Origin of the sequence: Shewanella aestuarii (assembly GCF_011765625.1) — a bacterium.
GTDB classification, from domain to species: Bacteria; Pseudomonadota; Gammaproteobacteria; order Enterobacterales; family Shewanellaceae; genus Shewanella; species Shewanella aestuarii_A.
On the sequence record NZ_CP050315.1, the window covers coordinates 1 to 57,671 of the forward strand.

A 57,671-nucleotide genomic window follows, 5' to 3' on the forward strand; every position below is an offset into this window, starting at 1 on the left:
ATGAACAAACTAATCTGCAGCATATTGTTAATTGTTGGTGTTTTTGCCACTTGTTCAGCACAAGCGGCTGACGCGGCCACCACAGGCTCTGAGGTTGCAGACAATCCAGCCGCAAAAATGGCAGCATCAGAACCTGTCATGAGCGTCGTACCTGCCGACGAAGTAGGGATGATCCCAACAGGTTTCTTTGCAGGACCAGGAGAGGGAGATTTAGCGCTGGAAATGTACCGACAGTTACTCGGAGATACCGCACTTGTCGCAACAAAGTATTTTGAAAATGACCAATCTGGTAGGGCTGGAAATGGCAATATTACGCTGATCACATACATGCTATCACTGATGGCCGTGATGGGAATGATTGTTGGCGTCATACTGACAGCGTATTGGATGTTCGTTGGACTCATTAAAACAAATGTCGAAGGCGATTTTATGGGGAAAAAGTGGGACAGCTATATGGTTCCACTTCGTTCAGCTTTCTCTATTGTAGGAATGCAGCCATTTCCGGGCTTCGGAGGTTTATCGTTCATTCAAGTGTCAGTGCTAGGCATCGCCTTACTTGGCGTAGGAATGGGCGGGGCGGTATTAAAGTTTGGGTCACAAAAAATTGTCAGCGCACCGATGACTGACAGTATTAAGCCTGATTACATGTTGTTCTTTACCAATCTACTGGATTCAAAGATATGTAATGCCACATTTATACATAACAAAATCTATGGGCCAGAGTATGCGCAAATAAAATCTTCGACCAACACGTACACCATAACGAGCGAAAACCTCAAAAACCCTACCCAATACACAACACAAGTGCAAAAGTTTTCCGTTGGTGAAGATGGTGTTTGTGGCACCCTAGAACTTGAGCTATCAAATAGTGATGCAGTCAATAGTGCCAATCCAATCAAAAACCTGAAGACTAAGATGATCCACCGCATGAATAGCCTGCTCGGAGCAGAGATTTTGAATGCGTGGGCGTCGTTTGATGCAATTATTGGTACAGATGGAAATGCAAATTGGCTTTTCGACTATGATGCGGCGTTAGACATGCCTGAAGCGGTAAGAGCAGAGAAGCAGAGATTACTTGAGTCAGCTTATGCCCAGTTTGTAAGCCGAATAAATTCGGTAATAGACAAAGGGTTGGAATTAGAAGCGACGAATAATGAAACGACTGCAAAATTCATCGAAATGATTGGGGAGTTAGGATTTGCCTACACGGGCGCTCTACATTACCCGCTCATTATGAGAGCAAGTGCAGTAGAAAGCGCTGTTTACGGCGCACTGCCAGCAATCAGTATTGATGGACCAAAAAACAGTTGGTTTTGGGATGATGATGAGGATGCTTTCAAAGAATTTAAAAAATACAGCGATTCAGTAAAAGCGATAACAAAAGATTGGATTAAAGACCGTTCAACCTATGACCATTTTAGTGCCATGGAAATCATGGCTCAAGTGCAGATAGGTGATGATCCAAGCCAAGCTATTTCGGTTATTGGTAATGGCACAGTAAGTTTTCTGTCCAACATGTTTAGAGAAATCGAAGGCCAACCAGATCCCGTTCTCGAAATGGCTGCGATGGGCAGGACGATAGAGACAGCCGCAGGGGTTATTATGCTTGTGACTGTGGGCGTAAGCTCGGTTGGTGAAGCTGTCGCACCAATCCCCGGTGCATCGGTATTAGCGGGTATAACAAGACCGGTAGCAGGATTATTTACAACGGGCATGTATATGTTGCTCGGATTAGCTTTTTTCTATGCAGAACTCGTTCCTGCCATCCCTTATGTAATGTGGCAGATTGCTATCATGGGCTATTTTATGTATGCGCTTGCCACATTTTATGCCGCGCCAATGGGATTTGCGATGATGAATCACCCAGATGGCGATGATGCATTTGGGCGAGCAGGTAAAGGTTTCGAAATTTTAATAAATTTGGCAATAAGACCAGCTTTGATGGTGATGGGGTTTTTCACAGGGCAAGCGTTGTTAAAAGTGATTGCATGGTTTATCAACCTGACATTCTTTCCAACATTTGAGGCGATTAGTTCCAACGCCATGATGGGATTTGTCACAGGCATAGGCAAGCTAGCAATTTATGGTTTATTAATGCTGGTTGCATTCTACAAATCAAACTCAATGACTTGGGAGTTGCCAAGTATGATTGCTTCGATGATGGGATTAAATCAAACGCACCGCGATATGGGTGAGGATGAGGCGCAACAAAAGACCCTAGTAATGGCGGGTATGTTATCAAGCAATATTACGCAATTAACCGCATCAACAGGAAAAGGAAGTGGTGATAAGCCAACTGCGAAAGCAGAAGCGAAGGGTGATGGCGAGGGAAGTGGCAAAGATTAAGTAAAAAAAAAGCACTGTGCTAAAACAGTGCTTATCTTGAATTTGCAATTGGGTACTACAAAACAACTAGGTTCACTCCGAGCTCAGCACAAGTTTCTTTGAGTTGAGAAATTTGGCAGCTACAATCTGATTTAATCAAACTTGTGTCGATTTCAACAGTATCGTGTCCAGCACAAACAGACTCAGAAATAATTCCAAAAAATTCAAGAAAAATTAACATGTCGCGGTTTTGATCTTCCATACCAGTTCCTCCATGTAACGACATAATATCCGTGTGGTTTTTGAATTGATTTTTCACACACCACAATAAAAGCACCAATCAACCTGTCTAGCAACCAAATTGTAAAAAAAATGTACAATTTTAATTGTCGTTTAAGTGGTTGTATTTTAAAGGTAAGTTGGTAAATAAAAATATTTATGGTGATTTCTAATAAAAATAATTCGTCAAAAAATAAAGCATATGGCAAAAAAATGTCACTAATGACATAAAAACCGAAATGCGAATCATACCTACTTAGAGGGATGCAGGAGAAAGGAATGCAAATCCCAATTCTTTTAAATTTGATAATATCGAAACGGACTGATATACTTAAAACGTGCATGATAAGTTCATTTTGGGGAGACAGTGATGTCAAAATTACAATTTTTTGAAAAAGCGGTTAACAAGGCCATCACCAGCAAAAGCAGTAATGAGCGCCTAACTATTCCACTGCAAGTCGAGAGTTACAATATCGATCCTCACAACTTAGGTAACTCATCAGTCATGGGGCATCATTATTTCACGCAAGAGAAAATGGAATTCAGAATTAATAAATCCTCAAATCCAAACCAGCCGACCATAGCTGGTTTTAAAGCTTTAGAGGAAGGCGCAGATCCAAAGTTTGAGTACAGCGTTCCGAAGAACGGCGTCATTATGTTTATGGATTGCAAGAAACAAGAAGATGGCACGTATACAGCAGAGTGGGCAAAAAGCGCGATACGAAAAAATCACCAATCTATAGTCAATAGCTTCTCAACCGTTAAGGCCGTTAAACAATACGGTGACAAACCACCCTATATTTTATTTGACTCATACATTCCAAAATTATCTACCAGTATGAATTTCTCAAGCGTTAAGAGTGCCGACCAAATTAAAGCGCTCATTGTTCAAGCGCTAGAGCCAAAATTTGGCGTGGAAGGCAATCGCTCAATCGCACTCTTGCGCATTATGTCGAGTGATAAAGATGAAAATGTCATGACATTCGAAATCACAGGGATGAAAAAGTCTGGTGGCAGCGGGAAGCAAATAAATTGCACCGGCGAAGAATCGTTTAATCATTTTATCAAAGATGGCATGGGTAAAGTTATCTTTAAAGATGGTGCGATTGAAAATTTGTTGGGCAGTGATTTAACTGTAGAAGTTGTGCCTGGTGTCAGTTATTTCGCTGGGAAATCTGCATCGGAACAATATTTCTATACACCAGAAGAAATACAAGCTGAAAACAAGAGTGCCGATTTGGTGGGTACGCTCAAACCAAAAACAATTATGTCAGTGTGGTCTAACATGCTGAATAAAGTGGAATTAGTCAAAGATGACGCGGGTAATGAGAGTAAGGTACGCAAGGCTAAAGTGATGGATATGTACTTAACGACCGCACAGTTGGAAGATAAGACTAAATTAGTCACGGCGTTCAATACCGAAACAACCAGCCAGAAAATATATGATTTAAGCGAGTTACCTACCGAAACGTTAGCGAGAGTGCGTGGTAATACAGTAACAGCTGAAGACAAACAAACCAAAGAAGCACAGCCCCTGCGAATAATTCTTCTCCAAATGAAGAAAAAGGCAATAGCTCGACACAAGCAAAACCAAAGGTCGAAGATGATGATATGTCGGATATGAACTTCGATCTGTCAGAAGAAGACATGGCAGAGCTAAATGAGATAAGCCGCAGTATGAAAATGGGGTAAGGATCATGAGTCAGACAAAGAAATGGTTACACTTTCATGAGCATAATTGTTTTTTAGTGCCAGCTGTCTTGCCATCAAAAAGAAACGTACTTTTGATGGTAGGCTCGCTTTCAGATCCGCGCTCAAAGGAAGGGCTGGAAAAGCTAGGATTTAAGGCAACATCGGAAAACACCTATTATGCGACAAAATACTCTAAAGAAGGTGGGAAAGTAGAGGGTTTAGATATCAAAGCGTTTAAGACGTATTGGCCCTCTCTCACGCTAGAAGAAGTACCATTGGATTTTGTCTACAGACCATGGACGCTCGTAAAAGAAACATTGTCTTCACCGAGCAACCCAAAACCAAAAATTAAAAAAGTGGCTAATAAGCGCTCAGAAGTGGCGCCGGAGCCTAAGCAAGAGGTCACGTTAAAGTCGGAAGTAGTAAGGCTTCAACAATCAACATTCTTGGGACGTAATCATTTAGGTGAAAAAGTCTATGAAGATGCAGAAGGTCGTTTCAGTGCAAATGACGATCAAGGTGTAAATCAATGGGTAATGGGAACAGATGATGCACGATACCTATTTGCTATAGCCGCAGTACGCTACAACTCAACAGCAAAAGTGGATGGCATCCTTCAGTGTGCTGAAGGGTTAGTGAATGATTTACTGGAAACGAATCAAAAAATGACATTCGAGCAGATTGCGAGAGTGGCATCGGTTTGGTTTGATATTTCAGAAGAAAAACTCGCTGAACGTTCTGATAAAGGTATACCACTGATGATGGCTGTGCAAAGATCTGCAGAAACGGTCATCGCATCAAAACTTGCCGCAGCAAAAGCAAGTGCAGAAAATTTAACGCATGAAGAGTCGATTGTCTTAGTTAACAAATACACTCACTTACACACCATTAAGCCACATATCTCAAATGAAAAAATTCAACAGATAACTGGAAATGATTTCATTGCATTTACCCCAGAGCCATTACCAGTTTTCAGCAAGGTCGCAGGTGATTTTACTCGTGATATGCCTGAAGGCAGCAAGCTAGTTATACCTTTCGCATCAGTAGGCGGGATATTGCCTTTTATAGAGCCGCATTTGAAAGTTGAGCTTGTTGGGCATAAAGGTGAGATGGGGATTTCCAAATTTGGCAAGCCAACGTACTTCCCCAAAAATGTGAATTTTACTGAAAGAGATCTTCATAATGGCGCAGTAGAAAGTAAAAGCGCAGATTGTATGGTGTTAAACGCACCTGTCGGCAATCTCGCTTCGACCATCTCTGTAGACGGTGTAACAGTTAATCGCTATGACCATAAAATTGCCATCGAGTTAATACGTGCTATTAAAGATGATGGTAAGGCTTTACTCTTGGTTAACGTAGATGACCCCAGTGGTGTTGGCCATGTGAAAAATGAATCCAAAGAATTTCATGATTTTCTATACCAAAACTACAATGTCACAGCGAACATCGATTTTAATCCAGCAAATGCTAGTGCGAAGAGGATCTACGCAATCAGCGGTAGAAAACCCATAGCTTCTAGCAATGTTACCATTCCATATGAACTAAAAACGGTCTATACCAATGAGCAATTAATTAGCTGGGTAGGGGTAAAGGAAAACTTTATCTACAATGATGTAGATTCAATCGAGTCAATCATTAACAACCTCTCTGCTAAAGATATCCAAATAAATGAATACCAGTCCGAATATAGTTCCTTAAGTCAACTTGGAAATGCCAGCTCTAAAATACCCAAAAATCTGAGCGTTGCAGTGCGCCAAGGGTTTACCCGTTTCTTATCGGCTCATGACAACATCGATGAGTTTGTCGGCACTAAATTACAGATGGATAGCGATCAACTTGAGCGAGTGTTTACGCCTGAGCAGATAGACGCAATTGGTCTTGCAATATGGCGAGATGAAAATGGTTTAGGTTTTTTAAATGGTGACAAGACGGGCGAAGGTAAAGGCCGTGTCAATGCCGCAATGATCCGCTACAACATTCTACAAGGAAGAGAAGCCATCTTTATGACGTCAAAAGCGACGCTTTTCCAAGATATATGGCGAGACATTGTAGGTATTGAATCTGATAACCTGATAAAGCCGTTTCTAGTAAATGAAAAATCCAACATCATTGATGATAATGGAAATGTGATATATCAAGCCAATCAGCTTCAGACTGCAATGATGGTTAAGCAGCATAAATACCCAGATGACTGCAATTTGTTGATGGTGACATATTCACAATTAAGTCGAGCAACAAAATACGAAATGGTCAACAATCAAAAAGTGGCTATTCGTGATAAAGCGTCTTGGCTGCAAGCAATCGCACCCAATAGATTTGTCAATCTAGATGAATCCCATTTAGCATCAGGCAATTCCAACACCAACACTCGTATTCTAAATGTACTGAGCAATGCGTCAAATGTGATGTATTCGTCAGGTACATGGGCAAGGACCGAGAAAAACTTCGGCGTTTATTACCGCTTATTGCGAGATATCGAACCTGAAATCATCCAACAAGCTGTAAAAAAAGGCGGCAACGTATTGCTGGAAATATTCTCAGCATCATTAGCCTCTGATGGTGGGTTTATACGCCGTGAGAGTGATATTTCTAGTATCACGATTGAGCCCAAGAAGAATGTAGCCGATTTGCAAAAAAATATCGCTTTAAGCGATGCCTTTGCGAATGTGGCACAGGCGCTTGCGATTATGAGTGGCGGTCTGAACCGAGTCGTAAATGAGAAAAACCAAAAGTTAGCGGATGCGCTGAAAGCAAGCGGAAAAACGCGAGGCGTCGGCAAAGATATGGGTTTAAATTCGACTGGTTTTGGTTCGCTTTTATCTAATTTGTCGAAACAATTTGTGTTGGCTTTGAATAGTGATTTTGCTGCAGAGCAAGCCATAGAATCACTTAAGAAAAACGAAAAGCCGTTTGTGGCATTGGAGTTCGCAGGCAATTCATTTTATAAAATGATGTATGACGAACAAACTAAGCTCATCGCGCAAGGCAAAGCGCCAAGTGATTACACACTCGCCAAGCCATTACAATTTCGCGATTTGTTCACCATGACGCTTGAACGGTTGTTAATAGTGACTGATAGCAAAACCGGAAAGGTTGTCCCTGTTACTAGCCTCATGGAACCAAACAAAGCGCAGCAATTCAACAATCTGGTAAAAGAGATACGCCTTGAAATCGCCAATATGCCAGATCTTGCTTTTATGCCGGTTGACAATATACGCCACAAAGTCGAAGCGGCTGGCTATTCCTTTGCCGAAGTATCAGGGCGTAATATTCGTATAGATTTGCGTAAGGATGGAACATATCAGTTTGTGAAATACGAAAAGCCATCGCCATTGAGTGTGCGAAATGCATTTAACAATGGTGATTTGGATGTCCTGCTAGGCACCAAATCGATGGTCGATGGCGTCAGTATTCATGCGGATATTAATTTTAAAGATCAGAGGGTACGTCGATTAATTGAAGTCGAGGTATTCAGAAACGTAACTGATCGTGTGCAACTACTCGGTCGCGTTAATCGTCGCGGTCAGGTAACAAATCCAGTTGTCAGTACGTTGAGCTGTGGGTTGCCAGCCCAAGAAAGATTAAATGCAATGTCTAATTATTCGCTTATCAAAATGAGCGCAAACATGACCAGTAATCAAGACAGTGCATTGTCTTTGGATACCATCAACCTGCTAAATGAAGAAGGTGATATGGTTTGTCATAAATATCTCGAAGCCAACCCTCACTATATTCATAAGCTTGGCTTAAACCCAAGCGACATCTATGTCGAGAATATTACAAAATCAAGTGTTGAATCACTAGCGAGAAAATTAACGGGTCGATTAATCCTACTGCCTTACTTAGCTCAGGAAAAAGTGTATACAGAGTTGTGTAAAGAATATGACTCGAAGATCATCGAGTTAAACAATCAAGGCATCAACCCATTAAAACCCACATTTATGGATATCAAGGCTACAGAAATAAGCCGTCAAATTTATAAAGGGGTGCAGCGTAATTCCTATCCATCAATTTTCGATGAGCCAGTCAGTATTGTGGAAGTTGAATATCAAGAGGAAGTCAAACCATGGGATACAGACCGCGTACTCGATAAGATGGAGATGTCAGAGGCCTCTTTAAATAAAGATGCTCGTATCAAAGACGGCTCATTGGGTAACCTAGCAAATATCATTAAGGCTGAACTAGACACCTTGCTACTCGAAGCTTGCGACGGTGACCAAGACTTATTAGATAGCATCATTCTAGATCGAAATAACCGTTTATTTGCCAACGCATCAGGTACTGCATATAAGCCGATGCAATGGAATTCCATGCTTGATTTGGTGAATAAAATGGTAAATAGAACGGATTATCTAATGGATATCTTGCCGAAAATTAAAATTGGTTCAGTCATCGAATTACCGAATAGCTTCTATTCGAGTTTTAATCTGAAAGGTGATTGCGTGATAACCGATATTAAATTACCTGCGCAGGGTTCAGAACACAATCCATCGCAATATTCATTTACCGTAATCACCCCTGGTGATACAGAAGAAATGATATTGAATCTAGGTAGCTTTTTTAACTCAAGAGACAATTCGTTTGTCAAAGCTGCAGTGTTTGATGAGTTTTCATCACTCGCAACAGAGTTCGATTCATATCAACCCGGCAAAGTTTATCGCAACGCAGTCATGCTAGAAGGTAATTTATTCGCGGCAGCATTAGAAGCTGCAGATGAGGGGCTGGGTAAGCCAGTGACCTATACCAATGAAGATGGTGTAGAAAAAAGAGCTATTCTGTTAAAACACGATCTGACAGTTAAAGCCATGCTTCATAAGCCAGTCTTTATTCATAATCACAAAATGGCTGCGGATCACCTTAGAGATTCCAAAGATGGGTATATTTGTACCAGCGATAAACGGAGTGACGAAGGCGCTTTAACAATCCACATTTCAGCAACTAGAGACTCTTACACGCTAATGCTGTCATCAGGTGTGAGAAGAGCAAAGCCTTTCACTGATAACCAAGATTTTATGGATGCGATTAATGGCCGCAATGTGATGTCAACAAGGTCGTTTAACAAATTCGAGATTTATGAAGATGAACTCGATAGCGCAATGCGAGCAATGTACAAAATGGGCATTAAATTTAAGACCAAAGTAGATGGTGTTAAATGGATAAATCAATATGAGAACCACCAAATAAACGTGCAGTCACCATTGGTTCATCCAAAAAAGCATCAGCAGCATGCATCAACGATTAAAACTGCGTAAGGAATTCATCATGGAAAAGTTATTACAGTTAATAGCAACAATGGGCATTCAATTAGACGACAGCTTTAATGGTGTTTATGTGATTGAAGAAAATGATTGCCGATTATCGCTGGATAATTGGATTGATGATGAAGATCAGAGGTTTTCTATTGAATATATCGATCCTGCTATCGAACAAACCATTTTCGAACTCACAATCAATGAACATGGTGAATTCATAGAGGCAAACTACGCAGGAGACAAAATAGAAGAAGACGACTTCGAAAATGAATTAGAAGAAAGATTCAACTGGGCGTAAAGCTATGACTAAATTAGTTTTTGTCGAATCACCTGGGAAGATAAAGAAAATTGAGTCTTATTTAGGCGAAGGCTGGAAGGTCAGATCATCGGTTGGCCATATACGAGATTTACCGCAAAAGAAATTAGGGGTGGATACGCAAACTATGAGCCCTCACTATGAGCTGACAGAGCGTGGTGCAGAGGTTGTAGGGAAATTACGAAGTGAGGTAGCCAAGGCGTCTGAGGTTTATCTGGCAACGGATTTGGACCGAGAAGGGGAAGCTATTGCATGGCATCTTCAGCAAGTCTTTAATCTACCCGCCAATTGCAAGCGGATTGTGTTCAATGAAATTACCGCCACTGCGATAAAAAAAGCGATTAGTCAGCCAAGAGAGATAGATTTAGATTTGGTGCATGCACAAGAAGCCCGAAGAATACTCGACAGGTTAGTTGGATACACCGTTTCACCAATGCTTAATAAGTTGAACTTGTCAGGTGCGGTGAGTGCAGGTCGTGTCCAATCAATTGCATTAAAATTAGTAGTAGAGCGCCAAATGCTGATCGATGCCCATCAATCAGAACTGTACTTTTACATCGATGCAAAATTTGAAGGCTGGAAAGCGACATTTACGGGTGAATTAAACGCGCCAGAGGATTACAAAGATACAAAAGCATATCGAATGACGGATAAAGGGCTATGTGTCAGATTAACCGGTGCATTAAATCAAAATCCTGAATTGAAAGTTGCAAATATCGACCAAAAAGTAAGAAAAAAAGCTGCCCCAGCCCCCTTTACCACATCCGTTCTTCAACAAGCTGCGAGTGTCGCTTTAAAAATATCACCAGATGAAACGATGAAGTTAGCCCAAACGCTTTATGAAAAAGGCTTGATAACCTACATGAGAACGGATTCCGTCTTTCTATCAGAAGATTCTGTCAACTCGATAAGAAGTTGGATATCCAAATTTCAAGATAAAAAAGGGGTAGATTGGCTTTTACCCGATAGACCTAATCAATTTAAAGGTGCATCAGGTGCGCAAGAGGCACACGAGGCAATAAGACCGAGTGATATATTCGATATAAATCCAGATATTGATGGTCAGGCTAAGGCATTATACCAATTAATTTGGAAAAGGACGGTAGCCAGCCAATGTGCAGCCGCTGAGATAGATCAGGTAAAAGTAAAATTGATATCGCGTTTAAAAATCAATGAAAAAAATGTGACTTTTGAAGCCAAAGGCGAAACAATTCTTATACCAGGCTGGTTATTCATTTCAGGCCAAGATAAATCAGACGAATCAGAAGGTGACGATAACCAAAAGCTACCCAATATGGACGTAGGTTCGATTATTAAGCCGATACAGTATGATTTAGAAGAAAAACGGACTAAACCGCCGAAAAGATATACTGAAGCTGCGTTAGTAAAGGAGTTAGAAAACAAGGGTGTTGGAAGGCCATCAACATATGCCTCAATCATGAAGACCATCATCTCGCGAAAGTACGTAAAAGTAGAATCGAGATTGTTGGCCCCGACTGCGCTAGGTGTAGAGCTATATAAAGCAATCAACAACTCTAATTTCAGCTTTTTTGATTATGGCTACACACAACAGGTCGAATCAAAATTGGATTCTATTGCATCTAATAACCTACAAAGCAAGCAATTCCTACTCAATGAGTTTTCAATTTTAGCAAATGAGATGAGGGCGTTGAGCTCACAAACAGATCAGCACAGAGAGAATTTTAAGTGCTGCAAATGCGGTGGTGATGTCTATACAGTGAACGGAAAATATGGCGCATATCTAGCCTGCTGCCTTTGCATGCAAAAGCATGACAAGGAAGGTAATGCAGTCGTTCCCAAGCCTAAAAACTACATTGCGACCAAATGTAACGTCTGCTCAAGTGCCATGCTGGAACTCAATACAAAGCCAGATAACCCCAAGTATTTTAAATGTGAAAAATGTGATTATCTTGTCGGTGCAACTTCTGATGGGTGTATTGATGTCGCTAAGATGCCCAGAGTATCAACGGAAACGTGCGAGACACATAAAAAGCCGCTGCTCATTAAATTTAATGCAAAGGGCGAGGAATATAGCGTCTGCCCAAAATGCAAGCCCAAACCTTCACGAAAATCCAAAAAATAAACGGCATTCACATGCCGTTTTGAACAAAATTGTTGATGACAAAATAACCAATAAACAGCTTACAAATTGGAAAACAAATGCTATAGTAATAATGTACTTTTCATGTATCTGATTAGGAGTTTTCACCATGGCTGAGCTAAAAGTAGACACAAAAAATATTGATGATGAGCTTTATGAAGCGACACTGGATATCGCACTTGATACAGCAGCTGAATTAATGGTGTTGACCGGTAGCGATACCTTCAAGGCAGCAAGAGACTTATTATTAAAATCTTCATTAACATTGGCTGCGTCAGGTGCTGTTGCAACTGTCGCTGCAATGGGAACAAAGATTGCGACGGCATTTCAGCGAATGGATATTTCAGACTCGCAAACGTCAGCGGTGATGATGGTAAGCAATTTTTTGAATAATGAAGCCGTGTTGAACTCAGCTATGACGATAGGCACCGTGGGTACCATTGGGGCTGTTGCCGCGATGAGCGTAAAGAGTCTTGTTAATGCAGTAAATGACATATCAGTAAAAATGGACCCAACAATTATAGCGAAGCGCCAAACCGCCTTGGCAAATGCGTATGGTGAAATATTTGCCTATGGCGAAAAGCATTTTAACGATAGATCTCAACACAACATAGATGCCAGTTATGAGGTGTTAAGACCAATGGCTGAAAAAATAGGTTTTGAAGGCGATGATAAAGGCGATTTTGTTATTTATGAATGGCTGTCGAAATACACTGGTGAACCCATGTCACCAAATGATGAGGATGCGCCGAAGATTTTGAATAAAGACAAGAGGTTATAGTTAACCCTAGTTGCTCTGGATAGGGAACAGAGCAACTTGGTGCGTTATTGGGTGTCTGAATTAGGAACGTTCAAATTATCAGAGACAGTTTGGCGTAATTTTTTATCACAAGTAGAATGGAATGAAGTACCTTTCTCACGCAGTAGAGTAGAGTGTTTAGTCACTACATCAAACTTAGCAGGCTGACCTCTTATTTTTATTTCAGTGCCATCGCTAGTGCGTCTTTTCCCCGCTTTTCGAGGCTTTCTAACAACACGTTCAAACGTAATTAACCCGTCAATTTTTACTGTATCTAACTTTATGTCGAGCAATTGACAATAAACAGAATGAGTTAACGCTTTAAGGGTGTCGATGACTTCTTGCCTTTGAACACCAGATATTTCAGAAATCAGAGTGACTTGATCACGCATGCAAAGAGGTTGATTAAGATCAATCGAAAGTCGTTCTGATGTCGTCTTGAACAATTGAACGGTATTTTTGTTAAGTACGCTCATCCTGTTAATTCCCTATTTTAATAACACCAATAAAATACTATTATAATTTGACGATCAAATCAACTTTTGTGATACTTGAAAGGTGCATTGCGGGGTGCAATAACAGCGGGGTGACATATGCCAACAATTATTCAAGTCAATGGAAAATTTTATCCAGTTAAAGATGAAACTGTTTTAGAAGTTTTAGAGAAAGCTGGCATAGAAATTTACTCACAATGTCGGGATGGATATTGCGGCGCCTGTAAGTGTAAAACAACGAATCCAGAATCGGTAAAACACAAAGACGATATCCTAGCGGCATTTGATCCAGAGAGTGAAATCCTCGCTTGCTCATCAAAAGTCATTGATGGTGAAACGTTAGTGTTGAAAATGTAGGCCAATTCCATGAATCAAGACACCAAGTACATTTTTGAAACCGAGCGGATTAATTCTGACTATCTAAAGCAGGTGACATTAGAACCATGCCCCGACTGGATGATTGAAGCGTGCGCAGAATTTAAGAAGGATGCGTATTGCCACTTCAACACAATGCACTTGCAAGATGTGATAGTAAACCTATTGCCAAAAGAGCAATCACAACAAGTCAAATATGTGATTGGCTATGTATTGCGGGGTGTGCCGATTGAGCATGCCTTTTTGAAGATCGGGGATAAATATTTTGACCCAACTATTGATGTGTCCGAAACCCAAGACGATGAAATCTATGAGCTGTTATCACTGACCGCTGACGAAGTAAGGCATATGACACGCAAGTTTGGTACCCAAGATCATGGCGTTGTGATGTTAAGTTTACGTAATAGCGATGATTACAAGCATCTATTTAATTTTAATAATGAAGAATTGATGATTGATGCAATAAAAAATATGCTCGATAACGAGCAAGATCTTGAACATCAATTTACAGAAAACAAAATGCGTCTATGACAGCCAAAAGCAGCCTCTTAGAGCACATCAACGATGCCCAATATAGAGGTAACACCTACATTCAACTCCCATACCCTATTCAGAAAGTAGAAGACAGTACAATTACTCTTTATCGCGGTGGTGTGGGTTATACAGTCGATTTTAATGTAGAAATGGCCATTTTTAATGAGCTTGTTAGGATTAATCAAGCTCAATTGCCAGGTATCTCGCAACCAGTGTGCCAAATAGAGTCTCTGGATAAAGATCAAAACAGCGCAATATTGAGTGTTATCACGCACCCAATAACGATCATTGCAGGGAAAGCCGGATCAGGGAAAACGCGCACAATCATTGAATTAGTAAGCTTTCTCATTCATGAAATGCAAGTTGATGATAAGGAAATTCTTGTCTGTTCAATGTTAGGCGTAGTAGCGAATAAATTGAGACATTTAACGGGAGTAGCAAGCTATACCGTAAATCGATTATGCGGTTACAAAGATGATGGCAATGGCCGTTTCATTCCTAGTCGAAACGCAGACAATCCGATCCAATGTCAGTATTTGATAGTCGATGAGTCAACGCTATTAAGTAATGATCTTGCACTCGCTTTGCTACGGGCGTTGCCCACAGGAGTACGTCTGGTACTGGTAGGCGATGATGGGCAGGTGCAATCAATCCAGCGTGGGGCATTTTTCTCGGCAGTGGTAGGCAGCAAACAATTTTCGCAAATCCATTTAAAAAGTAATTATCGAAATAAATCGACAAATATTGAGCGTTTAGCCCTCGACGTTATAAGTGGTAATCCTATCAAACAGTTAAAAACTGCCTACTCAGATCATAGTTTATGCGTGATACAAACTGAAAATGACGAACAGACATTACAAAAAATACAACAAGCTATTCAGCGAGCTGGTCAAAATGGGATGAAAATGGAATGTGTTCAGGTGTTAACGCCAACGCACAAAGGGGTGCTAGGAACAGCGCATATCAATAGCCTTGTGAAATCGCAATCGAACAATGGGCAACTTAAAGTTATTTTAAATAAGACGAATTATCGATTGAATTTGTTTAATGGCCAGATTGGTAATGCGGTGATTAATAGCAAAGAGATCTGTGTTGCAATAAAAGGTAAGACGCTGCGATTTACCGATGAAGAAGTGTTTAACCGACGATTTGATTTGGCTTACGCCCTAACGCCACATCGAGTACAAGGCGCAGAGTTTGATCTGGTGATCGTCGTTATTCCATACAATTGTAAAATGATAGACACTAACTGGCTTTATTCTGCGATGACAAGAACCAAAAAAAGCCTTGTATTGATTGGAGATACGGGCTTAATTGAGCGGGTTAGGCCTGTCAGTCGCAGCACTTTTTTAGAAAGAATATTGGCAAATAGTGAGGTTTTAACTGTTGATGGCGATAAACTTTTTTAGTACATTATAAGTATAACTGTATTTAAAGAAGGGATGTCATGTGTCAATCGATTTCAGTGAGTCATTAGATGCTTTCGTTTACGTTTTGAACCAGAGCATACTATCTATAGTAAGTCCGTTTTTTAATCACTATATTCCAGCGTTAAGTTATAGCACTTACCTGCCAATCACGTATCTTTCTGTGTTGCTAATGATGGGTACCATATACCTGAAATTTGATATCAGTAAAGATAAGCGCTGGCGAATAGAAAGCTCAAAATCAGCGTTAAGCAAGCTAAAGGGGTTTGAATCACCGGCTCAGGTGTTTGCTTATCTACGTCGCATGGACCCGTTTACCTTTGAAGAACTACTATTGACCTCGATTAACCGCAATTCGTTTGTAAAAATAGAACGCAATAGCAAATATACGGGTGACGGTGGCATTGACGGACGATTCTACATAAATGGTAAGCTCTTTTTAATACAAGCAAAGCGCTACAAAGGATATGTAAAAACCGCAGATATCGAATATTTACATGAAAAAGCGCTAGAGCTAAACGCAGCGGGAGCGCTATTTGTGCATACCGGCAAAACACGCTCTGTTGCTTTCAGTAAATATACCAACGGCAAAATATTTATCGTTTCAGGACATGCTATGTGTACGCTGATACAAAAAGGTAAGTTGCCACGAGATCTGTTGAAGTTGGCGCAGCCCAATGAGGCCTAACATGTATATTCGTAAACAGTGGGTACAAGATGCACTTGCTTAATAAGTTTTTACTTATGAGCATTCTACTGTTTACGCAAAAGATTGCCGCATCCGATTTTGTTGAGTTTGTGGACGCTTCAACGAGCAAAAGCAATGCTCTGGAAGTGATTGCTGAAGATCTAGTGTGCGGCGATGTGACAACCAAAGTGGCCTTTGCTAATTCTATCAAATATTGCCCTGATGCCATCCGTAGCCAACGTGATGTCATAACTGACTATACGACCATCGCAATTCAAACGGATGATTTTGTATTAACATGTCTCATAGGACGTTACCATATGGGACATTTTAAGAAAAATTACGCCAATTACCGGGAGGCTCATCGGTTATTTAATATCAGTATGCGCCAAGGTAACTTAAATGCTTATTATTATCTGGGAGAGATCTACGAGCAGGGTTAGGTCTTAGAAAAAATGAAGAAGTGGCCTTTGGGTATTACACAATAAGTTTGTTAAGGGGCTATCCGTTTAATGATGAAACCAGATTGCGAATGAGAGTGCTGTATAGGTTGCTTAAACCAAACGCAGTGAAAGACATAAAACGGTTTATTAATGAGCAATACGAGTTGGTGATGAAAATAGATGCGTTAAAATACCCTTCGACTTTTATGGCTGGAATTAAAGGTAACTATCATAACAACTATTGTAATTGACGCAGCCTGCTGCAAAAAAAGCCGCCAAACAAGAGGTCAGGCGGCTGTAACAATCGAGGCTACAAGGCATGGAAACGAATTAATGTGGTTTAGGTGTGTTATAAAAGTTACTTTGTGCGCCATTGTCCTTTAAATCTTCTGCAATACGAGTTTTGACATTTTCACGCGCAGAGCGATTCGCAATATCTGTTAACGAAGCAGAAAGGAATTGATCTGGCTTTTGCCTAATGGCTTGGCACAAATCATCGACAGTCGCATCAAAGGGAGCCATAGAAGTAATTTCTTCCATGACACTGCTTAAAAAATGAGAGTGGGGCGGGATAGCTTCATTAGATTTAGTAAAATTCTCTAACGGCTTTATTTCTTCGCCACCTAAAAGATTTTTAATAGCCATAATTTTTCCTTAGCTACGAGCTGACAAAGAAGCGTGGTATAAAGGAACTTCATTTACGTTCCCGTCAATATTGGCCACCCGAAACGCCAAGGATTTCCTACTTAACAACAAATCAGATAGTTCAGGCGTGATGGTTAGCTGAATCCAAAAGCACTGAAAGCTGATCAGTTTTTTAAGTAAAAGCGTGTCGTTAACAACACGACACTCTATCCAAGAAACGCGAGTAAACCATTCCAATGGTTCAGGTACGACAATCGAGCCATCGTCGGTATCATAACCGAGTGTTTCACTAACTTCCTTTTCGCAGCATAGCACATGGCCAACTGGTGTAACTTTCCAATCAGCCATTTGTGCAATGATTAATTTTGTCACCCAGTCTGTGAGCATTGTGTAAACGTATACGCTCTGACTCTCGGATTGGGATAATGTCTGAAGTTTTTCCCCATAAGATTCAAGCAAAATCTCATTGGGATCAGAGTGTTTCAATGCTTCTTCCATATCGAGTCCTTACAATAGAGGTTGAGATGTTTCTTTAGAATGCTATACTGTACTATACTTATCGTATACATTAACAGTTAACTATAGAGGATTGTAGCATGAATTCTGAACAAAGTGTAAAAACTGTTTTAGAAATGGCATTCAATATTACTCAGCCAGAGTTAACGACGCTTAAGTGTGGTGATGAAATGTGGCCATTAAAGATGGGGATGACGAAGTTAGAGCCCTTTTTAATGAGCTATTGCACAGCCATTCACAAGTTGCTCAATATCACTACGCAGATTAATAGTTCGGTTGTCGCGGTTAATGAAGATGAGTTTGAGGTTATGTATCAGGAACACGATGAGTTAGATTTAGCGACGTTTCTATTAATAGCGGTTGACGGTGTAGATCAAGTTTTAGAATGCTCGGAAGTAAATAATGAAACGATTGATGTCAGTCAATTAATACAGGCATTCAGCCCAAAAAATCTAGGGATAGTACCAGGAGAGCTATTAGACAGTAATCGGCTGCAGCAAGGGCTGATTTCAAGTATTTTGAAGGAAGCCGGAGTATTACCTATCAAAACGGCAAGAAAGATTGCATTGAAGATGGTTGATAATATAACCGAGCAGAATTCATTAAGTGGGCCTGCGCTATGACATCCGCACTGAGCCAATTTGAAAATGCCATTAGCAAAAAGAAATCATCAGGTGTGACGATTTCTAAGCTGACATTTGAATCCATTGGCACAGCATTAAATACCGTTGTTAATTCTTCTGAATGTAACTCGGTTGAGGATAGGGCGCATCTACTTAAAACAATCATAGATCAATCTGGTATTTTACAACGAAAATTAAAAGACGCTGGTGTCGAGCTGGATGACAGTGCAGCCATGGAGTTAATTTGCAGTATAGGTGATAAAACAGGGGTATATGATTGTGAAATGATGTGTAAAGTGTATCCGATCATCGATTTTATAACGGGCCACTTAAATGATGAACAAGACATAGAACGATATAGTTTTACGCAAAAATCACAACTGCAAACCATCACTCGCCTAATCCCAATCATTTCACGCACTTTTTCAGATTACACAAACGAAAGAAATTTATTCTTGAGCGTATTAGACGCGATAGAGCGAGCGATCACATATCTCATCAAGACCTGCAATCTCAATTGTGACCTTACTGATGAAAGCAATATTTATCTTAATGCTTGCACCGAGTTATACATTTCGACAGTCAAATCCTTCCTTGAAGAAAATAATAAAAAACATCTATTACAAGATGATTTAAAGCAGATTAGAACACAATACGCGAAGAATATTGGTTTACTCATCTTGAGCCTGCAAAGTTCACGGTTTATGAGGGATAGCCAATGATGCTGCGAAGGAAAATGTTGGCAATAATGCTCGGCGGCATGTTAGGTGCTGCGGTCAACATATTCCCTAAAAAAGCACACGCCAATCCGTTAGATGATTTGTTTAAAGAAGCGTTGAAATACATTGCCGATATCATCATCAAATATTACGGCCAGCGTTGGTATGAGAACACAAAAGAACAAATTGGTGACTGGGGTGAATTCAACCAAGATAAAACAGTAGAAGAAGAAAACACCCTCAGAATCGATTATGCCAGATTAGGAGATGCCATTAACGCCACAGAAAAAGAGTTAGCTAACCGTGAATTAATGGCTGACACGGAGCCTACGCCGCTAAATTGTGTTGGTGGCGAGGCAACCGCTCTCAAACAAGCTTCAAAGGAAAGTGTGGTTAAAGAGAAAGTCACTCGTTCAAACAATCGTAATCCAAATGTAAAAACAAGTGGCAATAACAGTCCAATTGACATCGATGATTATGATACTGGCTTGCATACTGATGATGGTGAGGAATTGAGTGAAAAGATCGGTTCTGCTTGTGAATATTTAATGAATGGCATTGGTTATACACAAGACGAACTAGAGACTATCAATGGGTTTATGAGTGCCAATTTGCCAGTGATGCCGCAGATAAATTTAATCGGTGAAGGAGCAAGAGCAGATAGAAAAAATGCGAAGAGAGCTACTAGGATTGCCCAGATAAACACAATTAAATCAGCATTAGATCATCTATTAGCCAAAAGAACAAAACATCAAACGTCGGGGTTAGATGCGCGATTGGAGGACTTAGCCAAACATTATTATCGTGATGGCAACTCAGCGTATGGATTAAGTGATGCGGAAATACTGCAAATAAATGTCGATTTATATACCAAGAATAAAGAACTCAACAATAAGGTTAATGGTGAAAGTGGCTTTGTGAGTTATGTACCCGTTGGGATATTGCTCAGTGAAATGAAATCGGTAGAAAACAAGCTACTGGCTGAAATCAATGAAATAGACCAAGAGCTGAACAAATTGATGGCGATACAAAGTTTACTCAGTGTGGAGGCCGATTAATGAAAAACGCGCCGGTATGCACATCTAGAAGACGTTTCTTTAAAGTACCAATCGCCTTGGTAGCAGGCGTAACGCTTGCTTCATACAGCAAACCCTCAAATGCAGATCCAATTCAACTAATCGTGCAGGCCATGGCAGAAGCAGCAAAATTAGCGCTTGATACTGCCATTGAGCAAATAGAAGCCATGATGTCAGACATTTGGAATACCGCATTTAAGACTGATTCAACAAAAATCGCAAAAGTGGGTGATGCGATAAACACAACTAAAGTCGAGCTGTTTAATCAGAAGATAATCAGAAGAACTATGCCTGCTCCACGCAGTTGCGACATGGATAATCAGATAGATAAAAACAGAAATGTCTCCACTGACTTTGGTGAGTATATGCGTGGTGAACGCAAAAGCCGAAGTGCAATAGAAAGAATACTCGGTGACAACCGAAGCTATGCGGCAGGTATTCGTGATGTATTTAGAGATAACAATATCAATGTATTTGAAGCGTTAAGTGATGGTGGATTAGTTCTTAGCCCGACCAGTTTATTTGGGAGTGTGACCAAGCCACTCACGCAAAAGGAAGAGCAGACGTATCGAATGACTGTGCAAAACCTAATAGGTATAGAAGGTTCATCGGACGAAACAGTATCCGCAAATGAAGGTACCAGTGGAAAGCTAAAAAGAAAAAATTTCATCAAAAAAGCAAATACCAAAGCATTAGCGCTGACGGTATTCGAAATCGATATCGCGAAATTGAATACAGGTGTTTATAGCGCTTACTACGAACAAATTAATGAAACATATTTCAGTGCGCAATGGCGAATAGATACCGCTGCAGTGGCCGACATGGTACCTGCCAGTATCAATCTGTACAACCAAACCACCGCAAAGCTTGATCTGTTAACCCATTTATTAAGATTGAAAGAGCAAACGCTGGTTTTAACTTTAATCAAATCGCTTCAGGAGTTGGCATGAGTAATAAACAATCACCAATAATCGATTCTGAACCTCATGCGACTGACAATGAAAGCATACAGGATCTGCATGCTGAAAAAGTTAGCGCACAGCTAAATGGCTATTTAGAGCAACTTGAGTCGATGAAGCACGATAAGAAAAATGGTCATGCGTCGAATGATATTGCCCAAATAACGGCAATCGTAGCCGGTATGATTCTGTTAATGCAGTCTAATCACGCAGATGCCGCTAGCCTGTCTGATTTGATTAAAAAGTTTGCTAAAGAGATATCGAAAACATTAACCGATCAGTTGACGCCAATGTTTGAGGGGATCATGGCAATTTTCTCTGGCGATTGGGGGGCGCTCATGCAAGAAGAGGGCGATAAAACAACAGTGACTATCGCCAAAACAGGGGATGCTATCAATCAGGTGGCCAAAACAATAGAGCAAGAACGACTCAAACGGGAGACTGCACCAAGACCGAATGCTTGCGATTTAGATGATGCTGCGCAAAAAGAATCGAGTGTCAAAGAGACAGCAAAAGGGACCGCAGCACAAAAGAAGAATGGAAATGTACAGCGTTATGCCGAGACAACACCAGACAACAAAAAACCAGGGCTAAATACCGCTGCAGCTAAAATCAATGACCCAGCAACGGATATTACGGAAGTGCTTAATCCATCGGTGCTTGATAAAAGCAAATTGTCAGATGAAGAAGTAGAGAAAGCCGAAGTGTATGTTGAAATGCTCAAGGCAACGGCCAGTGATGGGGTGTCGATCAGAAAACATAACCCAGAAATGAGTCATCCATCATTGAGAGCTCAAGCTAAAAACGCAAGCAAAATCACACATATTGAGCTAGCAACATCGGTGTTTGTTGATGATATTCAGCGTAAAAAAGTGGTAGATGGTGAAGAGTCTGAATACTCACTTTTGGAAAAGCAAATCACAGATACTTATTACAGTGAAACTTGGCGAGAAGGGATTAATTCACTTGCTGCGCCTACGCCTTTACTCATCGATTTAGCAATGCAAACTGCAACGACAAATAAACTGTTATTCGACATGGCGCAGAATCAGATGACGCAAAACAAGTTACTAGCGTCGTTAATTCTCAAAGCAAACGAAAGAGGTTAATACCATGACTGCAACTATCCAACAAGATATTACCCAAACATTCGTCGAGAATGACAATGAAGCGAAGTTATTAGACGATTTGAAAAATCAGATGCTTAAAGCTATTCCAGATACTGCTAGTCTCTTCGAACCACAATATCGAAAAGATTTCGATTGGCGCACTCAGCGAGCGGCACCAGAGGATGAAGAAGCACGCGATGAACGTGCTCATAACGAGGAAATCCTTGCAAAGAGAGAAAATAAAACTGAGATAAAATCACCGCTGGTGGCCGAGTTAATCAATGCATTAATGAATAGTGTCGGTCCACAATTTAAGACGCAAAAATTACGACAAAATTATGAAGATGAACAAAAAGTGTTAGATATGGTTGAACAAGCGAAGCAGTTACAAGCAATGAACGATTTTGCAAAGAACAGACTTGAAGAGCACATGAAAGAGCATGGGATAGATACCCCAGAAAAGGCACTAGAAGCTTTCAAAGTTGATGGCCCAGGCTCATTTAAAGAATTAACGGAACAATATGAAGCAACGAACAAAGCCATAATGGATATTATGCAGGATGCATCAGCTATCTGTGCAAAAAATCCCTCTGCACCAGTCGAAATGTTAGAGCAAATAGGAAAATCCATTGACACGATGACTGAAAATATGCGGCAGATGCAAGAAACAGCCGTTAAAAATGTCATGAAAATGGTAGACAGTGTTGTGGCACAGTTTGCTCAAAAAGTAGGAGGCTAAGATGGGGTTATCAAGAAAGTAGGCGCTTGGGTCATTCGACCATCGATGTTCAACATGACCCCTGGTGCATCAAATCCGTTTTATGATGCACAAAACGCCATTAAAAAGGCCGCTGACGCAAAGCGAATTCAGGTAGGTGATTTAGATGAAACGGTGATTGGCAGAAAACACAAAATCATGGTGAGGGAATTGTTGAAAGTCCCAGAAGTCGAACGGATAGAATCAGCACATTTACAGATAGCCTTAGCGCTTCTTTATTTTATCGTATACGTGGTATCAGTTTCGCTATTTTTCTTTACTAAAACAACCATTTTCGAAAAAGTATCGACGCCTTTTGTCCAGCTGATAAATACAGATTTTGGGTTTGTGTATTATATCGTCCTGCTTTTTATCACGATTGCGATGGTGTCCCAAGTTATTAGTTCGCTTTGGCGGTCAACAATACTAAGACGCCCTGAAAGCTCGGTGCCATTCCCAGTTTATTTTTCTAATCCAAAAATGTGGCTAAATACCATATTAAGGGGAAGTAATGGATCAAAATGATTATGAAAAGGACGCCAAGGACACACTGGCCATATTTGTCATCTTAATAGCCGGTGCTGTAGCGTTAGTATATTTTGTACCAGAAACATACCAACTCCCATGGTATCTAACAAAGAAACTCGAATTTTACCTGATATTAGGCATTAGCCATATTGATGTTAAAGGCGTAATCGTCAGTAAGGAAATGTTAGAAAACGCGCACTTCATCAATGAAAAGCTAAATGAAATACCGATAGGTGATTTTTATTGGGAAGGGATGAATAACACTGACAAAGCAACGTTTCGTTATGGTCTAGTGTTTAATTTTATCCTGATTGGGTTAGGCGCAAAGTTAGCGTTAGCGAATAGCGAGAAATACAAAACCCGTCACAACCTTGAAAGTTTATTAAAATTCACAAGCGCCAAGTGGAGAACCCAACGCTACTTAATCAAGCATAATCCGCTTGAAGTCAGTGGTTATGACGCTACGAAGTCAAACTTCAGGGTAAGAGATAAGCCGATAGATTATTTGACTAAAAATGGTGTATTAGCCTTCGACGGTGACAACTACGCATTTAATCGTGTCGCTTTACAAGATCTCTACCAGAAACAGTTAGGCCCAGAAAACACAGGGCTAGAAGGGCTGAGAGATTTTGAAAAAGTCTTGTTTGCTGCATTTTCGCTTGTTTTGTGCTGTATCGATATTAAGACACAAAAAACATCAGGTGTGAAAGAATCTAAAGCTCAAGCCGAAGAACTGTTAGGCGATATGTCGTTTTACTATAACGACGAATACAGTTTAAAAGATGTCATGGCTAAGGCTAACAAGATAAACGCATATGCTATAAAGCAGGACAGAATCAAAAAGATTATGGCGAATCACGCCCATAATACAACGTTGCTCAGAGCAATGTTTGCCCAAGTACGAAAAGATTCGGGTGTATTTGCTGCTGCTATGTTTGGATTTATCGCATTAGAAGATAGGGTCCAATTCGTATCTTTATTTGATGAAGGTGCGCCAGAGTCTGCAATAGAAACCTATGCAATCGAGTTAAATCTACATTATGAGCAGCAAACGGGGCATAAATGTTTAATGATGCACACTGCGAGAATGGAAAAATATATCGATTTGTATTTGGCTAGAGCTCAGTTTAACAAGAAGAAATCGTTGACTAGCAAGTCGGATAAAGAAACTGGCCAAATTAAACAAGCGCCCATTATTTAGTGCATGTGTCGCATTGATTTCTGCGTAGGGGGGAAGGGAAGCCAACCCTATTTTTATTTGGATTGTTTGCCATATTTTTCCTCCAATTCCTTCGCAACGCGCAATCTATGCAATCGATGAAAGTAAAAATAGATCGGTCCAGCAATGACGAAGATAGATGCAATGCCAACCGTCGTCCGATAATAGAAGTAGCCATATTCACTGGCCACATACGCGCCAATAACTCCAATGAAAGTGGCTGGCAAAAAAGGCAAGAATGACATACCGCTTAACGGTTTATTGGTTATCGGAAAGTAACTAGACAGCAAAAAACCATAGATAGCAAAGACAAGCAAAAATTGGTACCAAATCTCAATTAAAACATCCAAAAAATCCACAAGCCGCGCCCTTCATTTTCAATAAAACTGCTCCAAATTGATTGTCGCATAGTGACAAAAATAGACAATCGAAAGGTGAGTATTTGACATGTTGAAAGCCCAAAGGTTTGGGCTTGAGATCAAAGGCTAAATGGCTCGTGGGTATAGGTGTCAATAATAGTGCCACTGGGCAATACAGAGATAAAGTGAGTGCGATTTATACCGGATTCTAAGAATGTGACCAGCGTGATATGCTGGCCACGAAATTGACCGGTTAAAGTAACTTTAAGTTCTTCTTTCGAATCACAAGCAACACGGGTCTGAAAATCCTTAATCAAATAAACCATATGCGCCTCTACAGAGTCAATTGAGCACGTTTGTCTTGATTTGCCTCATACAAATCTTGTAGGTCAAGTTCCTTGGTGGAATTGATCGCATGCACTTCAGCATAACTACTCACACTCTTTTGAAAGGATGGGTTAAAGTCGCGTTCTCTGCAAACAAATACAACCGGTGGTAAATCATCATGCAGGCTACTTTCTTTAGGTGGACTCGCCTCTAAATCGGTTAAGTAAATAATGCCGCCTGGTTTAAGTCCATTTGAGTTTTCTATGCAGTGCGAAATAGCGGTATTAATTGGGCCAGTGAATTCGGTGCCACCATTACCGCAGACATCAAGGTTATTAACGCAATCATCTAATGAGTCTTTTGTCAGTAAAAATGGCTTACCTCTAACAGCTGTGTCTGCTGCATAAACCCATACTTTTGCTGTATCGTCTTCCTCGACCATACCGACGGCAATTGAGAAAAAGTCAACCATCGTATCTTTATCTGAATAAAGACTGCCAGAGGTATCCACGATAACAATAGTTGGAAGTGTTTCAACTTCGCGGGGTTGCATGCTTTCTTCGTAAACCGCATACTCAACTCCCATGGATGCAGGGTCTTGGTAGAAAAGATCGGTAGGCATATCAGCATCCATTTGCCATTCTTCACCCTCGCCTACGATGATGTCTCTAATAACAGATTCGATTTTTAGCTTTGGTTTCTTTAACTCACCCAATGCGTATCCGACAGCCTCTTCAATGTGCTGGCCAGCCATTTTGTCTGCAAATGGGTTGTTTGCTCTGATTTCCTGAATACGCTGAAATGATTCCATAATTTGATCTTGAAAACGGTCTTTAATTTCCTGTAATTGATCAGCCGTAGCATCTTTGTTAATGCCAAGCTTATCCAAAACGCCATCCAAGCCATGCTCTTTTAACGTTTCGATGAAGTTCTCAACTTGCATTGTGTGATTAAGGGCAGGGTTAGGTTCCCGAACAAAATTACCAAGATTACGATATTGTTCCGTATCTGGGATCTTTGGGTTGTTGACACTTTGACTTTGTTGGCCTTGACCTTGACCTTGGCCTTGACCTTGACCTTGGCCTTGTTGTTGGCCTTGTTGTTGGCCTTGCTGCTGTTGGCCTTGTTGTTGGCCTTGCTGCTGTTGGCCTTGCTGCTGTTGGCCTTGCTGCTGTTGACCTTGCTGCTGTTGACCTTGCTGCTGTTGGCCTTGCTGCTGTTGACCTTGCTGCTGTTGGCCTTGCTGCTGTTGACCTTGCTGCTGTTGCCCTTGCTGCTGTTGCCCTTGCTGCTGTTGCCCTTGCTGCTGTTGGCCTTGCTGCTGTTGCCCTTGTTGCTGTTGCCCTTGTTGCTGTTGCCCTTGTTGCTGTTGCCCTTGTTGCTGTTGCCCTTGTTGTTTTTTCTTGTTCGCGTTTTGCTGATTAGCTTCGTCTGTGAGCATTGCACAAATTAGCTCTTCGGGAAAATGCCCGAACTTTTGCACTTCTTCATCAGTAAGACCCCAACCGCCGAGAACGTTTCGCAAATAAGTGCCGGGTTCGAGATTCAAATCTCGAATTTTATCCATGTTAATTCGGATATCTTGTGCAATATTTGCTATTTGAGCGTTGTATTGCGTACAACGAGTGAAATGATCACGACAAATATGATCAAGTTCATGCGTCAACATGAATAGGACGCCATCACTCTTTTTGCCCTGCGTTTTTGCTTCAGCATCAGCGGCTAACAAATTAATAAACGTATCAGCATGAATAAAGATGCCAGCTTGACAGGCAAATGCAGTAGAGCAAGTCGCAGTAACCGAGGGGTGATCATAGATGAACATTGGGGTTTTTTCGGCAATCAGCGATAGCAGCCCGTAAGAAGGAAGGCCGTACTGATCACTAGACGTTAAAACGTTTCGATATTTATTCAAAACGCCTTGTAATTTTGGTTGAGAATTTAGCGTATTTTGAGTGCTCATTGGGCTAATTCCTTATAGACTATTGTTTAGCGTAGGCGCAAATTCTGGGATGTCGCAATCTTCTAAATCGACTGCAATGGTTTGCGTTGCGGCATCAACCATTCTTGAAAACAATGTGCTAGCTGTTCTCTCGTGACCGACTTTGTTAAAAAGATCAATTGAGGTTTTGCCAAAAATTTCGATAGAGCTGACGTCGGGGCAGGCAAGAATAAACTTATCTAAGATGGCTATATTAGTGTCCAGCTCGGGTTCAGATGTTATCGCAGCAATAAATTCGATATAAGCTTTGTGAATGTCTTCATTGTTGCGGTAAACATGATTGTCTAATAAAAAGCTAATCAATTGTTGGTCAATGTACTCAGAACGTTTTGCTAATGGGTTATACAATGAATCAACCAGATTCTGTTTTATATCAGGGATGAAATCAGGGTCGAACAAGCAATCTAGAGTAGAAGCTAACTTTAAAGTAGAAGACATTAACCAAACGTCTAGTCTCGGTGGCAGTTCTGATTTTCTAACTTGTCGCGAATAAACCAACTCGTCCCTAAGAGATGAAATCATATTTGAACAACTGTTGAGATAAAACTGAGCCTCTTGGTCAGTTGTAGATTGAGAAATCATATACGCGAGCAGTTCAACCCTTTTCCACGGTTCTTGCTCAGAATCGATAATGGTAGAAATAGCGATATCATCATTCAAACCATGAGCACGCATCTCACTCATAAATTCGGAAGCTCTCAATTTAGACATCTTGATTCCTTGTAAATCTACTTATCATGTTATAGATTAGTATAATGTTCTCACGCTCAGAAAACAAATGTTAATGAAGCTCAATCTCGCAGAGGTGCAATATGAATCAATCTACAGACGGAATGCTATTAGGCCACTTGCCGAAGCAGATGTTAATTTCAGACATGTTCACAGAGTTTTCGCAAGAGGACCATTTAACATGTCCATTCGCAAATGCTTACGAGCAAGTAAAGGGTGTGCCATTTTTTAAAGGAAAATCGACACCGCTAACACTCGTCTATAACGATGACAGTAACTTCGAAATGGCTGAGACAACGCTAACTGTTGTCTCAAATATGACGGGGTATCAAATCGTAACAAACCCTGCCGATGTTGGACCAAAAACCATCCTGCATTTGAGACTAAATGCTGGTGACTATAATGCTACCTGCATGGCATTAGCCAGCATCTCGGCATCTCATCGCACAGTCCTTGAAATCACCAATTTCAATCAAATCGATGCGTTAACTTATAACGCGCTAGCGACATTAGTAGAACTGAAAATGGTCAACGGCGTCCATGTCGAAGGCGTCACTATTGTTTTACAAGAGAGTCGCAAAGATAAAGTTAATGAAAACGAGTATGCGCAAAAATTGCGTTCGTTAACTATGACTATCAATGAGCAGTAAGGGGGCGGTATGAAATTAGATGACAATAATGAATTGGCGATACCGTCTGTAAGCACAAAGCAACTGATCTCAATGCTTAAGCAAGATATGCTTGCCAATTTCTACACAGAAAACCCATCAACACCAGAGCAAAAAAAGCGAAACGAGTTGATTGAAGATGTTTATATGAAAGAATTTAACAAGCCATTCTTTTCGTATAAAGTCGAACCTCATCATGCTGCGGGTCGGCCTGGTGTGGGAAAAACAACTTCATTCATGATTGCAGGTGAATGGGCTGCAAAGCAGTTGGGGCTTAATTTCGTTCCTAATCCTGTTGGTGATTTTAAGGCTACTGAAAATGATTTCATCATTGTCACGCTTGAGCTGAGTGGCGAAACATCAAAAACAGTGGTGAGTGGTGTGCCTGTGGTTGTCGATGTAGAAGGTGAAAAATACACGCTATCTGCACCACCGTTGGCATTTGACAATCTAAAGCATGCTGGTGGCTCAATGCTATTGTTAGACGATATGCCAAACGCCCTACCAGGTATACAAAATATGTGTTTATCACTGATGGAGCGTAAAGGCTTTCAAAACATCAGCATCGGTGACAATACGTTTGTAGGCTCTACGGGCAACCTCGGCAAACTTGATGGTACCAACATTTCAAGCACCTCATCAGCAAACGCTTCACGCCGCCAAAATTGGATGGTGTTTGATACGGCTGAAGATTGGTGCAAAAGAGCGATGACAGCTAAAGGTGCGCCACATCAACGAGGTGACGCATATTTAGGTGAGTTTTTTGAACAAAACCCAGAGCTGTTTTCCACGATCACCAAAAGCAAAAATGGCGAGCCATTTGCTACACCAAGAACTTGGTCAAAGTTTTTGGGTTATTCACGGGTAGCCTTTGCACAGTACGAAAAAATGTTAGACACAGTAGGCACTAAGTCGAATGTGCATTTCGATATGGCTGAAATCATGCTTAGAGCGCAGTCGCTTGTTGGAATGGACGCAGCTAGCAAGCTAAAGGGTTATTATTTGACCATCACGAATAGTGTGATGCCAATTGCCAAAAAGCTGATCAGTGGTGAAGAGTTAAACACGGTGCAAAAGGCATTAATCAAAGAGCACGCGAACAAGGTTGGCAATGAAAGTGAGCTGTTCTTTTCTCAGCTAAACCGTACTTTAGGTGAATTTGCTGCTTTAGAAATATCAAAGAATGTAGAAAAACATCCTAGCGATTGGATAGCACAATCTAAATCAGCAATGGATAACTACACCGCTGCGTTAGTGAATAACATTTTAAAGTTAAATCGCCCAGACAAAATTGGTTCGAGTTTTGTGGCATTTTCTAATAAGTTAAGTACGTTGCATAACAGTGAAGATGTCGCGGAATTCTCAAAAGTGACTAATGCCCCGAAATTGAATCCGAATTTAGCGTTAGAGTTAATTAAATCATTTGCAACTCACCCTGAAACGCATGCAAAACTCGGTGACAAGCCAATCTGGAAGGTGTGTGGAAGTGATGTGGTGACTAACGTTGCCAATTATGAAACCGCAGACTCCAAAATCGCAAGCATACAGTCGCAACTTGAGTCATCTGATGTGGCTGAATTACTGAAAAATCAACCTGCATCGAAGCCGAAGAAGCCCAAGGCACCTCAAGAGGATTCCGACGCAGGTTTAGAGCCACCAGCGCTCACTATGTACTAAATTGAATCATACCGGTGAAAGCCGGTATTTTTTTTCAATTAAAGTTACTTTAAGGTTTTAGGTTTTTATGCTTTAATGTACTTATCATGTCCTATTTTTGTTGTTATCTGTTTGTGGAGGGAGGCTGTATGTATCAGTTTTTCAGGGGTTATAGTCAATTGCTGTCAACCCAAGCAGCCAACAGAAATTTATCGGGCATTCAAAACAATAATGCAGCAATTGCCGAACAAATATCGCATGTAGACCATGCACTAGGAGATATCGAGAAAAGACGCAGTGACTTAAAAAAATTGCAAAGTGACTGCATAGACAGAACGGGATCTCGCTGGGTTCATCCCATTGCAAAGGACTTATTACAGCGCTTCATTTACGATTTTCAGAGCGAAGCAACTAAGCAGTCTCACGCAGAATACCTCAATCGAAACTGTTACGATTATACGTTCACGCTAGAGCTCGCTGGGCGTTATATGCCAAATATTGCATTTCTGGCAGATCAACCCCGAATTTTTCCCGATTGGCTTCATCAGCATAACGCTCAGTTGTTTGCTGAGGTTCAAACTCACATCAAAGCAACGAAAGACAGGCGTGATTTTGCTTTGTTAAGCGCAAACATGCTCAAGATCAGACCACATTTGTCAGATAATGCATTTGCAACGTGCAAAGGTTTAGTCGATGAGATAAAAAATGAGATCACAAATTTTAATTATTTTGTATTGGCTAAATCACGTTCACTAGCGATTAAAAGGGAAGGTGCCAATATAAAATCTTTTGGTGATGTACCAGATGATTTCTATTTGTCGCAAAAATTCGCAATCAAGACTGGTTTCGATATCAATTTTAAAAGAATCGAGGATCTGTCTGCCTATTGTCGCGCTGTTGATCCGATGAAGAAGTTGGAAGGATCACAAACCCTGCCATTTGCTTTTATGGCATTTCCAGAGCGAATTATCGATATGGCAAACCGCGAAACGCTGACGGGATTGGATTTACTCGATGTCATTACTCGCCCATTAGACGGTCAGCCTGCGGCTGTCGATTGTTTGCCAGATATTCTCAAAGTGGACGATAACAAAACCATCGCACAAAATTTATTGAATTTGACGGTGAGAATTTAGCTATGGCAAAACTACCAATTGGAATAGTAGATACCAATCGAATTACGCATAATCTGATCAATCTGAGCAACCAGAGTGTTGCGCTGAGGGAAAACCGAAATTTAAGCAACAAGCTCAACTACATTAATGAGCGAGTTTATAAGCATAACCAAAGGATCGCTGGGCAAGCGTCATTTGTTGCGAATTATCTGGGGGGGTGCGTAAAAAACGTAGGACGAGCAATAGCAAGTGCAAACCCTGTGAGGCCGCATCTTGATGAACATACAGCTATACTTCGCATAGAGCCTATCTATACTAAAAAGTATTTGGACAATACGTATAATGGGACTTATCTACATTCGACTCAAGAAATGTATTCACACCACCGATTTCAGAATAGCTTTCCAAACTATACACTGGAAGAGAGCATTCAAAGTCAGCGAGATTGCTATATAAACGCATTATCGTGGAGCATGCTAGGTCACATTAAAACCAATGATATTGATTACATTGATGCTGCGGTAGATTTTGCGCTAAACGAATTAAATAGAGAGTCACAAAAAGAATTTTCGGCGCGTTTATCGCGAAGAGCTAAGTTGATTTCTGAAGACACGCTCAAAGAGGGCCATGAATGGATACAAGAGGTTTTCAAGTATCACGCACAATATGAAAGCGCCACAAGTGTTAAGCCACGCATAGAGTCAATCCCTGATATGAGTCTGATCGGTTATATTGCGAGAACGTTTGAATATGATTTGGTAAACCGCAAAAGGGTCACCAAAGAAGAGTCAACCGCGATTGCGGATGCGCATCACCCGATGCTCCACAATCAATTTAATATGCCAAAAACTGTCGAAAACCTGCTCCAACAATCTCAAAATAGCAACGCCAAAATACCCCAACCTTAAGCGAATTAACTTCGTGATCTCAAAAGGTGTATCCATTTACACCAGATTTCTCATCTCAAAAAAATATTCAGTCACGAATATTATTTTAATCTATTGATTTACCGTAATTAAATCAAATTGTCCCATGCGTAAGCTGATCGGATAGATGTTGTCTTTTTGTTATTTTTTGTTGAACCTAATTCACTTATGATGTATAAGTTACGTATATTGATATGAATGGTGGACCTATGGAAAACGAAAATAAATCTTCTGTGGCAAAAGGCCAAAAAGCTTCCATTAAGTTTGCAAGTCAAAATTCTCAAATCGCATTGAAGTTGATCATGTTCAATAAGCTACAAGATATGATCAATTTTCAGAAGAAACTCATCATCATCTTAAGTGCTGTGCTGATGGTTGCGTTTGCCATTATTGCTTATCAAGTCACCCGTCCCGATGCTGTAGCAAAATATTTCACCGTCGATCCTGCGGGGCGTTTAACAGAAGTAATCCCATTAAGTGAGCCAACGTTATCAAGAGCAGGTATAGGCGATTGGGCTGCAGATTGTGTACGTTCTAGTTACACGTTTATGTTTGCGACTTACAAAGAAGAATTAACTCGCTCTCTACAACGCTGCTTTACTAAAGAAGGCATTGTGAAATTCAAAGAGCAATTAAATCGAATTGGTGTATTAGAAGATATTGCTAAAGATAATGGCGCTAACATCACACAAGTTGATGGGGTTGCGTTAATCAAAAAAGAAGGCGAAATCGATGGTAAGAAGGCTTATTTGATAGAAGTGCCTGTATTAATTTCCCAGAAATACCCGAAGAAGGTGTCAGCAGCAAGACGATGGACGGTCATTATTACTGCGTTAAGAGTGGATAACACCGAATATGACAAGGGTATGGCTATTCACGTTTGGAACATGGAGCCAAGGGGTTAGACATGATCATGACCATAACGCGATTGCCGATTGTAATGCTACTGTTGACTACTGTGGCCATGGCAGAAACAACATCATCAAGCCCAACAGCTGACATCGTGTTACCGACTGAGGTGATTGTGGAACCCATACCAGCAGCACATGGAATAGTCGATAATGCTGTGATCCCAAACCAAATCACGCAACCCACACCCGCAGTACAATCTGTTCAAGTCGCCCCATCATCGGCACCAGTACAAACTAATCAAAATATTGTTAATAGTGGTAATTTCCCAAAAGCCGAGTTCAAAGAAAGTCAAGACGGTATCCATGAAGAGGCGATTATGGGATTGTTTGCAGGCATGACGCCAGAACAAATTAGACAAGTAAAATTGATGTCTGAAATGTTGTTAGAAGCAAAAAGCTCACAAGTAACACCATTAACGCCCTCTCAAGATGTCGTTGTTATGAATCTGAGTCCCGGAGGTCAGCCGCCAACAATTCGCACACGCGAAGGATTCAATACAGTGATTAGTTTCTTAGATACGCTCGGCAAGCCATGGCCAATAGAGTGGTCATTACCAGGTAATAGCGCTTACGAAGAAATTGATTCGCAAGGGGATAAGCCGATTACTCATACTATTGTTTTGAATGCCAAAGCAAAATACGAAACAACAAATTATACAGTGAAATTGCTAGGTCTTGATGATCCATTGATGTTCATCCTAGTGAACACTATTCACGGCACAACAGATTTTAAAATCACCTATAAAATTCCGAAAATCGGACCAAATACGGAATATGAATTAACAAACTCTGCCAATGGCACCGCAATTACGTCATCGACTAATTCAATACTCGACATCAACATTGACGAGCTAGATCAGTTTTTTACTAATCCACCGGCGAAAGCAAATGTGATCCCAGTGTCATTGCCGCAAATTGCTAGCGTTTGGTACCACAACGGATTTTTCATTGTAAAAACGAGGCATGAATTGGCTGAAGACTATGAGCGGATCACATATGGTCCAAATGGATGGAAGGTTTATGCGGTAAGAAATATTGACTATGAAATGGTGGTTGTGACTGAAGACGGCATGGTGCAAGTCGCGCTGCCTGCCGAACTGGTACATAACTACTCGACTATGGATTCCAAATCATGAAGCAATTTTTTCAAGGCATCAAAAAGGCGTGGATGACTCTGCCCGTCAAAGCGAAAAAAGTCTATAAATTGTCAGCTGTTGTGGTTGGGATATCCGCATTTTACATGTACAGCATGCTTACAGATGAAAGCGAGATGGGAATTAACTCTACAGTATCCATTTCAAAAAACCCTGACGCGACGGAGGTGAGTACCGATGAAGCCGAAATCGATTATGAGCAAGCGCAGTATTTAGTGGAACAAGAAGCGTCAATAGCAGAAAACACGAAAGAATCAGGTGACACTTACCTGCCGAATTTTAAGGTATTAGAGCAAGCATCAGGTGAGCCCTTAGATTTTTCAATAAATAAACCACAACCCCAAAAAGAAGAAGTGAAACCAGCACCTGTCGTTCAGCCCGGTGAAAGGGTATTTCCGACTGAAGACAAATCAAGAAATAAAAAATCCGATGAGCAAATATTGAGAGAGCAGGAGCGTATCGAAGCAATTGAGAGCCGGATAAATGCCTACGCAAGCATTGTATCAATAGTGCAAACACCTAAAGCGTCTGGATCGTTAGTGAGACACTATAAACCGATAGAAACTGCCAGTGGAACGGAAACGGGCGTTATCGGGCCAGATGGCCAAATCATATCAGTGGCCAATGGCCAAACGAGTGCAGCACCGACAGCGGTATTAAACAAGCTGACAACAGGTGATGTTGTGACAGCGAAAATCGACAACTACATAAACACAGATAACAGTTCGAAATTTGTCAGGTTAACGCTGTTAGAAGGTGAGCTTGAATCCGCAATTGTGATGGGCGAATTTCAACGAATAGATGGCGTTATTGTTATTACAACTAAAACGATATCCAAAAATGGCATCACAACGCCGTTTGAAGGTGTGGTTGTCTCACCCGATGGTCGAATGGAAACCGGTTTAACAACCGATACCGATTATCATACACTTTATCGCTGGTCAGCACTGGTATTTAGCGGAGCCTTAAAAGGCGCTGGCGAAATGTACTTAACACTTACTGATGAAGTAATTACAGAAAACGGCCAAGTCATCAAAGTCAATGAGCGTGATCCACTGGATATCGTCATGGGCGTGGCAAAAGGCGTTGGTGATATGACAGCCGAGATTGCCGCACAAGAATTCAATATACCGCCCACAGTTATTGTAGATCCTATAGAAATGCCCGTTGTTGGCATTATGCTCACATCGGATGCTGAAGCGCCTTGGTTTACCCAGAATATTCGCACCTACACCCAATAAAAGTAAAAAAAATTTAAAATATTTGTTCAAATTGTTGGTTTTTTGTTTTATATTTGAATGTACGTAACATATACCAGATAAGTGGGTTAAAGTGAGCGCAAACATAGAAGCGGGTAATTACCCCAATCATGATGATTACACAGACGACATTGAATTCGTTATCAATGATCAGCAATCAGGTTTGGATGATGTTGACGAAATAGACGTTGATATGGTGATGCCGCAAAAAAAAGAGGCTGCGCAAGAAGTGGCAGCAGAACATAACAGCGGCAAGACAGGCAAGAAAAAGCTGACTAAGAACCAGTTGGCGTTATATGTGGTGATCGGTGTCGTAGTGCTATTTGCGCTGTTGTTATTTCTTCAAATGCCATCAACGCCATCAACACCAGCTGCTAAGAAAAGCGGTGGGTTCCAAGCAACAGAAGTAAATGAAACCGTTGCAGCACCCGTTAAAGCTGAAGTTATCTTAGAGCTTGAGCAAGAAATTGTAGATTTACGCAATGAGCTAAAAAGTACAAGAGCATCTGCGAATGAGGCGTTTGAGTCTATTGCGGTCACCATCAAAAACCTTCAAGAGTCCAATCGTGAGATTGTCGCGCAGGTAGTAGAGATTAAAACGAGCTATGACGAGCTATTAAGTAACGGCAACAACAAATTTGTAGATCAGTCCAAAAAGCTCAATGCCATACAAAGTGAATTTAGAGCAGGCTTAGCAAAAGTGACGCAGGAATTAAAAGCGTTTAAAGAAGAGCAGAACAACAAATTAGACATCTCAAAGCGTAAACAATACGAAGTCATTAGTGTTGTAGCAGGCAAGGCGCTGATACGCGAGATAGAAAGTGGTAAAGAACTAAAGATCCAAAAAGGCACAGAGTTAAATGGTTTTGGAGCGATATCAGACATAGCCATTACGGGTTGCATCACATTTGATTCTGGCGAGCGATACACGCCAATCAAAGGCAGATGCCTTTAACTAAGGGAGCGAAAAGATATGGGAACCGAAGTCGTAGTGGGCTGGATACAAACGGTTCATGCTGCAGGTGCAGTGTACATATCATTCTTTTTTGTTGTAGGTATCGCGTTTGCGGCGCTGGTTTTCATAAACATAAAGCAGATGTCCAGTATGGGGCAAATGCAAACAAGACAGCCACCGTCAGTAACAGCAACGATAGCATGCGCAGTCGGATCGGCAATGGCCATTTACATCGCAGGTTGGATCAATGCGTTAGATGAAACCGTTTTTTCAGGGGTAATCAGTTTAGGAACTAACGACCCTTTATCTTGGAGAGTTGATGACACTGTTAATCCAGGAGGCAGTCATGAAGAAGTGATTAAATTGTTTTTAAAAACAGTGATTAAGTTTTTTGGACTAATTGGTATCGGAAACTCAATTAACTGTGTTTTGAAAATTGGTTCTCAGCATGAAAAAGAGGATACAAAGAAGAAGGCAGTATTTTTTGCCCTTGCCGGAGTAGCCTTCATGAGAATTGAAGCAACAACAAAACTGGTCGCAGAACTTGTACCATTCCTCGATGGTATAGCAGAAATTTTGGCATAGGAAACAATATCATGAACAAATTAACTAAGTTACTCAGCAACGCTCGCATTAAATACTATACATTTTTTGCACTCATCTTGGCACCGAATATGGCTCACGCAGAAGAAGTGAAAGGCGTACAAAAGGTGTTAAAAAATCTTATGGGTCTATTTGAAGTGGGCGCACAAGCTTTGATTAGTGGCTCATTCCTAATCGGACTGGGGTTTGCAGCGATGGCATTCTTCTTGTTCAAAGGAGCAGGGGAACCAAACGGTCAAAACAAAGGTGTTTGGTTCTCAATTATTCTGTGTGCTGTCGCAGCAGGCGGTTTAATGTACCTTGGCGCCTCAGCTTACTTGTTCGGTGACACACTACTTGGTGTGGACGGTACTGCCGACTCAGTAGACAAGTCTAAATATGGCCTGTAAGCCGCAGTCAAGGGGGATATTATGAAGTTACTACGTTCTAAATTGTCGGTTGCTCGTAATATCCCATTAGACCGAGGACAATTATTGTTAAACCCAAAAGAAGTTGCCAAGGCTCACAAACGCGACAAGGGTAAATGCCTATTTTGTGGGTGGCAAGAACGAGCGAAAGGTATGTTGCGCTTTGTCTCAGTCAGTGGCGTTTATGATCAAGATGTACAGGCGAATAAAATAGCCAGTGCATGTGAGATTTGCTTTCAATCGTCACGGCTGGGATATGCAGCATACGCTTCAGCTGGGCAGGTGATGTATTGCCCAGAATTGCAGCAAAAAGACATTAATGCGTTAGCAAGAATTTATTTCTCGCTACCCAATAGCGAAGTCACCAGTGATGAGTATTCTGAACTCATGAACGGCTTTGTTTGTTTAACAACTTATTTCGATAGTCGATGCCACGAAACGCCAATATACCTTAATATTCAGGGGTATAGTCTAGAGAGTCTTGCCAATAGCTTATGCGAGATGGATGACGATCTGTATGACAAAAGAGCATCGTATTTCGCTAAGTTGAGATATTGGCCAAACATGACTTATTTGCAAAGACATGCTGGAAATCAGTGGGATTACATTGCAAAAATCAATTCAACCCAAAATTGGCCGTTAATCAAAAAGCAAATTGAAACTTTTGCCAATGAAACTTGCACTCTTTGATGAATCAGACCACACCAAGCCCTTTTGGTTGATTGATTCAGAATCAATATCAAGGGGGCAAACAGTAGCGAATATCAAAGAATCAATACTGTTCACTAACCTATCTGCGGTCGATGCCATCTTATTGCAATCACGATTAGAAGATAGCGAAGTCTTATCAACTGACTTTTTCGATGATGATATCTGTACGCTCTATTACGAGTTAACCGGCAAGTCTCTTGATTTAACAGATCTCACAGATATGTCTTATCTATTTAAAGTTATTTTAAATGCGCATCAAAAATTAACTGCTAGTCAGTGTAGCGCCAATGACAAGCACGAAGAAATTGAGCCGAAATTAAGTATCACAAAGTATTCAAAAAATTACTTTAGTGATGAGTGCAAGGGCGCAATCAGTAAAACGTTGAGATTCACCAATGCGGAGGTATCTCATTTGTTGTCAGAGATTGAATTCGATGCAGGACGATTTAAAAAGCAAGACATCAACTCATTGCCGAGTTTTCGAAGCTTTGATAACGAAATTGCAGGTTATTACACCGATCCAACCAAATACTATTATGCAAAAGTGCAACTAACGGAACGCCTCGACCACTTGAACGTTTATTTCCAGTTTAATCGCAACATGCAAGCGATAGTGCCGAAGTCGCTTTTGTTGACCATGGCCGAGTTGGTGAAGAGTGAAATCAGAATTTTAGAGCTTTATGAGTATCAGAAAAGCGCTCATGAACAGCAAGACTATTTACCTGCCAAATTAGAAATGAAGTCAATGATTGGGTGGATGAGCACAGGCATTATCAATCGCATGTTTTGTCGGGCATTAGCAGTACGCAGGTGCGCATCATCCGTTTTTTATCATGACATGATGAGAACGATGACCACGATAAGGGCTGAAAAACTCAGAAATGCAGGGATCAAAATCAGCTCGATAGGTCCATTTGAAATAAATTGCTCAGTTAAAAAGGGTGAGATGGAACTACTGAGTCAACGGGCATATGAGGTCGGATTATATGTTGCCAGATGAAGTGATCGCGTTAATAAAAGACGAACTGACATTGCGAGAGATGCAAGACACGGAATTAAAGCTGATGGTCGAATTAATGGATAGTCGAAATGAAAGTGCTAACCATGAAAACGTCATAACGATTGCCTTGGCGAAGAAAATCGAAGAATTAGAGGGAATACAGTCATGATTATTGATAAATTATTTAAATTTGCCAGCTCATTTAGAAACGAGCATGCCTTTAATTATTTAGATCTTTGCCACAACACCGAGGCAAATATATTGGTGACAGATACGGGTGCGCTGGTCACCGTATTTAAAATCAATGGACTACAAGCTATACCCGGTGAAAAAGAGTGGAAAAACGCAGCAAATAACTTGTTGTCAGCGTTCCAAACTATTTTCAAATCTGATGGTGTCACGGTTCAGTGGGTCTATGAAAAAGATGATAATCAGACGCAAAGAGAGTTAATTCGTCATACAAGGCCGTCTGTCGATGCGATGAAGGCCATCGGGCTGGACTTGATGGACATCTATCAAGAAAACATCAAGGTCAATCGAGACTGGGTGTGTTTTGAATCGTCGCACATTGCGATTTGGTCAGATTTCCGCTTAATCGAACCGCAGCTGCTCAAAAAGCGGCTAAATGAAAATGCGACAAAGGCTGCGGATATCGAGTTATTTTTATCGGACGTACCCAATGTGTTTGTTGCTATCAACGAGCTGATAGTGAAACACAAAAGTATTGTTGAAGAATTTATGTACAATCTTGGCAGAGCAAAAATCCTTGCTAAGACACTAAACTCAGAAGATGCCTGTAACGTGATTAAGGTGCAATACGATAAAGAAGCATCGCCTTTATGGAAGGCTCAGTTGATTGGTGAGTTGCGGCATATCAAAGCGCCCAAGAACGGCGAGCCCAATAATGACGGAAGTGAGCTTTTTTGGACAAAATTAAATGAACAGATTGCGAGTAAACCCTTTGAGTATAAGAACGCAGGACAATTGCAGATTGGACAGATGCTTTACAAAAGCGGGATGATAGAAACGTTTCCGATAACCGTGAAACCGTTTCGATCTTTAGTTGAGAGTATTGATTCGAACCTACCATTTCGCATTTCATTTAAAATCATGTCAGGAAAAGGTTTTGATTGGTCATTAAGACAGAATTTGCTGGCATTCACTTCATTTCTCAGCTCAGATAATTCGCGTGTACAAGCAGAAATGCATAATTTAGAGCAAATGAGTGAAACAGACCCTTTTGTGCGTTTTGCCGTTTCATTCACAACATGGGCAAAAGAGCCTGAAACGTTAATGTATAACTACTCCCGATTAGACCAAGCCATTCAAGGTTGGGGCGTGTCTCAAACATTGGAAGACAAGAGTGACGAAATGGAGCTCTATACAGACACAGTGATTGCAGGCAAAGCGAAGACCAGTGCAACGCAAACCTATGTGCCAATCAGCGAATGCATTAAATTCATGCCGATAGACCGAACCGCAAATATCTGGGATAAGGGCTTTTTACTGTTCAGAACGCTACAAGGTGTATGCTTCCCATGGACGCCGATCAGCCCGATCATGAAACCCTCAATAGAATTGTATATAGCGCGTTCAAGACAAGGTAAGTCGGTACTGAGCAATTCAATATTAGCTGCATTAACACTCTCCCCTGGCAACAAGATATTGCCACTTGCGGCAACCATCGATGTGGGACCATCGTCAATTGGTATTCACAAGATGATCAGAGATAGATTGCCTGACAGCGAAAAGCATAAGGTCATTACATACGTTTTGAGTTTAGAAGGCGATGATTACATCAATCCTTTTGAGAAAAATCCGTGTCTGGATACGTTATTTATGCACCAACGAGCTTTCGTTGCTGGATTTCTGTTGCTGCTATCTCAAAACTCACGAGGCGAAATGCACGAAAATATGGAAGGTTATGTCGATGCATTGATCGAAGAAGTTTATCAATATAAAGCCAGTGAGGGCGCGACAGCATACAACGCAGGCATTTTACCAGAGGTTGACCAATGGATTGCTGAAAATGACTTTAAATTGTATGAAGATACGAAATGGGTAGAGATTGAAAAAGCGCTAGGTGATGCAAACGAATGGAAATTGGCGCAAGAGTGTTGTGTGCTCTCGTCGCCAGTGCTGAATGACTTTGTTACCGTGGCAAATCAATCAGGGTCATTGCTTCGCATGTATGGAGATAGCAACGATCCAAGCTCTCCCAAAAAAGAATTCGTGTTGCGCATGACAGAATCTGCGAAGAAATACCCGATTTTTACAAGTCATTCCACGTTGAACTTTAGAGCTGCACGATTAAGAAGTATCGATTTGCAGAACGTGATCACCAAAGATGAAATCATTGGCCCAAGACAAAATGGCATCATGTTTATGCTGGCGCTGTATTTGGGGAGCGGCGATTTCTTTATGAATCCAGATTGTTTAAAAGCGGTTGATGCAAAATATTTGGATCACTACAAGCAAGTCGTTAAAGAAATACGTTCATCGCCATGCCGACTTTTCATGGATGAATTTCACCAATGTAGCGGCTTAAGACAAACGGTAGTGAATGTTGAGCGTTATATGCGTGAAGGCGGCAAGTGGGGGATTAATAGCGCCTTGGCGTCACAAGAAGCGGGTGACTTCACGCCGACGATGATCAGACAAGCGACCAGCTACTTTTTCTTAGGTGGTAACTCGATTGAAGCCGTGAAAGCATTAAAAGACCAGTTTAGTTTAAGTCATTCTGATTTTACGGTGCTAACGGATAATACGGTTCATGGTCCCAAAAAGGGCGGCAGTTCTTTATTGTATGTTTATAAAACAAATGAAGGGCAATTCAGTCAAGTGCTTAAGTTTCCTGTTGGCCCACAAATGCTTTGGGCAAATAGTAGTAACCCTGATGATTTAATCATTAAAGATGAGATTAATGCCAAAATAGGGTCAAATCGTGGCCTGTCACTGTTGGGTGAACTCTATAACGGCGGTACAGCAGAAAGTGAAATCCAACGCAGAAGAAGCGATGAAAACACGGTGAGCAAGGATATCGTTAAAGATGTGATCGACGAAATATTAGAGGTTGCAGCAAGAAGGGGTATCCCATTTTTGACTTAAAGTAACTTTAAGAGGATAGATCCGATGGAAATTATCATGAGCGCTATAGCAGGTGGCGTTATCGCCGGTGCAGAATTTGGGTTCTTCTTCGCTGCCGTATATGCAGCGGTGAATTGGAGCAATAAAGAGAAGTGGAGAGCGTTTTTCACCCTATGGTCGTCTACGATTGTTGGGGTCGCACTCACAGCAATGATATCGTCAGGAATACAAGTGGCTTTTCAAGGAATGTGAAAGTGAAAAGTGCCGTTCAATCGAGCGGTTTGACATCAATCAGCAAATAATTCTTGAAACAATTTAATCGTTTCTTCAGTGCTCTCAATGTCAATCACATCCATTTCACCGTGGCGTTTAGCACCATAAGCGTGCCTCGCTGTTGTAATGTCGTTATGCCCCATAAGCAGTGCAATAGACTCACTAGATACACCTGATTTTTTTAAATTAGCAGAGAATTGATGTCGGCCTGTGTAAAGATTGATAGGTGGCTCATTTGGAAATAATTTCTTGCTCACGTAATAAAGTCGTTGTCTTGCGATTTTGTAGCACTGCTCGTAAGTACCCTCTAGCAACGATATTTTGATATAAGCAAGATGGCGTTTGATGCACTCAATATCGGCCACATCATAATTCATAAGCGGAATGATACGATGAGAAGCTAATTCGTATTCTTCTCCATCATGCGTTGTAGCAGCCTTGATTGTGTTTCGTGTCTTGAGAACTAACCTGCCCTTTAAATCATGGAAAATGCCAGCGTCGCACCATTCCTTTGGCCGAAGCCCTGTGAGAATAGAGCTGCGTAGCCAATCGCTAATGAAAAAATGTGAATTTTGAGCATGGGTGAGCTCTTCTTCAACGGCTAAAAACTGGTCCCAACAAATGCTTTTCGACTTTTTCTTGGATTTATCTTTCTGTTTGTGTGCGATATCAGATGCGTTTACATGAATATAATTGATTAAATTTTGGTCAGTAATGTGAAGTAATAAGCTTCGTTTGTAATTATTTGCTGATTTCACCGTGACTTTCGGCAAGATCTCAGCGATAAACCAGTCACAAAAGGCATAGATAGACCTATCGTTACTAAGCGATAAGTATCTGTTTGCCCAGCGAATAACCCTGTCGCTGTGAATACTCTTGTCATTACATCCAGCTAACAATTCATCAATATAGTTCATAGTGATATCAATATTGCAACATGCAAAAATTTATATTAAAGTATACCTAATTATTACATGATAAGTGAAGTGAGCGCAATGAAACATATCAAATCAACGACGTTGGCAATACTGATTTCAATGCTCGTTTGTGGCTGTGCATCTACTAAAAAAGAAGAAACAGCTTATAACGTGGTTGATATGACCGATATTGATATGGCATTGATGCAAAGCGCTAAGGCAATACAATCGTCAATTAAAATCATGGAAGAGAACAAAAACTTCATCGCTTCCCGAAGTAAAAGTAATGAAGAAACGGATAAGTATGCTGAACAAATGACATACATTCCGAATGGTTTGGATGTGCCTATTACATTAAATGATCGATTGCCACTTCAAAAAACACTAAAAATAATTGGATACCTTACTGGTTATCAAGTGCTGACAGTGAACCCTCCACAAAACGATATTTCAAAATCAGTCAGAGTGTATGCGCGTCCCGCAATATATGTGCTGCGTGATTTAGGTGTGGAGCTGGGTGAAGAAGCACACATCGCAGTGATGCCATTTAAAGAGCCAAAACCCGACGGAATGTTAGGCATTATCACGGTGACCTATGCAGAAACATTGGGGGCAGGACGATGAAAAAATGGCTAACACTGAGCGTTATGCTCTTTTCAAGCGTCGTGGTAATGACGCCTGATGCATTAGCGAATAATGAAAAATACCCTGAATTCTTAACCTATCTTCTATCACTAAACTCAGATATGAGTATTGGTGAGCAAAAGCGATCAGAGGAAACGCTACGGACTCGATTAATTAAAAGTAAAGGTCTAAGTTTTGGATTGCAGGCAGGAAAATACTGGGCATCACAAGAGATAATGGCATATCTCAAATCCAAAGATGCACTGTTAAACAAAACCTATGACGCACGCCCATTGGTCGTACCCTACAAAGGTTTTTTGATCATGCCGCCCGTTATCGATGAACTGGATGGCAAAACGGTTTATAAAGCTAACGGCTCTCAAATCCGAACCGCAGAGCAGTTATATCAAATTAGAACGAATCCTCGTTTCATCACAAAAATCCCAACATGGAAAGACTACATCAAATTTGTTGTGAAAAATCCGAGCATTAAATACGTTAATGTGTTGCCAAGTGCCGACAACAAAGAAGAAATAGCGGTATGGCAACAAGCTGTGCTCGATGGTTGGCTGCAAGGCGTTGAGCAGGCAAAACGAATGGCCACATCACAAATTGCGATGTTAACAGCTGATGTGCAAGGGTTGGTGAGATACCACTTGTTAAGTGACCGAAACATGATTGAGCAACTTGAAGTGAGTGAGCAGTTTAATGAGGTTGTCGGAGGTGGAACAACGATGTCCATCAATGACGTCATCATCAACATAAAAACCAATCCAACGTTGCTAACCAATCGATTTGAATGGAAAGCGATACCTCAATTGCCGCCAATTCAAAGTATTTTCCCCAATGGGGTTGTGATGAACACGACTGAGTTGGAGATGAAATAATGGCTAAGGTATTAGATAAAAATGCTTATATGTTGCCCGTGGTGAATGTCTATCAACCGGACGACATAATGAAGATATTACTGCATGTGGAACAGGCTGGTGGATTTTCAGATATTGTTTTTTTAACTGACAGAGAAATCACAATTAAAGTAGATGGTATCCCGTTTCAAATCACAACGAAGAAACTCACATCGACAGAAGTTGATGGATTTCTAGCTTATCTCACTCGCGATAAATCTGCGCCAATGTCCGTCAACTCAGGCGTTGAAGTGGATGAGGCTGTATCGATACCAGGTTTAGAACGTGGACAATTTTATCGATATCGTATCAATGCGAGTGCGTTTAGTGTGCCGTATCGAGGAAGAGGTATTGCCATTACTCTCCGTTCCATTAGTAGTGAGACACCCCTGCCAGCTGACATTAATTTAGATATAAACATTGCAGAAGCATTAATGCCACGCCAAGGACTTGTGCTCGTTGCGGGTGAAACGGGTAGTGGTAAAAGTACCACGCTAGCAGCGTCTATCCGTCATCGAGCACAAAATCCAGATCCGAACAGCGGGTTATTTATTTTGACATATGAAGCGCCAGTTGAGTACGTGCATGACTATAAGTGCGTCAACGGGAGCCTGATTGTGCAGGCATCGGTTGATGAAATACGTGGTGATACAAAGTCATTTGAAAGTGGCCTTCGCAATGCATTAAGACGTTCACCAGAAGTGATTTTGGTCGGTGAAATAAGAGATTTGATTACTGTTGATATTGCGATTAAAGCAGCAGAGTCAGGCCATTTGTGTTTAGGTACGATCCACGCCAATTCAGCCAGTAGCGTATTCACACGCATCGCAAATTATTATCCCAGTGAAGTGCAAGAATCAAAAGTGTTGCAGCTGATATCAGGTGTAAAAGCCATTCTCGTCCAGTATTTAGCGCAGCGTGAAGGCGGTGGACGAATCGCACTACAAGAGTTCTTACCGCTCAATGCCGATGTGAGACTCGAAATTATGACCAGGCTGAAGGATGAAGGTATGCAGAATATGTCAGTGATTATTAATGACATGGTGGATCAGCATGGTTTCTCGATGATGACATCTGCTACAAATGCTAGACAGAACAATCAGATAAGTGAGCTTGAATTTTTAAAAATCTCATCAGGAGTCTAATTATGAGTAACAATAAATACGATGACTACGACCTCACTTCCGGCAGTTTAAATAATTGGCGAATGAGTGCCAAGTGGCCAATCGCAGGCAAGGGCGATGCGTCGATGTGGGCTGGTAATATTATTCTGTTACTACTGTGCATATTTTTCGGCGCGATTATTCCGTTGATGTGGGAAATCTTATATGTGATGTTGGCGCTGAACGTGATCTGCAAAATGAAAAAAATGAACATCACTCAGATCATCAGGCACTTCTCGCAGCGAATGGGAACAAAAGTAAAAAACGCGACTCCATTTTGGAAACGAACAGATCATTACGCTGTATTACTCATCATTACAGCAATAGCCACACCGTTAACATCGCCAACTGCACAAGCAACATTTGAAATCATCATTCCCAAAGCAGCCCCAGCGGTAGATCCCATGATAGCAAGCGGCGAAAAATTAATTGAAGGAGGCTTTGGTAGAGATGTGAAACTCATCGATTTAATGAGTCAAATCCTGCCTAGACCTTACGATGCCGAATTCCAAAATTCCGAGATCCAAGATATGAAAGTGAGCTGGTATGCCAATGACCGTGTTTATCTAAACGCGGTGTTTGCAGATATCAGTCGTCGTTATGGTCTGCTTTTTACTTGGAAACCAACCAGCGGATTAATGAATGTCAGTTGGGATTCAGGCATTTGCAGAAAGGTTATTGCTGAAAATGACAGCAATAGAGCCGCAGATGCAGAAATGTATAAAACCCAGCAACAAGCAATGCCAGCTTTTATCCAAAAAACCATCAACGATGTCACAGGGGAGGTCATAGTATGTTAAGTAATTGGAGCAATAAAAACATGCTGATCACAGCAAGTTTTGCAACCATAGCGTTCTTTCTCACGCCGTTGGCCAATGCGAATGCAAGCACCACTTATCCAGTACGTGATACGTTGTATAAAAAAACGCAGCTTAAAAAATATTCAGCATTTAAAAACTGTATATTTTGGCAATCACAGGCATTTAATGTGAATGAGTTAGTGTTGATGTCTGTGCTTTTAACAGAATATGGTGATGAGGATTCAAAGATAAAAAACCAGAATCAAACATACGATTACGGTTTAATGCAAATCAATGATGTTAGAAGTGAAGAATTGCTTGCACTCGGCTACAACCTTGAAGAAGTCAGAACCGATGGTTGCAAAAATATAGAGGCGGCTACCCATTTATTATCACTAGAAATCCAACGAGCTGGTGATGTGTGGCTCGGTGTAGGTCGCTACCATTACAATGAAAAAGGTAAAAATCCGAAGCACCACTACAAATATAGAGCGAGAGTAAACAAAAAGCTGGAATCGCTATTAAAAGTGGCTAAAAGCTCTCTGAATACAATGCACTTATCAGGTGGACAATAAGTAAATTATGTTGTAATGTTATTGCTAAGCAAAAGAGAAGGATTAGTTATGAAAATCTTGGTAATTATCTTTATGTCTGTCGTGCTTGTTATTGCGCCATCGAAAGTGCTAGCGCAGCAAGGTGAAGTAAAGGAAGCGGGTTATAAAATACCAGTGGGTATGGCCGTTACGAAAATCGTTCCGCATGATTGGAAAGTCATGTTCACCGACAACACGATGCGCAACTATCAGATCACTTGGTCAAAAGGTGATCGTTGGACAAATGTGTTAGATCAAGTCGGTATGCAATATGACTTAGCGTTTGTTGCAGATGCACGAAGTCGCGTTCTGTATGTGTCAGATACCAAGGATTTATTACTACGAGGCATAACACTCATAGCTTCTACCGGCGAAGCAAAAAAAATAAATCTTGCTGAAGTCGAATTTGCTGCCCTCGATGCAGAGGCTGAAATGCAATCAATTCAATCTGAATTGAAAGATGCAACAAGGCAAGTGGTTAAAATTGAAAATGATATTTATCAGGCAGTTAACGACTTGGATAGGCAGTCTGACCGATTAGTTCAATCACAATCAAAAAGTGTCGCATTCGGTAATCCTGTCGATAAATCAGTCACAATGGATTTAATGAAAAGAAGTACCGCAAATGAGATAGCGCTATACATCGCAAGTAACGATGATGAAGATGCGCTCATCGAAGCAGGTGATCTACTCACCTCACTGAATAATTATTTTTCAGACAGATGGAATTACGAAGCCGTATTTAGCAAAAAGTCACTGCCACTAATAGTTACCCTTCCGCATAGTTTACGAATGCCATCAACCAGCATGGCAGATGATATTCACTCTTTCTCTGACGCCATTAACAACAAGAAAAATGCGGTCAATATTTTCTTTAAGGTTGTTAAAGGCCGCTCAATGGACGGAACAAAGGAAGGCCAAATACAAATCACTATTGCAAATAAGCAGAATTAAAGGGGAACGAAAATGAAATATTTATTGAGTATAACACTGTTACTTTTTTCCACAGTGGTATCAGCAAATTCATTTGTTGAAATCATTGGGGCTGAAGAAGACCAAGATTCCTATTTGCAAGTGAGTGCAGTGCCTTTTGAAGAAGTGGTATCAGCAAAAATGCCTCATTTTGAATTAACGCAAGGCCTACTGAAAACGAACATTGTCAGACTGACCGACGAGTTCTTGCCAAGTCATGAAGTGGTATGGGCGCTAGATGATCGCTTAGAACAATACAGCAATGTAACGCTTGTAGGTGATTCATATGAAGATATTTTGGAACAAATCGCTCGTCAATACGTGATCGGCGCGTGTATCAGACCAAACAATGTTGTTGAAATGTATGACATTAAAGCTAATCGCTTCTATTGCGAGGATTGATGAATGAATATTATAAACAAAGTAACGATGGCGCTGACGGTATCAACAATGGTTTTATTGTCAGGATGTCATTCAAGAGGTTACACAGAATCAGTTCAAGAAACTGAAAACCTGCAAGTGAAAGTGCGTGAGCAGGATAACGCTAATGACTATCAGTTTGTAAAGCATTCTGGCAAATGGTTTGTGCCAAAACTGAAGCAATCCAGAAAGGACATGCCGGATTGGTGTTACAGCCCACAGCAACTTGGTGTATTCAAAGACGCGCCCATCAATTTGATATTGCAAGAACTGACAAAAACGATACCCGTAAATGTGGTGTATGGTAACGATGTAGATTCGAGTAAACGGATCACCGTCGCGTTAAACCGCGATGTGTGTGATGGTCTAGAAAAAGTCAGTTTGGCGTCGGGTTATTCATACACTATCAATGATTCAAAAATCACATTAAAAGCGCTTGAAGATAAGACGGTATCCGTTGCATTCGCACCAGGGGTCAACAAATACTTTTTGGGCAAAGAGAAAAATACAGGCGGCAGTTCAAGTGAGCAAGGCGCTGGCGGCTCATCCACTGTGGCCGTTACCAGTGAGTCATTAACAAATGCATCAGGCTTTAAGGGTGTTGAGGCTGAGTTAGATCCGTGGACAAATCTGGTGTCGGTATTAGCGCAGATGAAATCTGAAAAAGGGTTTATCGGACCTAATCCAGTGGCGTCGAATATTTTATTACGCGATACCCCTGAGCATGTTAATGCGATGGAAAAATACATACTCGGATTGAATAGAGCCGTAAACCGTGTGCTATCAATAGAATTTCAGGTTATCGAGGTCACAACGACAGACGGTGAAGAAAACGGCCTGAATGTACAAAATATTATTAAGCAGTTCGATGGCGGTAATAAAGCGGTCACATTCGGTACTGAATTTGCCAATAATATCTTAACTGACACCAACTCACCCTTACTCGACATTGCATTCACGCAACCGGCAGAAGGCCAGTCTGAATCATTGCTCATCAAAGCATTGGCACAGCATGGCCAAGTATCAGTATCAAGAGGCCAACGTGTTATTACGTTAAATAACCAAGTCGTTAGACTAAAAGAAGTGGTTAATGACACGTATTTAGCGCAGTCGAAAAAAGACTCAACCGCGAATGTTGGCGCAACGGATGAACTTATACCAGGTACCGTTCAAAGTGGTTTGGATATGTATGCTTTAGCCAGAGAATATGATGGCTTCATCCAACTTCACCTCTCCGCTAACATCTCAAATTTACTCAGCATCGGTGAAGTTTCCAGTGGTGAAAGTAAAATTCAAACTCCATCAGTCGGTGAGCGTGAATTTGACACCATGGCGTTTATACCACCGAACAAATCACTATTGTTAACTGGCCTTACAACCTCACGCAATGAAACTGCTTATCAAGGCACACTGGATGATAAAAGCGGCTTCTGGCCCTTTACGGACCTATTCGGATACACACGCGGCGGCAAGAAATCAAGAACTGAAACAATCATTCTTGTAAATGCAAGCGTGGTTTATAAGGAGTCGTAACCATGAACATGGCGAAACATGTAGTACGTTATCGAACCGGTGATTACAACCCGAAAGATATTGTCAAGTTGAGCGAACAGTGGGGAGAGTTCGCGTATAGAAATCAACTTGGAATATGTTTCGCAGCAGAACGTTATGAAGCGACTCAAGAGTATCTTATTAAAAAGCATAAGTTAAAAAACGGCTATTTGATCATTCAAACAGGTGATCATTCCTATGAAGTGAATGTCGTAAAAAGCAGTTTTATCGAAGAAACCAATACGTTTTCAACGCTCGCCTTACCTTTTGCCATTGCACTTAAGCAGGCTATTGGTCATATCACTGAAGACACTGTGGTTTTGAGGGTACCCGCAGACTCTAAAATCAGTATGTCAGCGGCCAATGTCGTCGTAGATAAAGATGGCGAAGAAGCGCCTGAGAAATTTGACTATCAACTAGCAAGTATCGCCGCTAAACAAAATACAGGATATGCAAACCAAATCGTGATCGCCCTGTTTGTGGCCGCAGGCTTATTTTATCAGTTTGGTTATGACGCGGTGTTTAAAGACGAGGTAGTTGAAACACAAGCGCCTGTAGTCGATCCATACAAGACATTTTTTGCGGCATTAACAGGTGGCGAACCTGATGTGAGGCAAACGTTGTTAACCGTAAAGGAAATGCTTGATTCATTAGCGCGTATCCCGCAATGGCGAGTGATGCAAATAAACATGAACAAATCCGGAGCGGGACTGGTTGTTGCAGCAGAGTTGGTACCGAGAAGCGATGGAGATAATCCGCAGCGAACCATTTTGGTATCTACGGTGGCGGCAAAGGGTTACTCAATTGATTTGCAGCAGCAAAATCCAGTTGTGTTCATGACATTAAAAAATGCGGCAGTGTATGACCTTCAAAATGAAACCGCATCTCTGGTCAACGTCGATCAATCTTTGGCTTATCTAGGGGATGCGGTCAGCGCGTTAATAGAGAACGGCAGCATCACCATACCAGTCGAGCAAGGCGTCGTGACAGGAGGGGATTATTCGCAAAAAAACCTTCAAGTCACGATGGGCGGTAATTACTCACAACACCTTGATTATCTGTCAATTATTTTTAGTGGTTGGCCAGTTTTTTTTCAATCAGGCAGGATTGAAGTGACAGAAACTGGAAAATACAGAGCCCAATTTAATATGGCGATTTTAGGAGAATAAGCATGAACTTAAATATAAAGAATTGGGATACCAAGACGAAGGTAAAAGCGATAGCGCTGACGCTCTTTGTGGTGTGCGCTGGTATCTATTTAATGCCGGAAGATGAAGCTAGTTTAGAGTCCGTTTCATACGGGGAGCCAATTGAAAGGATGTATGAAGCCCAACCGACAGGGTTTGATGACTTCGCACAAAATAGTACAAGTGATCTGCAAGTTAGTGAACCGGCAGCGCAAACGCAATCAACAACGCCAAGGCCTCAGTCTGTCACTGTGCCGAAATTTAACTTTATCGTAGAGCTAGCAAAAGTCATCGACAACGTGCAAAACAAGCCAGAAGCGATGTTGGAATACAAATATGCGCTTTCTGAGCAAATGTTGGAAAAGCGAGCCAAGCTGCAAGAGTTAGTGGCTAGAGAAACAACCGCAAAATTGCAAGAAATGACCAGTAAAAAAGAAATGAACGACTTGACACCAGGGATGTCGGTATCGAGTAATGCTGCACCAACGAGCGACATCACGGATTCAACAGTCAACAAAGCCTTGTTCGAATATAACTATCAGCCGTCTGATTTTTCGCTGACCAATGTGCGTTCAACAATCGACGGGCCTGAAGCCATTGTTGAATATCGTGGTGAGTTTTACACGGCCAGAAAAGGCCGAGACTTACTGACGATGGTGAAGGTGTTAAATGTCAAAAATGACAGAGTAGAACTATCAACGCCAAACATCCCATCTTTTAATGTTGTTTTAAAACTATAGGTGGGGGTTGATATGGAAATTGCACATGTTGACGAATCCTTTTCACTAGACGATCTGGAAGTTATACCAAAATATGTCAAAGCTTGTGAGCACCAAGCTGAAAATGGCAAAGCAGTCGCTATATGCAGTGATGGTTCCTTGCTTATCGAAGAGGGCGCTCAAGAAGACAAACTGCTGATACAACGCTTCATTAAAATCGGAGAGCGAGAAGGATTTAATAATATCAGTGTAAAAATAGCCGAAAGAAGCGATTTATTAGTGTTACTTGGACGCTCACATCATGTTGTTGAAACGCAGATGGATGAAGAGCAAGAGAACGACGCAAAGGCAACATTAGAAAGGATATTAGCGAAAGCGATAAAGATCCGAGCGAGTGACGTACATATACGAAAAGCGGGGGCAGACTCTGTTGTTTATTATCGGGTTGATGGTGTGCTCACTAAAACAGAGCCATATTCAGAGCAGCTTATTAATCTGGCGATATCACGGCTTATCAACCGCGATATGGGCAATATTAAAGAGATGAGTGACGATAACAGCATCGAAAACGGGACAGTCAATGACTATGTGATCAGAGTGGATGGTGTACCGGTCAAAAAGGAACTACGTCTTTCTAAAATCCCAACAACACTCGGCAGTAAAACCGTCATTCGTCTAAACGACTCAAATGTTAAGTCAAAGAAATTGGATGACTTTAAATATGATGAAGAAACATTAGAGTTTTTAAAAGCGGAAGTCGCACAGTCATACGGCTCGACCATTGTGACCGGACCAACAGGTTCAGGTAAAACGAATTTATTGGCGGCTATGACGTCTGCAATCGACCCATCCAAAGAGCGAAGAACGATTGAAGATCCTGTCGAGATTAAAATTCCAGGCGTTGACCAATCCACGGTTATTGAAGGCTCGAAAAATGCCACTTTCGAAAAGTTGCTCAAAGCCATGCTCAGACAAGATCCAGACACATTAACTCTCGGTGAGATGCGTGATGCAGAAGCAGCGAGACAATTATTGGGTTTTGCTAGAACGGGTCACTACACATTAAGTACGCTTCACGTTAATTGTGCAGCATTAACACCCGAGCGTCTTAACGATATGGGGGTCGATTTCAGTGAAATGAAGTCAACACTGTCATCGTGCATCGCTGTCAGGCTGGTCCCGCTTTTGTGTCCTGATTGCAAGTTAAGTGTTGAAGATGCCAATGTCAGCGCAAAAGACAGAAAAAAATTACTGAGCATTACACCAGATCTATCAAATATTCGATTGCTCAATCCATTGGGATGCCAGAAATGTGCCGGGCTAGGCGTCTATGGTCGTCAATCAGTCATTGAATATATCAAAATCCAAGAGAGCGATTTTGAATGGATTGAGCGACGTAATGTGTATGCGTGGATGCGACATTTAAAAGAAACGAGAAACTGGCGCAGCATGGGTGATAGAGCAAGAGATATCGCACTACAAGGCATTATCGATCCCATTCACGCCGAGCACTTTGTTACGGGCATTTTCGATTTATAAATTTAGGCAGTTGAGGTTTCAATATGCGAATACTAAATGGACGCTTAAACCCACAAGCAATCACAAAGCAAATGCAATCGTTAGTGCATAAAATCAATGTGATGTTCAATTTTAATCAAGAAAAGCAGATTGAATTCTTGATGGAATTAAGCACATGGATGTCAGATGGGGTAAAACCAATCGATGCGCTGAAGGGTATGAACCAGATATTTCTGTTATCAGGTAAAGCAAATTCGATACAGAATAAAGCCACAGAATCATTAATTGATGCACTCAACAAGGGTCAACCGATGTATATCGGCATGGAAGGATATTTCACGCGATACCTTGTGACCATTTTTAGATCTGCGGAAGAAACAGGAACAATGAGCGAAGCGCTATCGCTATTGTCAGAAGATGATAAGCAAATAAAAGAACTCAAGACCATTTTCTTTAAACCCGTAATTCCTTCATTTTTTTACGTCCTACTGATGCTAGGTAGTTCAATCAATATCACTACAGATGTCTTACCTTCTCTAGCGCGTGGAAAACCCTTCGATGAGTGGCCAGTACCTGCACAAAACTACACAAACTTAATGAATGTGATCATGGAATATTGGCCCTTCATTACCGTCGGCATCATTGTTGCGATAGTGCTCATTGGAAAATTTTTAGCGAATAATGTCAGCAAACTCCGATTAGATTTAGACACAATGCCTGTGTTGAACGCTTATCGCACCTTTATTGCTAACCAATATTTAAAAATGCTATCTGTCCTAATGTTGGCAAATATCAAGCCGATGGACGCATTGCGAATGATGGAGGCAAACGGGAGTCCATATGTTGCTTGGCATGCAAAAGAAGCACAAAAAAAGCTAGATAAAGGCGAAATGGAAATAGGTAAGGCCATCGATACTGGCTTAATAGCCGATGAAGTCTTGATCAAGATGCAATATCTAACAAGCGTCAGTTCTCATGAAGGCAAAGTCAGAGGTTTGCGTGTAACCGCTGAACGCTCAATTGGTTTGGCAATGAAATCGTTAAAACGAGCAGGCATGTTAACCGCCTTAGTGTTCTTTGCGATTTTGATATATCTACTCATGAATGCAGCCCTAGCAATAATCACGCTGGGAGTCGCAAAATAAAGCTTTACATTTTCGAAACAATTAATATACTTATCATATACACGATACAGGAGACTGAGCGATGAAAGTAAATAAAAGGCAAGCTGGCTTCACAATTATGGAATTGGTGGTAGCACTGGGCGTGATGGGCATATTAATGGCCATTGCATCAAAAGCGTTCAATGACACCTCTATGGCTGAGTCACATCGATTGCAGACAGATATCGATAAGATAGCTGCACAGACCGTTAAATACGCCGCAGGGGGTGTGTTTACAGGAGTTTCAATCAATGTTTTATGCACTGACAAGTACCTCAATACCGATGTGTGTGGCACTGGTGATGGTGCTGGTGCTAACCCCTGGGCAGGCAACTACAGCGTAGTCGCGTCAGGAACCAACCGATTTTTGGTGACTGTGACAGATGTGCCAACCAACGTGGGACCACAAATTGCGAAATACTATTCAAAGACTGCGCGTAGCGTGAACTACGTGCCTGGTACGAAGGCGTTGACGTTAATTTTCGGTACCTAATTAACTTCATGTCGCATTTGCAGCGATTAACACAATGATAGCTAGAAGGGAAAGTAATTATGTTAAAGAGTCAATTTAGAAAACAAACCGGCTTCACCATAATGGAGTTGGTCGTAGCGCTCGGAGTCATGGGCATATTAATGGCCATTGCATCAAAAGCGTTCAACGATACTTCAATGGCAGAATCACATCGATTACAAACAGATATCGACAAGATTGCCGCCCAAACAGTAAAATTTGCAGCGGGTGGTGTATTTACTGGGGTAACGATGGGGCAGTTATGCTCGCAACAGTATTTAAATGCCGATGTATGTGGCTCAGGTGACGGTGCTGGTGCAAACCCATGGGCGGGTAACTACACTGTAGCGGCATCAGGAACCAACCGATTTCAAGTTACTGTAACCGCTGTGCCAACCAATGTCGGGCCGCAGATTGCCAAATACTATTCAAAGACTGCGCGTAGCGTTAACTATGCATCAGGCTCAACGACATTAACGTTAATTTTCGGTACCTAGCATGATGTATTCTCATGGCAAGCAATCAGGGTTCACGTTACTGCATGTCGTGGCTCTGATTAGCTTTATGGGAATGGTGTTAGCGCTCAACGCAAAGTTAACGGCTGACACGCATGTTGAAAATCAGATCTATATGAGCAAGCTCGCTATCGATGAGTTAAAAGCGGCATATAGTGACTACTACGCAGGACAATGCAGTGCATTTCTCAATGCGCCATCAATCTCGACATTAAAGTCGCAAGGCTATTTGGCCACGACGTTTAATGAAAGCATCCCCAATGCAGGACCAATCACCCTCGGTGCATCCAAAAACATCGACAACATGCAAGTGTTGAGCATCAATTTGACCTTCGATACACCCGCGTTTGCAAAGTACGCATGGAACGAAATGAGCGGTGAAGGGATCATCCTATCAGACAAAAGAACCTATCAAATATCATTCTTCCCCTATGTTATTGGCGAAAGAGGTGCGAGTTACACTTGGTTCTCTTCATCAAACTGCCCATAAACCGCCACACAACTTTTTAACTTTAAAATAACATCTTGAATTTGGCGCCCAAATAATCTATTTTATAAGTACCTGATAAGTATTCTAGATGGATTCGGCTATGAGCGTAAAATTGAAAATATCACTCTTGCTACTCGCTTTTATGACGAGCGGTAGTTTTGCTCAAGATCCACAGGAAATAGCAAACCGCGAAGCGGAATTTGCAGCAACGAACTTAAAGCAATACAAAGAAGCTGCGATAGCGGTATATCAAACGACAGGTTTCTGGCCAACAAGTGTCACCAACCTCAACAGCAAGATGCCCGTTGTGCCTAAATTCACTGGCGCATACAAATCGCCATCTATTGTCCATAACGCAAATGGTTCGGTGTCGATTACCATTCAAGCAGGCAGCGCCCAAGAAGCTAAGCGATTAGCAGGATTGGCGGGTGAGGTTTATAGCATCAATGGCTCAACAGTAAGCCTATTAGTCACGCCACCCGCAGGCAGTAATCTACGTTCTGTATACAAAGACCAGATTGTTACTACAAATCAAAACGAATTCTCAGTGATAGATGATATATCCCTTGGCGGTAACAAAATAC

At 41.2% G+C, this 57,671-nt stretch carries 58 protein-coding genes (1 of these 58 running past the window's edge); 50 read left to right on the top strand and 8 right to left on the bottom strand.

Going from position 1 to position 57,671, the window contains the following annotated elements:
* The first annotated feature begins 138 nt into the window (after window positions 1-138).
* Entirely contained in the window at window positions 139-2,346 is a 2,208-nt protein-coding gene (locus HBH39_RS18600; RefSeq protein ID WP_208764225.1) for a DotA/TraY family protein, read from the top strand.
* Window positions 2,347-2,401: 55 nt separating this feature from the next.
* Here the strand turns inward: HBH39_RS18600 and HBH39_RS18605 are convergent, their stop codons facing one another.
* Entirely contained in the window at window positions 2,402-2,587 is a 186-nt protein-coding gene (locus tag HBH39_RS18605; protein WP_167680316.1) for a hypothetical protein, read from the bottom strand.
* A 387-nt stretch (window positions 2,588-2,974) separates the two neighbouring features.
* Here HBH39_RS18605 and HBH39_RS18610 point away from each other — a divergent pair, with 387 nt between their 5' ends.
* The 5 genes from HBH39_RS18610 (at window position 2,975) to HBH39_RS18630 (ending at window position 12,767) form a co-directional block, all read left to right on the top strand.
* Window positions 2,975-4,228: a hypothetical protein gene (locus tag HBH39_RS18610; RefSeq protein WP_167680317.1), complete on the top strand. Its 1,254-nt coding sequence runs from the start codon at window positions 2,975-2,977 to the stop codon at window positions 4,226-4,228.
* A 73-nt stretch (window positions 4,229-4,301) separates the two neighbouring features.
* Window positions 4,302-9,548 (top strand): strawberry notch-like NTP hydrolase domain-containing protein, encoded by a 5,247-nt coding sequence (locus HBH39_RS18615; protein WP_167680318.1) that lies wholly within the window; start codon window positions 4,302-4,304, stop codon window positions 9,546-9,548.
* 10 nt (window positions 9,549-9,558) lie between these two features.
* Window positions 9,559-9,846, top strand: a complete 288-nt coding sequence (locus HBH39_RS18620) for a hypothetical protein (protein WP_167680319.1) — start codon at window positions 9,559-9,561, stop codon at window positions 9,844-9,846.
* Between the two features lie 4 nt (window positions 9,847-9,850).
* Window positions 9,851-11,968 carry a type I DNA topoisomerase gene (gene topA, locus HBH39_RS18625; RefSeq protein WP_167680320.1) on the top strand — a complete coding sequence of 706 codons (2,118 nt, stop codon included), beginning with the start codon at window positions 9,851-9,853 and terminating at the stop codon, window positions 11,966-11,968.
* Window positions 11,969-12,095: 127 nt separating this feature from the next.
* On the top strand, window positions 12,096-12,767 hold the full coding sequence (locus HBH39_RS18630; RefSeq protein WP_167680321.1) for a hypothetical protein: 672 nt from the start codon (window positions 12,096-12,098) through the stop codon (window positions 12,765-12,767).
* Between the two features lie 44 nt (window positions 12,768-12,811).
* Here the strand turns inward: HBH39_RS18630 and HBH39_RS18635 are convergent, their stop codons facing one another.
* Complete coding sequence (locus HBH39_RS18635; protein ID WP_167680322.1) at window positions 12,812-13,261, bottom strand: HU family DNA-binding protein; 450 nt, start codon at window positions 13,259-13,261, stop codon at window positions 12,812-12,814.
* Between the two features lie 117 nt (window positions 13,262-13,378).
* On the opposite strand from HBH39_RS18635, the gene HBH39_RS18640 reads away from it, so the two are divergent.
* The 5 genes from HBH39_RS18640 (at window position 13,379) to HBH39_RS18660 (ending at window position 16,746) form a co-directional block, all read left to right on the top strand.
* Window positions 13,379-13,636 carry a 2Fe-2S iron-sulfur cluster-binding protein gene (locus tag HBH39_RS18640; RefSeq protein ID WP_167680323.1) on the top strand — a complete coding sequence of 86 codons (258 nt, stop codon included), beginning with the start codon at window positions 13,379-13,381 and terminating at the stop codon, window positions 13,634-13,636.
* Between the two features lie 9 nt (window positions 13,637-13,645).
* On the top strand, window positions 13,646-14,185 hold the full coding sequence (locus tag HBH39_RS18645) for a hypothetical protein (RefSeq protein WP_167680324.1): 540 nt from the start codon (window positions 13,646-13,648) through the stop codon (window positions 14,183-14,185).
* Between the two features lie 152 nt (window positions 14,186-14,337).
* On the top strand, window positions 14,338-15,597 hold the full coding sequence (locus tag HBH39_RS18650) for an ATP-dependent DNA helicase (protein ID WP_167680325.1): 1,260 nt from the start codon (window positions 14,338-14,340) through the stop codon (window positions 15,595-15,597).
* Window positions 15,598-15,637: 40 nt separating this feature from the next.
* Window positions 15,638-16,303, top strand: a complete 666-nt coding sequence (locus HBH39_RS18655; RefSeq protein WP_167680326.1) for a restriction endonuclease — start codon at window positions 15,638-15,640, stop codon at window positions 16,301-16,303.
* 29 nt (window positions 16,304-16,332) lie between these two features.
* Entirely contained in the window at window positions 16,333-16,746 is a 414-nt protein-coding gene (locus tag HBH39_RS18660; protein WP_167680327.1) for a hypothetical protein, read from the top strand.
* Between the two features lie 330 nt (window positions 16,747-17,076).
* Here HBH39_RS18660 and HBH39_RS18665 read toward each other — a convergent pair whose 3' ends face one another.
* Window positions 17,077-17,391 (bottom strand): hypothetical protein, encoded by a 315-nt coding sequence (locus tag HBH39_RS18665; protein WP_167680328.1) that lies wholly within the window; start codon window positions 17,389-17,391, stop codon window positions 17,077-17,079.
* A gap of 9 nt (window positions 17,392-17,400) precedes the next feature.
* Complete coding sequence (locus HBH39_RS18670; RefSeq protein ID WP_167680329.1) at window positions 17,401-17,889, bottom strand: hypothetical protein; 489 nt, start codon at window positions 17,887-17,889, stop codon at window positions 17,401-17,403.
* 98 nt (window positions 17,890-17,987) lie between these two features.
* Here HBH39_RS18670 and HBH39_RS18675 point away from each other — a divergent pair, with 98 nt between their 5' ends.
* The 8 genes from HBH39_RS18675 to HBH39_RS18710 are packed head-to-tail and all read left to right on the top strand — an operon-like array spanning window position 17,988 to window position 24,879.
* Complete coding sequence (locus HBH39_RS18675) at window positions 17,988-18,530, top strand: hypothetical protein (RefSeq protein ID WP_167680330.1); 543 nt, start codon at window positions 17,988-17,990, stop codon at window positions 18,528-18,530.
* Window positions 18,527-19,252: a hypothetical protein gene (locus tag HBH39_RS18680; protein WP_167680331.1), complete on the top strand. Its 726-nt coding sequence runs from the start codon at window positions 18,527-18,529 to the stop codon at window positions 19,250-19,252. The genes HBH39_RS18675 and HBH39_RS18680 overlap by 4 nt, the downstream gene beginning before the upstream one ends.
* 38 nt (window positions 19,253-19,290) lie before the next feature.
* Window positions 19,291-20,307, top strand: a complete 1,017-nt coding sequence (locus HBH39_RS18685; RefSeq protein WP_167680332.1) for a hypothetical protein — start codon at window positions 19,291-19,293, stop codon at window positions 20,305-20,307.
* The gene (locus tag HBH39_RS18690) at window positions 20,307-21,275 is read left to right on the top strand and encodes a hypothetical protein (RefSeq protein WP_167680333.1); all 969 of its coding nucleotides are present in this window, start codon (window positions 20,307-20,309) and stop codon (window positions 21,273-21,275) included. The genes HBH39_RS18685 and HBH39_RS18690 overlap by 1 nt, the downstream gene beginning before the upstream one ends.
* Window positions 21,272-22,393: a hypothetical protein gene (locus HBH39_RS18695; protein WP_167680334.1), complete on the top strand. Its 1,122-nt coding sequence runs from the start codon at window positions 21,272-21,274 to the stop codon at window positions 22,391-22,393. The genes HBH39_RS18690 and HBH39_RS18695 overlap by 4 nt, the downstream gene beginning before the upstream one ends.
* A gap of 4 nt (window positions 22,394-22,397) precedes the next feature.
* Window positions 22,398-23,132 carry a hypothetical protein gene (locus HBH39_RS18700; protein WP_167680335.1) on the top strand — a complete coding sequence of 245 codons (735 nt, stop codon included), beginning with the start codon at window positions 22,398-22,400 and terminating at the stop codon, window positions 23,130-23,132.
* Between the two features lie 54 nt (window positions 23,133-23,186).
* A complete protein-coding gene (locus HBH39_RS18705) occupies window positions 23,187-23,675 on the top strand; it encodes a hypothetical protein (RefSeq protein ID WP_167680336.1) in 489 nt (162 codons plus the stop codon).
* Complete coding sequence (locus HBH39_RS18710; protein WP_167680337.1) at window positions 23,662-24,879, top strand: hypothetical protein; 1,218 nt, start codon at window positions 23,662-23,664, stop codon at window positions 24,877-24,879. The genes HBH39_RS18705 and HBH39_RS18710 overlap by 14 nt, the downstream gene beginning before the upstream one ends.
* Before the next feature lie 53 nt (window positions 24,880-24,932).
* On the opposite strand, the gene HBH39_RS18715 is transcribed toward HBH39_RS18710, so the two are convergent.
* The 3 genes from HBH39_RS18715 to HBH39_RS18725 form a co-directional block, all read right to left on the bottom strand.
* Window positions 24,933-25,256 carry a hypothetical protein gene (locus HBH39_RS18715; protein ID WP_167680338.1) on the bottom strand — a complete coding sequence of 108 codons (324 nt, stop codon included), beginning with the start codon at window positions 25,254-25,256 and terminating at the stop codon, window positions 24,933-24,935.
* A gap of 334 nt (window positions 25,257-25,590) precedes the next feature.
* Window positions 25,591-27,546 (bottom strand): VWA-like domain-containing protein, encoded by a 1,956-nt coding sequence (locus HBH39_RS18720; RefSeq protein ID WP_167680339.1) that lies wholly within the window; start codon window positions 27,544-27,546, stop codon window positions 25,591-25,593.
* Window positions 27,547-27,558: 12 nt separating this feature from the next.
* On the bottom strand, window positions 27,559-28,296 hold the full coding sequence (locus HBH39_RS18725; protein WP_167680340.1) for a hypothetical protein: 738 nt from the start codon (window positions 28,294-28,296) through the stop codon (window positions 27,559-27,561).
* 101 nt (window positions 28,297-28,397) lie between these two features.
* On the opposite strand from HBH39_RS18725, the gene HBH39_RS18730 reads away from it, so the two are divergent.
* The 15 genes from HBH39_RS18730 (at window position 28,398) to HBH39_RS18800 (ending at window position 43,018) form a co-directional block, all read left to right on the top strand.
* The gene (locus HBH39_RS18730) at window positions 28,398-28,964 is read left to right on the top strand and encodes a hypothetical protein (protein WP_167680341.1); all 567 of its coding nucleotides are present in this window, start codon (window positions 28,398-28,400) and stop codon (window positions 28,962-28,964) included.
* Window positions 28,965-28,973: 9 nt separating this feature from the next.
* Window positions 28,974-30,659: a hypothetical protein gene (locus HBH39_RS18735; protein ID WP_167680342.1), complete on the top strand. Its 1,686-nt coding sequence runs from the start codon at window positions 28,974-28,976 to the stop codon at window positions 30,657-30,659.
* Window positions 30,660-30,787: 128 nt separating this feature from the next.
* Window positions 30,788-31,774, top strand: a complete 987-nt coding sequence (locus HBH39_RS18740) for a hypothetical protein (RefSeq protein WP_167680343.1) — start codon at window positions 30,788-30,790, stop codon at window positions 31,772-31,774.
* A 2-nt stretch (window positions 31,775-31,776) separates the two neighbouring features.
* Window positions 31,777-32,661 (top strand): hypothetical protein, encoded by an 885-nt coding sequence (locus tag HBH39_RS18745; protein ID WP_167680344.1) that lies wholly within the window; start codon window positions 31,777-31,779, stop codon window positions 32,659-32,661.
* 227 nt (window positions 32,662-32,888) lie between these two features.
* Window positions 32,889-33,584, top strand: coding sequence for a DotI/IcmL/TraM family protein (locus tag HBH39_RS18750; protein WP_167680345.1), 696 nt, complete (start codon window positions 32,889-32,891; stop codon window positions 33,582-33,584).
* A gap of 2 nt (window positions 33,585-33,586) precedes the next feature.
* On the top strand, window positions 33,587-34,726 hold the full coding sequence (locus tag HBH39_RS18755; protein ID WP_167680346.1) for a DotH/IcmK family type IV secretion protein: 1,140 nt from the start codon (window positions 33,587-33,589) through the stop codon (window positions 34,724-34,726).
* Complete coding sequence (locus HBH39_RS18760) at window positions 34,723-35,985, top strand: DotG/IcmE/VirB10 family protein (protein WP_167680347.1); 1,263 nt, start codon at window positions 34,723-34,725, stop codon at window positions 35,983-35,985. Before HBH39_RS18755 ends, HBH39_RS18760 begins: the two co-directional genes overlap by 4 nt.
* A 91-nt stretch (window positions 35,986-36,076) precedes the next feature.
* Window positions 36,077-36,958, top strand: coding sequence for a coiled-coil domain-containing protein 22 (locus HBH39_RS18765; protein ID WP_167680348.1), 882 nt, complete (start codon window positions 36,077-36,079; stop codon window positions 36,956-36,958).
* Between the two features lie 18 nt (window positions 36,959-36,976).
* Entirely contained in the window at window positions 36,977-37,543 is a 567-nt protein-coding gene (locus tag HBH39_RS18770) for a hypothetical protein (RefSeq protein ID WP_167680349.1), read from the top strand.
* 11 nt (window positions 37,544-37,554) lie between these two features.
* Window positions 37,555-37,950, top strand: coding sequence for a hypothetical protein (locus HBH39_RS18775; protein ID WP_167680350.1), 396 nt, complete (start codon window positions 37,555-37,557; stop codon window positions 37,948-37,950).
* A 21-nt stretch (window positions 37,951-37,971) separates the two neighbouring features.
* The gene (locus HBH39_RS18780; protein ID WP_167680351.1) at window positions 37,972-38,658 is read left to right on the top strand and encodes a hypothetical protein; all 687 of its coding nucleotides are present in this window, start codon (window positions 37,972-37,974) and stop codon (window positions 38,656-38,658) included.
* On the top strand, window positions 38,639-39,679 hold the full coding sequence (locus HBH39_RS18785; RefSeq protein ID WP_167680352.1) for a hypothetical protein: 1,041 nt from the start codon (window positions 38,639-38,641) through the stop codon (window positions 39,677-39,679). The genes HBH39_RS18780 and HBH39_RS18785 overlap by 20 nt, the downstream gene beginning before the upstream one ends.
* The gene (locus HBH39_RS18790; protein WP_167680353.1) at window positions 39,666-39,848 is read left to right on the top strand and encodes a hypothetical protein; all 183 of its coding nucleotides are present in this window, start codon (window positions 39,666-39,668) and stop codon (window positions 39,846-39,848) included. The genes HBH39_RS18785 and HBH39_RS18790 overlap by 14 nt, the downstream gene beginning before the upstream one ends.
* Window positions 39,845-42,787, top strand: coding sequence for a hypothetical protein (locus tag HBH39_RS18795; protein WP_167680354.1), 2,943 nt, complete (start codon window positions 39,845-39,847; stop codon window positions 42,785-42,787). The genes HBH39_RS18790 and HBH39_RS18795 overlap by 4 nt, the downstream gene beginning before the upstream one ends.
* 36 nt (window positions 42,788-42,823) lie before the next feature.
* Window positions 42,824-43,018, top strand: coding sequence for a hypothetical protein (locus HBH39_RS18800; protein ID WP_167680355.1), 195 nt, complete (start codon window positions 42,824-42,826; stop codon window positions 43,016-43,018).
* Between the two features lie 35 nt (window positions 43,019-43,053).
* Here the strand turns inward: HBH39_RS18800 and HBH39_RS18805 are convergent, their stop codons facing one another.
* On the bottom strand, window positions 43,054-43,956 hold the full coding sequence (locus tag HBH39_RS18805; protein WP_167680356.1) for a hypothetical protein: 903 nt from the start codon (window positions 43,954-43,956) through the stop codon (window positions 43,054-43,056).
* 78 nt (window positions 43,957-44,034) lie between these two features.
* Between HBH39_RS18805 and HBH39_RS18810 the strand changes: the two genes are divergently transcribed.
* The 16 genes from HBH39_RS18810 to HBH39_RS18885 form a co-directional block, all read left to right on the top strand.
* Window positions 44,035-44,580 (top strand): hypothetical protein, encoded by a 546-nt coding sequence (locus HBH39_RS18810; protein ID WP_167680357.1) that lies wholly within the window; start codon window positions 44,035-44,037, stop codon window positions 44,578-44,580.
* Window positions 44,577-45,467 carry a type IV secretory system conjugative DNA transfer family protein gene (locus tag HBH39_RS18815; RefSeq protein WP_167680358.1) on the top strand — a complete coding sequence of 297 codons (891 nt, stop codon included), beginning with the start codon at window positions 44,577-44,579 and terminating at the stop codon, window positions 45,465-45,467. The genes HBH39_RS18810 and HBH39_RS18815 overlap by 4 nt, the downstream gene beginning before the upstream one ends.
* Window positions 45,467-46,630 (top strand): type IV pilus twitching motility protein PilT, encoded by a 1,164-nt coding sequence (locus HBH39_RS18820; protein ID WP_167680359.1) that lies wholly within the window; start codon window positions 45,467-45,469, stop codon window positions 46,628-46,630. Before HBH39_RS18815 ends, HBH39_RS18820 begins: the two co-directional genes overlap by 1 nt.
* A gap of 2 nt (window positions 46,631-46,632) precedes the next feature.
* Window positions 46,633-47,448 (top strand): hypothetical protein, encoded by an 816-nt coding sequence (locus HBH39_RS18825; RefSeq protein ID WP_167680360.1) that lies wholly within the window; start codon window positions 46,633-46,635, stop codon window positions 47,446-47,448.
* The gene (locus tag HBH39_RS18830; protein WP_167680361.1) at window positions 47,442-48,023 is read left to right on the top strand and encodes a lytic transglycosylase domain-containing protein; all 582 of its coding nucleotides are present in this window, start codon (window positions 47,442-47,444) and stop codon (window positions 48,021-48,023) included. The genes HBH39_RS18825 and HBH39_RS18830 overlap by 7 nt, the downstream gene beginning before the upstream one ends.
* A 48-nt stretch (window positions 48,024-48,071) precedes the next feature.
* A complete protein-coding gene (locus HBH39_RS18835; RefSeq protein WP_167680362.1) occupies window positions 48,072-48,995 on the top strand; it encodes a hypothetical protein in 924 nt (307 codons plus the stop codon).
* Between the two features lie 12 nt (window positions 48,996-49,007).
* The gene (locus tag HBH39_RS18840) at window positions 49,008-49,415 is read left to right on the top strand and encodes a hypothetical protein (RefSeq protein ID WP_167680363.1); all 408 of its coding nucleotides are present in this window, start codon (window positions 49,008-49,010) and stop codon (window positions 49,413-49,415) included.
* 3 nt (window positions 49,416-49,418) lie between these two features.
* Window positions 49,419-50,966: a hypothetical protein gene (locus HBH39_RS18845; protein ID WP_167680364.1), complete on the top strand. Its 1,548-nt coding sequence runs from the start codon at window positions 49,419-49,421 to the stop codon at window positions 50,964-50,966.
* A 2-nt stretch (window positions 50,967-50,968) separates the two neighbouring features.
* Window positions 50,969-52,153: a hypothetical protein gene (locus HBH39_RS18850; RefSeq protein WP_167680365.1), complete on the top strand. Its 1,185-nt coding sequence runs from the start codon at window positions 50,969-50,971 to the stop codon at window positions 52,151-52,153.
* Between the two features lie 2 nt (window positions 52,154-52,155).
* On the top strand, window positions 52,156-52,911 hold the full coding sequence (locus tag HBH39_RS18855) for a hypothetical protein (protein ID WP_167680366.1): 756 nt from the start codon (window positions 52,156-52,158) through the stop codon (window positions 52,909-52,911).
* A 12-nt stretch (window positions 52,912-52,923) separates the two neighbouring features.
* Window positions 52,924-54,429, top strand: a complete 1,506-nt coding sequence (locus HBH39_RS18860) for a GspE/PulE family protein (RefSeq protein ID WP_167680367.1) — start codon at window positions 52,924-52,926, stop codon at window positions 54,427-54,429.
* Between the two features lie 23 nt (window positions 54,430-54,452).
* A complete protein-coding gene (locus tag HBH39_RS18865) occupies window positions 54,453-55,553 on the top strand; it encodes a hypothetical protein (protein ID WP_167680368.1) in 1,101 nt (366 codons plus the stop codon).
* A 61-nt stretch (window positions 55,554-55,614) separates the two neighbouring features.
* Window positions 55,615-56,064 carry a pilus assembly FimT family protein gene (locus tag HBH39_RS18870; RefSeq protein ID WP_167680511.1) on the top strand — a complete coding sequence of 150 codons (450 nt, stop codon included), beginning with the start codon at window positions 55,615-55,617 and terminating at the stop codon, window positions 56,062-56,064.
* Window positions 56,065-56,123: 59 nt separating this feature from the next.
* Complete coding sequence (locus HBH39_RS18875; protein WP_167680512.1) at window positions 56,124-56,579, top strand: prepilin-type N-terminal cleavage/methylation domain-containing protein; 456 nt, start codon at window positions 56,124-56,126, stop codon at window positions 56,577-56,579.
* 1 nt (window position 56,580) lies between these two features.
* Window positions 56,581-57,087 (top strand): hypothetical protein, encoded by a 507-nt coding sequence (locus tag HBH39_RS18880; RefSeq protein ID WP_167680369.1) that lies wholly within the window; start codon window positions 56,581-56,583, stop codon window positions 57,085-57,087.
* A gap of 100 nt (window positions 57,088-57,187) precedes the next feature.
* Window positions 57,188-57,671, top strand: partial view of a hypothetical protein gene (locus HBH39_RS18885; RefSeq protein ID WP_167680370.1) — the 5' portion only. Its footprint extends 3,440 nt past the window's final position; 484 of the gene's 3,924 nt are visible here — the first part of the coding sequence; it begins with the start codon at window positions 57,188-57,190; the stop codon falls past the right edge of the window.

What these genes read in the sequence shown, in the direction of transcription:
- HBH39_RS18685 (WP_167680332.1), top strand. Translation starts at nt 19,291, where the DNA reads ATGTTAGGTGCTGCGGTCAACATATTCCCTAAAAAAGCACACGCCAAT.
- HBH39_RS18840 (WP_167680363.1), top strand. Translation starts at nt 49,008, where the DNA reads ATGAAATATTTATTGAGTATAACACTGTTACTTTTTTCCACAGTGGTA.
- HBH39_RS18670 (WP_167680329.1), bottom strand. Translation starts at nt 17,889, where the DNA reads ATGGAAGAAGCATTGAAACACTCTGATCCCAATGAGATTTTGCTTGAA.
- HBH39_RS18780 (WP_167680351.1), top strand. Translation starts at nt 37,972, where the DNA reads ATGAAGTTACTACGTTCTAAATTGTCGGTTGCTCGTAATATCCCATTA.
- HBH39_RS18730 (WP_167680341.1), top strand. Translation starts at nt 28,398, where the DNA reads ATGAATCAATCTACAGACGGAATGCTATTAGGCCACTTGCCGAAGCAG.
- HBH39_RS18650 (WP_167680325.1), top strand. Translation starts at nt 14,338, where the DNA reads ATGGCCATTTTTAATGAGCTTGTTAGGATTAATCAAGCTCAATTGCCA.
- HBH39_RS18675 (WP_167680330.1), top strand. Translation starts at nt 17,988, where the DNA reads ATGAATTCTGAACAAAGTGTAAAAACTGTTTTAGAAATGGCATTCAAT.
- HBH39_RS18745 (WP_167680344.1), top strand. Translation starts at nt 31,777, where the DNA reads ATGGCAAAACTACCAATTGGAATAGTAGATACCAATCGAATTACGCAT.
- HBH39_RS18865 (WP_167680368.1), top strand. Translation starts at nt 54,453, where the DNA reads ATGCGAATACTAAATGGACGCTTAAACCCACAAGCAATCACAAAGCAA.
- HBH39_RS18760 (WP_167680347.1), top strand. Translation starts at nt 34,723, where the DNA reads ATGAAGCAATTTTTTCAAGGCATCAAAAAGGCGTGGATGACTCTGCCC.
- HBH39_RS18880 (WP_167680369.1), top strand. Translation starts at nt 56,581, where the DNA reads ATGATGTATTCTCATGGCAAGCAATCAGGGTTCACGTTACTGCATGTC.
- HBH39_RS18645 (WP_167680324.1), top strand. Translation starts at nt 13,646, where the DNA reads ATGAATCAAGACACCAAGTACATTTTTGAAACCGAGCGGATTAATTCT.
- HBH39_RS18735 (WP_167680342.1), top strand. Translation starts at nt 28,974, where the DNA reads ATGAAATTAGATGACAATAATGAATTGGCGATACCGTCTGTAAGCACA.
- HBH39_RS18720 (WP_167680339.1), bottom strand. Translation starts at nt 27,546, where the DNA reads ATGAGCACTCAAAATACGCTAAATTCTCAACCAAAATTACAAGGCGTT.
- HBH39_RS18875 (WP_167680512.1), top strand. Translation starts at nt 56,124, where the DNA reads ATGTTAAAGAGTCAATTTAGAAAACAAACCGGCTTCACCATAATGGAG.
- HBH39_RS18690 (WP_167680333.1), top strand. Translation starts at nt 20,307, where the DNA reads ATGAAAAACGCGCCGGTATGCACATCTAGAAGACGTTTCTTTAAAGTA.
- HBH39_RS18700 (WP_167680335.1), top strand. Translation starts at nt 22,398, where the DNA reads ATGACTGCAACTATCCAACAAGATATTACCCAAACATTCGTCGAGAAT.
- HBH39_RS18820 (WP_167680359.1), top strand. Translation starts at nt 45,467, where the DNA reads ATGGCTAAGGTATTAGATAAAAATGCTTATATGTTGCCCGTGGTGAAT.
- HBH39_RS18660 (WP_167680327.1), top strand. Translation starts at nt 16,333, where the DNA reads ATGCACTTGCTTAATAAGTTTTTACTTATGAGCATTCTACTGTTTACG.
- HBH39_RS18740 (WP_167680343.1), top strand. Translation starts at nt 30,788, where the DNA reads ATGTATCAGTTTTTCAGGGGTTATAGTCAATTGCTGTCAACCCAAGCA.
- HBH39_RS18610 (WP_167680317.1), top strand. Translation starts at nt 2,975, where the DNA reads ATGTCAAAATTACAATTTTTTGAAAAAGCGGTTAACAAGGCCATCACC.
- HBH39_RS18775 (WP_167680350.1), top strand. Translation starts at nt 37,555, where the DNA reads ATGAACAAATTAACTAAGTTACTCAGCAACGCTCGCATTAAATACTAT.
- HBH39_RS18680 (WP_167680331.1), top strand. Translation starts at nt 18,527, where the DNA reads ATGACATCCGCACTGAGCCAATTTGAAAATGCCATTAGCAAAAAGAAA.
- HBH39_RS18800 (WP_167680355.1), top strand. Translation starts at nt 42,824, where the DNA reads ATGAGCGCTATAGCAGGTGGCGTTATCGCCGGTGCAGAATTTGGGTTC.
- HBH39_RS18845 (WP_167680364.1), top strand. Translation starts at nt 49,419, where the DNA reads ATGAATATTATAAACAAAGTAACGATGGCGCTGACGGTATCAACAATG.
- HBH39_RS18695 (WP_167680334.1), top strand. Translation starts at nt 21,272, where the DNA reads ATGAGTAATAAACAATCACCAATAATCGATTCTGAACCTCATGCGACT.
- HBH39_RS18725 (WP_167680340.1), bottom strand. Translation starts at nt 28,296, where the DNA reads ATGTCTAAATTGAGAGCTTCCGAATTTATGAGTGAGATGCGTGCTCAT.
- HBH39_RS18835 (WP_167680362.1), top strand. Translation starts at nt 48,072, where the DNA reads ATGAAAATCTTGGTAATTATCTTTATGTCTGTCGTGCTTGTTATTGCG.
- HBH39_RS18870 (WP_167680511.1), top strand. Translation starts at nt 55,615, where the DNA reads ATGAAAGTAAATAAAAGGCAAGCTGGCTTCACAATTATGGAATTGGTG.
- HBH39_RS18665 (WP_167680328.1), bottom strand. Translation starts at nt 17,391, where the DNA reads ATGGCTATTAAAAATCTTTTAGGTGGCGAAGAAATAAAGCCGTTAGAG.
- HBH39_RS18790 (WP_167680353.1), top strand. Translation starts at nt 39,666, where the DNA reads ATGTTGCCAGATGAAGTGATCGCGTTAATAAAAGACGAACTGACATTG.
- HBH39_RS18785 (WP_167680352.1), top strand. Translation starts at nt 38,639, where the DNA reads ATGAAACTTGCACTCTTTGATGAATCAGACCACACCAAGCCCTTTTGG.
- HBH39_RS18825 (WP_167680360.1), top strand. Translation starts at nt 46,633, where the DNA reads ATGAGTAACAATAAATACGATGACTACGACCTCACTTCCGGCAGTTTA.
- HBH39_RS18755 (WP_167680346.1), top strand. Translation starts at nt 33,587, where the DNA reads ATGATCATGACCATAACGCGATTGCCGATTGTAATGCTACTGTTGACT.
- topA (WP_167680320.1), top strand. Translation starts at nt 9,851, where the DNA reads ATGACTAAATTAGTTTTTGTCGAATCACCTGGGAAGATAAAGAAAATT.
- HBH39_RS18605 (WP_167680316.1), bottom strand. Translation starts at nt 2,587, where the DNA reads ATGGAAGATCAAAACCGCGACATGTTAATTTTTCTTGAATTTTTTGGA.
- HBH39_RS18810 (WP_167680357.1), top strand. Translation starts at nt 44,035, where the DNA reads ATGAAACATATCAAATCAACGACGTTGGCAATACTGATTTCAATGCTC.
- HBH39_RS18770 (WP_167680349.1), top strand. Translation starts at nt 36,977, where the DNA reads ATGGGAACCGAAGTCGTAGTGGGCTGGATACAAACGGTTCATGCTGCA.
- HBH39_RS18860 (WP_167680367.1), top strand. Translation starts at nt 52,924, where the DNA reads ATGGAAATTGCACATGTTGACGAATCCTTTTCACTAGACGATCTGGAA.
- HBH39_RS18855 (WP_167680366.1), top strand. Translation starts at nt 52,156, where the DNA reads ATGAACTTAAATATAAAGAATTGGGATACCAAGACGAAGGTAAAAGCG.
- HBH39_RS18635 (WP_167680322.1), bottom strand. Translation starts at nt 13,261, where the DNA reads ATGAGCGTACTTAACAAAAATACCGTTCAATTGTTCAAGACGACATCA.
- HBH39_RS18615 (WP_167680318.1), top strand. Translation starts at nt 4,302, where the DNA reads ATGAGTCAGACAAAGAAATGGTTACACTTTCATGAGCATAATTGTTTT.
- HBH39_RS18620 (WP_167680319.1), top strand. Translation starts at nt 9,559, where the DNA reads ATGGAAAAGTTATTACAGTTAATAGCAACAATGGGCATTCAATTAGAC.
- HBH39_RS18600 (WP_208764225.1), top strand. Translation starts at nt 139, where the DNA reads ATGAGCGTCGTACCTGCCGACGAAGTAGGGATGATCCCAACAGGTTTC.
- HBH39_RS18815 (WP_167680358.1), top strand. Translation starts at nt 44,577, where the DNA reads ATGAAAAAATGGCTAACACTGAGCGTTATGCTCTTTTCAAGCGTCGTG.
- HBH39_RS18805 (WP_167680356.1), bottom strand. Translation starts at nt 43,956, where the DNA reads ATGAACTATATTGATGAATTGTTAGCTGGATGTAATGACAAGAGTATT.
- HBH39_RS18705 (WP_167680336.1), top strand. Translation starts at nt 23,187, where the DNA reads ATGACCCCTGGTGCATCAAATCCGTTTTATGATGCACAAAACGCCATT.
- HBH39_RS18850 (WP_167680365.1), top strand. Translation starts at nt 50,969, where the DNA reads ATGAACATGGCGAAACATGTAGTACGTTATCGAACCGGTGATTACAAC.
- HBH39_RS18750 (WP_167680345.1), top strand. Translation starts at nt 32,889, where the DNA reads ATGGAAAACGAAAATAAATCTTCTGTGGCAAAAGGCCAAAAAGCTTCC.
- HBH39_RS18795 (WP_167680354.1), top strand. Translation starts at nt 39,845, where the DNA reads ATGATTATTGATAAATTATTTAAATTTGCCAGCTCATTTAGAAACGAG.
- HBH39_RS18830 (WP_167680361.1), top strand. Translation starts at nt 47,442, where the DNA reads ATGTTAAGTAATTGGAGCAATAAAAACATGCTGATCACAGCAAGTTTT.
- HBH39_RS18710 (WP_167680337.1), top strand. Translation starts at nt 23,662, where the DNA reads ATGGATCAAAATGATTATGAAAAGGACGCCAAGGACACACTGGCCATA.
- HBH39_RS18630 (WP_167680321.1), top strand. Translation starts at nt 12,096, where the DNA reads ATGGCTGAGCTAAAAGTAGACACAAAAAATATTGATGATGAGCTTTAT.
- HBH39_RS18640 (WP_167680323.1), top strand. Translation starts at nt 13,379, where the DNA reads ATGCCAACAATTATTCAAGTCAATGGAAAATTTTATCCAGTTAAAGAT.